Source organism: Pseudomonas sp. CC6-YY-74, assembly GCF_002025205.1.
GTDB lineage: Bacteria > Pseudomonadota > Gammaproteobacteria > Pseudomonadales > Pseudomonadaceae > Aquipseudomonas > Aquipseudomonas paeninsulae.
This window is the reverse complement of record NZ_CP019947.1, coordinates 3214053-3271723: the sequence shown is the minus strand read 5'-3', so window position 1 is coordinate 3271723 and position 57671 is coordinate 3214053. Positions and strand designations below refer to the sequence as shown.

Annotated in this window: 44 protein-coding genes and 3 pseudogenes (2 of these 47 cut by a window edge); 11 read left to right on the top strand and 36 right to left on the bottom strand. The window is 64.3% G+C overall.

Features of this window, described 5'->3' with window-relative positions; genetic code table 11:
- The 3 genes from gltB to hemE form a co-directional block, all read left to right on the top strand.
- A protein-coding gene (gene gltB, locus B2D37_RS14885; protein WP_079203418.1) for a glutamate synthase large subunit crosses the window boundary here: on the top strand, positions 1-1914 show its 3' end. It extends 2535 nt beyond the left edge of the window; the window shows 1914 of its 4449 coding nt (coding positions 2536-4449); its start codon lies beyond the left edge, outside the window; the stop codon is at positions 1912-1914.
- Positions 1915-2026: 112 nt separating this feature from the next.
- Positions 2027-3445, top strand: a complete 1419-nt coding sequence (locus B2D37_RS14880; RefSeq protein WP_079203417.1) for an FAD-dependent oxidoreductase — start codon at positions 2027-2029, stop codon at positions 3443-3445.
- 144 nt (positions 3446-3589) lie between these two features.
- Positions 3590-4657 carry a uroporphyrinogen decarboxylase gene (gene hemE / locus B2D37_RS14875; protein WP_079203416.1) on the top strand — a complete coding sequence of 356 codons (1068 nt, stop codon included), beginning with the start codon at positions 3590-3592 and terminating at the stop codon, positions 4655-4657.
- A 153-nt stretch (positions 4658-4810) separates the two neighbouring features.
- On the opposite strand, the gene B2D37_RS14870 is transcribed toward hemE, so the two are convergent.
- The 20 genes from B2D37_RS14870 to B2D37_RS14775 all read right to left on the bottom strand — a co-directional run bounded on the left by B2D37_RS14870 (position 4811) and on the right by B2D37_RS14775 (position 23900).
- On the bottom strand, positions 4811-6049 hold the full coding sequence (locus B2D37_RS14870; protein ID WP_218190327.1) for a serine hydrolase: 1239 nt from the start codon (positions 6047-6049) through the stop codon (positions 4811-4813).
- Between the two features lie 405 nt (positions 6050-6454).
- Complete coding sequence (locus tag B2D37_RS14865) at positions 6455-7681, bottom strand: beta-ketoacyl-ACP synthase (RefSeq protein ID WP_079203415.1); 1227 nt, start codon at positions 7679-7681, stop codon at positions 6455-6457.
- Positions 7681-8409, bottom strand: a complete 729-nt coding sequence (fabG, locus tag B2D37_RS14860) for a 3-oxoacyl-ACP reductase FabG (protein ID WP_079203414.1) — start codon at positions 8407-8409, stop codon at positions 7681-7683. Before fabG ends, B2D37_RS14865 begins: the two co-directional genes overlap by 1 nt.
- Positions 8410-8781: 372 nt before the next feature.
- Positions 8782-9246 carry a hotdog family protein gene (locus tag B2D37_RS14855; RefSeq protein ID WP_079203413.1) on the bottom strand — a complete coding sequence of 155 codons (465 nt, stop codon included), beginning with the start codon at positions 9244-9246 and terminating at the stop codon, positions 8782-8784.
- The gene (locus tag B2D37_RS14850) at positions 9243-10457 is read right to left on the bottom strand and encodes a beta-ketoacyl-[acyl-carrier-protein] synthase family protein (protein ID WP_079203412.1); all 1215 of its coding nucleotides are present in this window, start codon (positions 10455-10457) and stop codon (positions 9243-9245) included. Before B2D37_RS14850 ends, B2D37_RS14855 begins: the two co-directional genes overlap by 4 nt.
- Positions 10457-10957, bottom strand: coding sequence for a DUF3261 domain-containing protein (locus B2D37_RS14845; RefSeq protein ID WP_079203411.1), 501 nt, complete (start codon positions 10955-10957; stop codon positions 10457-10459). Before B2D37_RS14845 ends, B2D37_RS14850 begins: the two co-directional genes overlap by 1 nt.
- Complete coding sequence (locus B2D37_RS14840; RefSeq protein WP_079203410.1) at positions 10954-11682, bottom strand: class I SAM-dependent methyltransferase; 729 nt, start codon at positions 11680-11682, stop codon at positions 10954-10956. Before B2D37_RS14840 ends, B2D37_RS14845 begins: the two co-directional genes overlap by 4 nt.
- Positions 11683-11693: 11 nt before the next feature.
- On the bottom strand, positions 11694-12938 hold the full coding sequence (locus B2D37_RS14835) for an NAD(P)/FAD-dependent oxidoreductase (RefSeq protein ID WP_079203409.1): 1245 nt from the start codon (positions 12936-12938) through the stop codon (positions 11694-11696).
- Positions 12935-15286: an MMPL family transporter gene (locus B2D37_RS14830; RefSeq protein ID WP_079204992.1), complete on the bottom strand. Its 2352-nt coding sequence runs from the start codon at positions 15284-15286 to the stop codon at positions 12935-12937. The genes B2D37_RS14835 and B2D37_RS14830 overlap by 4 nt, the downstream gene beginning before the upstream one ends.
- A 4-nt stretch (positions 15287-15290) precedes the next feature.
- Positions 15291-15914: an outer membrane lipoprotein carrier protein LolA gene (locus tag B2D37_RS14825; RefSeq protein ID WP_079203408.1), complete on the bottom strand. Its 624-nt coding sequence runs from the start codon at positions 15912-15914 to the stop codon at positions 15291-15293.
- A complete protein-coding gene (locus tag B2D37_RS14820; protein ID WP_079203407.1) occupies positions 15911-16336 on the bottom strand; it encodes a thioesterase family protein in 426 nt (141 codons plus the stop codon). The genes B2D37_RS14825 and B2D37_RS14820 overlap by 4 nt, the downstream gene beginning before the upstream one ends.
- 107 nt (positions 16337-16443) lie before the next feature.
- On the bottom strand, positions 16444-17985 hold the full coding sequence (gene hutH / locus B2D37_RS14815) for a histidine ammonia-lyase (protein WP_079203406.1): 1542 nt from the start codon (positions 17983-17985) through the stop codon (positions 16444-16446).
- Entirely contained in the window at positions 17966-18910 is a 945-nt protein-coding gene (locus B2D37_RS14810) for a glycosyl transferase (protein WP_079203405.1), read from the bottom strand. Before B2D37_RS14810 ends, hutH begins: the two co-directional genes overlap by 20 nt.
- Positions 18907-19641 (bottom strand): glycosyltransferase family 2 protein, encoded by a 735-nt coding sequence (locus tag B2D37_RS14805; protein ID WP_079203404.1) that lies wholly within the window; start codon positions 19639-19641, stop codon positions 18907-18909. Before B2D37_RS14805 ends, B2D37_RS14810 begins: the two co-directional genes overlap by 4 nt.
- A gap of 27 nt (positions 19642-19668) precedes the next feature.
- A complete protein-coding gene (locus B2D37_RS14800; RefSeq protein ID WP_079203403.1) occupies positions 19669-21327 on the bottom strand; it encodes an acyl-CoA synthetase family protein in 1659 nt (552 codons plus the stop codon).
- Positions 21324-21869 carry a hypothetical protein gene (locus tag B2D37_RS14795; RefSeq protein ID WP_079203402.1) on the bottom strand — a complete coding sequence of 182 codons (546 nt, stop codon included), beginning with the start codon at positions 21867-21869 and terminating at the stop codon, positions 21324-21326. The genes B2D37_RS14800 and B2D37_RS14795 overlap by 4 nt, the downstream gene beginning before the upstream one ends.
- Before the next feature lie 28 nt (positions 21870-21897).
- Entirely contained in the window at positions 21898-22152 is a 255-nt protein-coding gene (locus tag B2D37_RS14790) for an acyl carrier protein (protein ID WP_079203401.1), read from the bottom strand.
- A gap of 11 nt (positions 22153-22163) precedes the next feature.
- Positions 22164-22424 carry a phosphopantetheine-binding protein gene (locus B2D37_RS14785; RefSeq protein ID WP_079203400.1) on the bottom strand — a complete coding sequence of 87 codons (261 nt, stop codon included), beginning with the start codon at positions 22422-22424 and terminating at the stop codon, positions 22164-22166.
- On the bottom strand, positions 22384-23214 hold the full coding sequence (locus tag B2D37_RS14780) for a 1-acyl-sn-glycerol-3-phosphate acyltransferase (protein WP_079203399.1): 831 nt from the start codon (positions 23212-23214) through the stop codon (positions 22384-22386). The genes B2D37_RS14785 and B2D37_RS14780 overlap by 41 nt, the downstream gene beginning before the upstream one ends.
- Positions 23187-23900 (bottom strand): beta-ketoacyl synthase chain length factor, encoded by a 714-nt coding sequence (locus tag B2D37_RS14775; protein WP_079203398.1) that lies wholly within the window; start codon positions 23898-23900, stop codon positions 23187-23189. The genes B2D37_RS14780 and B2D37_RS14775 overlap by 28 nt, the downstream gene beginning before the upstream one ends.
- A 239-nt stretch (positions 23901-24139) precedes the next feature.
- Here B2D37_RS14775 and B2D37_RS14765 point away from each other — a divergent pair, with 239 nt between their 5' ends.
- The gene (locus B2D37_RS14765; protein WP_079203396.1) at positions 24140-24913 is read left to right on the top strand and encodes a ParA family protein; all 774 of its coding nucleotides are present in this window, start codon (positions 24140-24142) and stop codon (positions 24911-24913) included.
- A gap of 150 nt (positions 24914-25063) precedes the next feature.
- On the opposite strand, the gene B2D37_RS14760 is transcribed toward B2D37_RS14765, so the two are convergent.
- The 5 genes from B2D37_RS14760 to B2D37_RS14740 all read right to left on the bottom strand — a co-directional run bounded on the left by B2D37_RS14760 (position 25064) and on the right by B2D37_RS14740 (position 30194).
- Positions 25064-25861 carry a universal stress protein gene (locus B2D37_RS14760; RefSeq protein WP_079203395.1) on the bottom strand — a complete coding sequence of 266 codons (798 nt, stop codon included), beginning with the start codon at positions 25859-25861 and terminating at the stop codon, positions 25064-25066.
- 86 nt (positions 25862-25947) lie between these two features.
- Complete coding sequence (locus B2D37_RS14755; protein WP_079203394.1) at positions 25948-26391, bottom strand: PaaI family thioesterase; 444 nt, start codon at positions 26389-26391, stop codon at positions 25948-25950.
- 93 nt (positions 26392-26484) lie between these two features.
- The gene (gene trxC, locus B2D37_RS14750; RefSeq protein WP_079203393.1) at positions 26485-26919 is read right to left on the bottom strand and encodes a thioredoxin TrxC; all 435 of its coding nucleotides are present in this window, start codon (positions 26917-26919) and stop codon (positions 26485-26487) included.
- Positions 26920-26997: 78 nt separating this feature from the next.
- A complete protein-coding gene (locus B2D37_RS14745) occupies positions 26998-28275 on the bottom strand; it encodes a bifunctional O-acetylhomoserine aminocarboxypropyltransferase/cysteine synthase (RefSeq protein ID WP_079203392.1) in 1278 nt (425 codons plus the stop codon).
- A 122-nt stretch (positions 28276-28397) separates the two neighbouring features.
- On the bottom strand, positions 28398-30194 hold the full coding sequence (locus B2D37_RS14740) for an SLC13 family permease (RefSeq protein WP_079203391.1): 1797 nt from the start codon (positions 30192-30194) through the stop codon (positions 28398-28400).
- A 231-nt stretch (positions 30195-30425) separates the two neighbouring features.
- Between B2D37_RS14740 and B2D37_RS14735 the strand changes: the two genes are divergently transcribed.
- Positions 30426-31136 carry an aspartate/glutamate racemase family protein gene (locus B2D37_RS14735; RefSeq protein ID WP_079203390.1) on the top strand — a complete coding sequence of 237 codons (711 nt, stop codon included), beginning with the start codon at positions 30426-30428 and terminating at the stop codon, positions 31134-31136.
- On the opposite strand, the gene selO is transcribed toward B2D37_RS14735, so the two are convergent.
- The 5 genes from selO to B2D37_RS14705 form a co-directional block, all read right to left on the bottom strand.
- Complete coding sequence (gene selO, locus B2D37_RS14730) at positions 31120-32580, bottom strand: protein adenylyltransferase SelO (RefSeq protein WP_079203389.1); 1461 nt, start codon at positions 32578-32580, stop codon at positions 31120-31122. The two genes, B2D37_RS14735 and selO, sit on opposite strands and share 17 nt — an antisense overlap.
- Positions 32581-32658: 78 nt before the next feature.
- On the bottom strand, positions 32659-36069 hold the full coding sequence (mscK, locus tag B2D37_RS14725) for a mechanosensitive channel MscK (protein ID WP_079203388.1): 3411 nt from the start codon (positions 36067-36069) through the stop codon (positions 32659-32661).
- Positions 36070-36150: 81 nt separating this feature from the next.
- A complete protein-coding gene (locus B2D37_RS14720) occupies positions 36151-37896 on the bottom strand; it encodes a potassium/proton antiporter (protein WP_079203387.1) in 1746 nt (581 codons plus the stop codon).
- Between the two features lie 327 nt (positions 37897-38223).
- Positions 38224-40026, bottom strand: coding sequence for an acyl-CoA dehydrogenase (locus tag B2D37_RS14710; RefSeq protein WP_079203385.1), 1803 nt, complete (start codon positions 40024-40026; stop codon positions 38224-38226).
- Positions 40027-40108: 82 nt separating this feature from the next.
- Positions 40109-41152 carry a nitronate monooxygenase family protein gene (locus B2D37_RS14705; RefSeq protein ID WP_079203384.1) on the bottom strand — a complete coding sequence of 348 codons (1044 nt, stop codon included), beginning with the start codon at positions 41150-41152 and terminating at the stop codon, positions 40109-40111.
- Between the two features lie 135 nt (positions 41153-41287).
- On the opposite strand from B2D37_RS14705, the pseudogene B2D37_RS14700 reads away from it, so the two are divergent.
- A pseudogene (locus tag B2D37_RS14700) lies at positions 41288-42132 on the top strand (23S rRNA (adenine(2030)-N(6))-methyltransferase RlmJ).
- Positions 42133-42193: 61 nt separating this feature from the next.
- On the opposite strand, the gene B2D37_RS14695 reads toward B2D37_RS14700, so the two are convergent.
- On the bottom strand, positions 42194-42730 hold the full coding sequence (locus B2D37_RS14695) for a PadR family transcriptional regulator (RefSeq protein ID WP_079203383.1): 537 nt from the start codon (positions 42728-42730) through the stop codon (positions 42194-42196).
- A gap of 124 nt (positions 42731-42854) precedes the next feature.
- Here B2D37_RS14695 and B2D37_RS14690 point away from each other — a divergent pair, with 124 nt between their 5' ends.
- On the top strand, positions 42855-44504 hold the full coding sequence (locus B2D37_RS14690) for an NAD(P)/FAD-dependent oxidoreductase (protein WP_079203382.1): 1650 nt from the start codon (positions 42855-42857) through the stop codon (positions 44502-44504).
- An 87-nt stretch (positions 44505-44591) separates the two neighbouring features.
- Here B2D37_RS14690 and msrA read toward each other — a convergent pair whose 3' ends face one another.
- The 3 genes and pseudogenes from msrA to B2D37_RS14680 all read right to left on the bottom strand — a co-directional run.
- On the bottom strand, positions 44592-45239 hold the full coding sequence (gene msrA, locus B2D37_RS14685) for a peptide-methionine (S)-S-oxide reductase MsrA (protein ID WP_079203381.1): 648 nt from the start codon (positions 45237-45239) through the stop codon (positions 44592-44594).
- Positions 45240-45326: 87 nt separating this feature from the next.
- Positions 45327-46025: pseudogene (locus B2D37_RS24215) on the bottom strand (putative bifunctional diguanylate cyclase/phosphodiesterase); the annotation flags it as partial.
- A 168-nt stretch (positions 46026-46193) separates the two neighbouring features.
- Positions 46194-47951: pseudogene (locus B2D37_RS14680) on the bottom strand (diguanylate cyclase domain-containing protein); the annotation flags it as partial.
- A gap of 77 nt (positions 47952-48028) precedes the next feature.
- On the opposite strand from B2D37_RS14680, the gene B2D37_RS14675 reads away from it, so the two are divergent.
- Complete coding sequence (locus B2D37_RS14675; protein ID WP_079203379.1) at positions 48029-48556, top strand: hypothetical protein; 528 nt, start codon at positions 48029-48031, stop codon at positions 48554-48556.
- A 106-nt stretch (positions 48557-48662) separates the two neighbouring features.
- Positions 48663-49052: a DUF3775 domain-containing protein gene (locus tag B2D37_RS14670; RefSeq protein WP_218190326.1), complete on the top strand. Its 390-nt coding sequence runs from the start codon at positions 48663-48665 to the stop codon at positions 49050-49052.
- 216 nt (positions 49053-49268) lie between these two features.
- Here B2D37_RS14670 and aceF read toward each other — a convergent pair whose 3' ends face one another.
- Positions 49269-50930: a dihydrolipoyllysine-residue acetyltransferase gene (gene aceF, locus B2D37_RS14665; protein ID WP_079203378.1), complete on the bottom strand. Its 1662-nt coding sequence runs from the start codon at positions 50928-50930 to the stop codon at positions 49269-49271.
- Between the two features lie 156 nt (positions 50931-51086).
- Positions 51087-53732, bottom strand: a complete 2646-nt coding sequence (aceE, locus tag B2D37_RS14660; RefSeq protein WP_079203377.1) for a pyruvate dehydrogenase (acetyl-transferring), homodimeric type — start codon at positions 53730-53732, stop codon at positions 51087-51089.
- A 268-nt stretch (positions 53733-54000) separates the two neighbouring features.
- On the opposite strand from aceE, the gene glnE reads away from it, so the two are divergent.
- Positions 54001-56946: a bifunctional [glutamate--ammonia ligase]-adenylyl-L-tyrosine phosphorylase/[glutamate--ammonia-ligase] adenylyltransferase gene (gene glnE / locus B2D37_RS14655; RefSeq protein WP_079203376.1), complete on the top strand. Its 2946-nt coding sequence runs from the start codon at positions 54001-54003 to the stop codon at positions 56944-56946.
- A gap of 71 nt (positions 56947-57017) precedes the next feature.
- Positions 57018-57671, top strand: partial view of a branched-chain amino acid transaminase gene (locus tag B2D37_RS14650; protein ID WP_079203375.1) — the 5' portion only. 270 nt of this gene lie beyond the right edge of the window; only the first 654 of its 924 coding nucleotides appear in the window; the start codon lies at positions 57018-57020; its stop codon lies beyond the right edge, outside the window.

Here is a 57671-nt window from a genome sequence, read left to right as displayed (position 1 = left end):
GATCAGGTCGAGCCGCTGGAAAGCATCTTCAAGCGCTTCGACTCCGCCGGTATTTCCCTTGGTGCGCTGTCGCCCGAGGCCCACGAGGCGATTGCCGAGGCGATGAACCGCCTGGGTGCGCGCTCCAACTCCGGCGAAGGCGGCGAAGACCCGGCCCGTTATGGCACGGTGCGCAGCTCGAAGATCAAGCAGGTGGCCACCGGCCGTTTCGGCGTGACCCCGGAATACCTGGTCAACGCCGAAGTGCTGCAGATCAAGGTGGCCCAGGGTGCCAAGCCCGGTGAGGGCGGTCAGCTGCCCGGTGGCAAGGTCAACGGCCTGATCGCGCGGCTGCGTTATGCCGTACCCGGCGTGACCCTGATTTCGCCGCCGCCGCATCACGACATCTATTCGATCGAAGACCTGGCGCAGCTGATCTATGACCTCAAGCAGGTCAACCCGGCCGCGCTGGTTTCGGTCAAGCTGGTGGCGGAAGCCGGTGTCGGCACCATCGCCGCCGGCGTGGCCAAGGCCTATGCCGACCTGATCACCATCTCCGGTTACGACGGTGGCACCGGTGCTTCGCCGTTGAGTTCGATCAAGTACGCCGGCGCGCCGTGGGAGCTGGGCCTGGCAGAAACGCACCAGACCCTGCGCGGCAACGACCTGCGCGGCAAGGTGCGGGTGCAGACCGACGGTGGCCTGAAGACTGGCCTGGATGTGGTCAAGGCGGCCATCCTCGGCGCCGAGAGCTTCGGCTTCGGCACCGCGCCGATGATCGCCCTGGGCTGCAAGTACCTGCGTATCTGTCACCTGAACAACTGCGCCACCGGCATCGCCACGCAGAACGACAAGCTGCGCAAGGATCACTTCATCGGCACTGTCGAGATGGTGATGAACTTCTTCACCTATGTCGCCGAAGAGACCCGCGAGTGGCTGGCCAAGCTCGGCGTGCGCAGTCTCGAAGAGCTGATCGGGCGGACCGATCTGCTGGAGATTCTGCCGGGCGAGACCGCCAAGCAGAATCACCTGGATCTGAGCCCGTTGCTGGGTAGCGACCACATTCCGGCCGACAAGCCGCAGTTCTGTCAGGTCGACAGGAATCCGCCGTTCGATAAGGGCCTGCTGGCCGAGAAGATGGTCGAACTGGCCAAGCCGGCAATCGATGCTGCCAGCGGTGGCGAATTCGCCCTGGATATTTGCAACTGCGACCGCTCCATCGGTGCCCGCGTATCCGGCGAAATCGCCCGTGTACATGGCAATCAGGGCATGAACAAGGCGCCGATCACCTTCCGCTTCAAGGGCACGGCCGGGCAGAGCTTCGGCGTGTGGAACGCCGGTGGCCTGAACATGTACCTGGAAGGCGATGCCAACGATTACGTGGGCAAGGGCATGACGGCCGGCAAGCTGGTGATCGTGCCGCCGCAGGGCAGTCCATTCAAGTCTCAGGACAGCGCCATCATCGGCAACACCTGCCTGTACGGCGCCACTGGCGGCAAGTTGTTCGCCGCCGGCACTGCGGGCGAGCGTTTCGCCGTGCGCAACTCCGGTGCGCATACTGTGGTCGAGGGCACCGGCGATCATTGCTGCGAGTACATGACCGGCGGTTTCGTCTGTGTGCTGGGCAAGACCGGTTATAACTTCGGTTCCGGCATGACTGGCGGCTTTGCCTATGTGCTCGACCAGGACAACAGCTTCTACGACCGGGTCAACCATGAACTGGTGGAGATCCAGCGGATCAACAACGAGTCGATGGAGGCCTATCGCAGCCATCTGCAGCGTGTGCTCGCCGAATATGTGCAGGAGACCGCCAGCGAATGGGGGAGCAACCTGCTGGAAAACCTCGACGATTACCTGCGCAAGTTCTGGTTGGTCAAGCCCAAGGCCGCGAGCCTGAAGTCGCTGCTCTCCAGCACTCGTGCCAATCCGCAGTAACGCAGTTTCAAGCTGCACGCCTGACGCTATGCGTAGCGCGGGGCGTGCAGCTAACGTGATGAGTCTTGCAGCTTGCAACCTGTAGCTTGCAGCTGCTGTAAAGAGGTTTGCTATGACTGAACGTCTGAATAACGACTTCCAGTTCATCGATGTCGGGCGCAATGACCCGAAGAAGAAGCTGTTGCGTCAGCGCAAGAAAGAATTTGTCGAAATCTACGACAACTTCAAACCGGCTCAGGCCTGCGAGCAGGCGCACCGTTGCCTGGGTTGCGGCAACCCCTATTGCGAGTGGAAGTGCCCGGTGCACAACTACATTCCCAATTGGCTGAAACTGGTGTCCGAGGGCAACATCCTCGCCGCCGCCGAGTTGTCGCACCAGACCAACACCTTGCCGGAAGTCTGCGGCCGCGTGTGCCCGCAGGATCGCCTGTGCGAGGGTGCTTGCACCCTCAATGACGGTTTTGGCGCGGTGACCATCGGTTCGGTGGAGAAATACATCACCGATACGGCATTTGCCATGGGCTGGCGTCCAGACATGTCGGGGGTGGTGCCGACCGGCAAGCGTGTCGCCGTGATCGGTGCCGGTCCGGCGGGCCTGGGCTGCGCCGACGTATTGGCGCGCAACGGTGTGACCCCGGTGGTGTTCGACAAGAACCCGGAAATCGGCGGTTTGCTGACCTTCGGCATCCCCGAGTTCAAGCTGGAAAAGACCGTGCTGAGCCATCGTCGCGAAGTCTTTACCGGCATGGGCATCGAGTTCCGGCTGAACACCGAGATCGGTAAGGACGTGACCATGGAGGCCCTGCTCGCGGAATACGATGCCGTGTTCATGGGCATGGGCACCTACACCTACATGAAGGGCGGCTTCCCCGGCGAGGATCTGCCTGGCGTGTACGACGCCCTGGATTTCCTGATTGCCAACGTCAACCGCAACCTCGGCTTCGAGAAGAATACGCAAGACTTCATCGACACCAAGGGCAAGCGCATCGTCGTGCTCGGCGGCGGCGACACCGCCATGGACTGCAACCGCACCGCGATCCGTCAGGGCGCCAGGAACGTGACCTGCGCCTATCGTCGTGACGAAGAAAACATGCCGGGCTCGCGCAAGGAAGTGAAGAACGCCAAGGAGGAGGGGGTTAAGTTCCTCTTCAACCGCCAGCCGATCGCCATCGTTGGCGAGGACCGGGTCGAAGGCGTCAAGGTGGTCGAGACCCGTCTCGGCGAGCCGGATGCCCGTGGTCGCCGCAGCCCCGAGCCGATTCCCGGTTCCGAGGAAATCATCCCGGCCGACGCCGTGCTGATCGCCTTCGGCTTCCGGCCAAGCCCGGCGCCCTGGTTCGAGCAATTCACCATTGCGACCGACAGTCAGGGCCGCGTGATTGCCCCGGAACAGTCGCAGTTCAAGCACCAGACCAGCAACCCGAAGATCTTCGCCGGTGGCGACATGGTGCGCGGTTCCGATCTGGTGGTGACGGCGATCTTCGAGGGGCGTAACGCCGCCGAAGGCATCCTGGATTACCTCGGCGTCTAAGCTGCTGCGCTCGCTACGCTTAGCGTGACGTAGTGGCAAATCGTCGCAATGAACAAAAGGCACGGCACCCGCCGTGCCTTTTGTTTGGTGGTCTGCGAAAATACCCGCACTTTTATGCCGACGACTTATTGCTCAGGAATTGCCATGACCGCCCTGAAGAACGACCGTTTCCTGCGTGCCCTGCTCAAGCAGCCCGTCGACGTCACCCCGGTGTGGATGATGCGTCAGGCCGGCCGTTATCTGCCGGAGTACCGCGCCAGCCGGGCCAAGGCGGGTGACTTTATGAAGCTGATGATGAACCCCGAGTTCGCCTGTGAAGTCACCCTGCAGCCGCTGGATCGCTACCCGCAACTGGACGCGGCGATTCTGTTCTCCGACATCCTGACCATCCCCCATGCCATGGGCCAGGGCCTGTACTTCGAGACTGGCGAAGGCCCGCGCTTCAAGAAAGTGATCAGCACTGCCGCCGATGTCGAGGCCCTGCCGATTCCCGACCCGGAAAAAGACCTCGGCTACGTGATGGACGCCGTGCGCACCATCCGCCGCGAGCTGAACGGCCGCGTGCCGCTGATCGGCTTCTCCGGCAGCCCCTGGACCCTGGCTACCTATATGGTCGAAGGCAGTTCCTCGAAGGACTTCCGCAAGTCCAAGGCGATGCTCTATGACAACCCGCAGGCCATGCACGCGCTGCTCGACAAGCTGACACAGTCGGTGATCGGCTACCTCAACGGGCAGATCCTTGCCGGTGCCCAGGCGGTACAGATCTTCGACACCTGGGGCGGCAACCTGTCGTCGGCGGCCTATCAGGAGTTCTCCCTGGTCTATATGCAGAAGATTGTCGATGGCCTGATCCGCGAGCATGACGGGCGCAAGGTGCCCGTGATCCTGTTCACCAAGAACGGCGGCATGTGGCTGGAATCCATGGCGGCGACTGGCGCCGATGCCCTCGGCCTGGACTGGAGCTGTGACATCGGTGAGGCGCGGCGCCGCGTCGGTGGCCAGGTTGCCCTGCAAGGCAATATGGACCCGACCGTGCTCTACGCCCAGCCCGCGGCCATCCGCGCCGAAGTGGCCCGTATTCTCGCCAGCTATGGCCAGGGCTCGGGTCATGTGTTCAACCTCGGCCACGGCATCACCCCGGAGGTCGACCCGGCCCATGCCGGCGCCTTCCTCGAGGCGGTGCATGAACTGTCGGCGGCCTATCACCGCTAGACTGGTCGGCTCGTCGACGCGGAGTGCGATGCAGTCCGGGGAGTCCAGTGCCTGGCGAAGCGTTCCCGGACTGCAGCCGGGCTGGAGAACTGGGTGGATCCCGCAGACCTTGCATATGCACAGCGGATCTACGGGGCCTGCCGGGCCGGGCTCTTAGGGCTGCAGCGTCGCCTGCAGGCCGCTGTCGCTTTGCGGGTCCGCCGAGCCGGCCATGCGCAGCAACAGACGATGGCCGATGGCGTTGGTCCAGTTGAAGCTGTTCTGCAGCACCACCACGGCGGTCTTGTGCCGGCTGTCCAGGCCCAGGTAACTGGAGTAGCCCGCGACTAGGCCGATCTGATAGGTGATTTTCTGCCCGTCGATGTCATCGACAACCCAGGCGATGGCGGCGGCTTCTTGCGGGCGCTCGACGCGTACCCGCAGGCTGTCCAGCAGCGCCGCATCCAGCTTCGCGTGGGCACTGCCGTGCAGGTGCACCGCGGCATAGTCGAGCAGGTCTGCGGCGTTCGAGTAGAGTGCCGCGGAACCCTGCAGGATCTCGCTGAATTGCCAGTCGGGCACGGGCTGGCCGCGGCGGATGAACTTGGGTTGGTCGCCGGCATGACCGCGAGCCCGCTCGCGATAGCCGCTCAGCTGTTCGGGAGGGTAGCCGGTGTTGTTCAGATGCAGGGGGGTGAGAATCCTCTCCTGCACCAGTTCGGCGATCTTCTTGCCGCTGCGTAGCTCCAGCACATGGCCGAGCAGGCCGTAGCCGATGTTCGAGTAGTGCGGTTCGACCTGCTCGGGGCCGTCGAAGTCGGCCAGGTAGTCGAGTAGGTAGTGACGATCGAAGTGACGGTAGAAATTGTTGCCGGTGAACAGGTACTCGATGAAGTAGCTCAGCGTCCGCGGCGTCATCGGTTGGCGTGGCAGACCTGCGGTGTGGGTGGCCAGTTGCAGCAGGGTGATCTTCTTGGCGTCGTCACTTAGCCGGGTATCGGCGGGCAGCAGGTGTTCGAGGTCGTCATCCCAACTGAGCAGGCCATCCTGTACCAGCATGGCGGCGACGTTGCCCATAAAGCCCTTGCTCACGGAGCCGACGGCGAACAGGGTGTTGCCATCCGGTTGTCTGCGACTGTGCCGATCGGTAACGCCATAGCCGAAGAAGTGTTTTTGCCCATCGGCGCTCAGCACGCCGACCACCAGGCCCGGGGTGCGCTTGCGCTCGATCAGCGGCTGGGCCAGGGCGTCCACCTCGGCCTGCCAGCCACCGTCGTGGGCGAACCGCAGGCCTTGCCGATCCGCTGGGTCGAGGGGTATGCGGGTCAAGGTGCCGCAGGCGGCGAGAAACGACAGCGCCAGGCCGGTGCCCAGCAGCTTGCCGAGCCCGCGAGCGACGGCCGCTGGCCTCACGCCGCGGCCTGGTGCGGGATGAGGCGCGGCGCTTGCAGTTGCTGGGGAATGCTCACGCGCAGGTTGTTGACCCAGGGGTTGTAGTGGCGGGGGATCTTGCTGTCCCGGTAACTCAGGCCTCGACGCTGTAGGGCATGCCGATCTGCACGTGATGCCGGTCGCGCAGGGTGACCTCGGCCTGGATCTCGCTCGGGCCGACCTGCAGCAGCCATTCGCGTTGCTCAGGGCGCGGACGATCGCCCGTTGCATGTCCGCGTTGATGCCTGCGCTGGGGGCCGGGGCGGTTTGCTGGGTGTGCTCGACTGGCTTGCTGGTACCGCCGGCCAGGGCGCTCCGGCCGATCCACCGCAGCAGTGTGTGAATCAGCTGGGACATTCCTTAATCTCCGGCCGTTGTGAGTGGATTTCAGCGCCAGCGGCGGAAGATCAACGAGGTGTTGACCCCGCCGAAGGCGAAGTTGTTGTTCATCACGTATTGGTTGCTCATCTGGCGGAATTCGCCGCGCAGGTAGTCCAGTTCGCCGCAGGCCGGGTCGATATGGTCGAGGTTGAGGGTAGGTACGTAGCTGTCGCGGTTCATCATCTCGATGCTGAACCAGGATTCCAGTGCACCACAGGCGCCGAGGGTGTGACCGAGGAAGCTCTTCTGCGAGCTGATCGGCATCTGTGCGCCGAACAGGCTACTGGTGGCCAGGGACTCGGCGATGTCGCCCTGCTCGGTGGCGGTACCATGACCATTGACGTAGCCGATCGCTGCGGGCTCCAGGTTGGCGTCTGCCAGGGCCAACTGCATGGCGCCACGCATGGTCACCAGCTCCGGTTTGGTGGCGTGCTGGCCGTCGGCATTGCTGCCGAAGCCGACGATCTCGGCGTGGATGTGGGCGCCGCGCGCCAGGGCGTGCTGCAGTTCTTCCAGTACCAGCATGCCGGCGCCTTCGCCGATCACCAGACCATCGCGAGCGCTGTCGTAGGGGCGCGGCGAAGACTGCGGGGTGTCGTTCTTCAGGCTGGTGGCGTAGAGCGCGTCGAACACCATGGCTTCGGTCGGGCAGAGTTCCTCGGCGCCGCCGGCGAGCATCAGCGGCAGGCGGCCGAACTTGATCGCCTCATAGGCGTAGCCGATACCCTGGCTGCCACTGGTGCAGGCGCTGGAAGTCGGGATCAGGCGGCCCTTGAGACCGAAGAAGATGCTGATATTGGCCGCCGTGGTGTGCGGCATCATGCGCACATAGGAGTTGGCGTTGAGGCCGTCGGCCACCGAGTTGAGCAGCATGTTGCCGAAGGCCTTGATCTCCTCGGTGCTGCCGGTGGAGGAGCCGCAGGCCACGCCCATGCGTCCATCCTTGATCGACTCGTCGCCGAGCAGGCCGGCATCGTCCAGTGCCTGCTCCGCCGCCCGGACTGCCAGCTTGGCCACCCGGCCCATGCTGCGCAGTTGTTTGCGGGTCCAGTATTTGGGCACCGCAAAGTCATCGACTGGCCCGCCGAGGCGGGTGTTCAGTTCAGTGAAACGATCCCACTCGTGCATGTAGCGGATGCCGCTCTTGCCGGCCCGCAAGTTCGCCTCGATGCTTGCCCAGTCGCTGCCCAGCGAGGTGATGCCGGCCATGCCGGTGACTACGACTCGTTTCATCAACACAACCCACCGTTTACCGAGAGGACCTGACGGGTAATGTAGGCCGCCTCCTCGGACATCAGAAAATTCACCGCCCCGGCCACTTCTGCCGGGGTGCCCATGCGTGCGGCGGGGATCATCTTGAGGATGTCCTCCAGCGGCAGGTTTTCGTCGAGCATCTCGGTGTCGATCAAGCCCGGCGCCACGCAGTTGACCGTGATTCTGCGTTTGCCCAACTCGATGGCCAGGGCCTTGGCCGCCCCTATGACCCCGGCCTTGGACGCGCTGTAATTGACCTGGCCACGGTTGCCGATCAGCCCGGATACCGAGGTGATGCAGACGATGCGCCCCGGCTGGCGCCGGCGGATCATCGGCATGGTAAGCGGATGCAGGACGTTATAGAAACCGTCGAGATTGGTGCGCAGCACCTGGTCCCAGTCGTCTTCGCTCAGTGCCGGAAAGGCGCCATCGCGGGTCAGGCCGGCGTTGCACACCACGCCATAGTAGGCGCCATGTTTTTCCACATCGGCTTCGAGTACTTCTCGGCAGGCGGCACGCTCGGCGACATCGAACTGCAGGATGCGCGCCTGGCGGCCCAGCGCCTGGATCTGCGCTTGTACCGCCTCGGCCTCGTCGCGCCGGGCGCGGCAGTGCAGGACGATATCGAAGCCGGCCTGGGCCAGGCGCAGGGCGATGGCGCGGCCGATGCCGCGGCTGGAACCAGTGACCAGAATCGGATCAGTCATGTGCAGTCTCTCGAAGATATGGTCGGCGACTTGCCACGCTGGCGCGGGCGCTATGACCGCGGCTGGAGCCGGTGAGCAGAATCGGATCAGTCATGTGCGATCTCCCGTAAATGCGCCGGGCGACTTGCCACGCTGGCGCGGGCGCTATGACCGCGGCTGGAGCCGGCGAGCAGAATCGGATCAGTCATGTGCAGTCTCTCGAAGATATGGTCGGCGACTTGTCACGCTGGCGCGGGCGCTATGACCGAGGCTGGAGCCGGTGAGCAGAATCGGATCAGTCATGTGCAGTCTCTCGGAAATATGGTCGGCGACTTGCCACGCTGGTGCGGGCGCTATGACCACGGCTGGGACCGCTGAGCAGAGTCGGGCCAGTCATGGCGTGGCTTCCTCGGGTTGTTCTTGCAGGTAGCTGGCCACCTGCGGCGGGCAGAAGACGTTGAGGCGCGCTTCGGCATGGATGCCGGGGCCGCGCAGGTGGCAGGCGAACACGCCCATGCCATTGTCGTCCTGCAGCGAGCGCTGGGCCTGGATATGCAGTTCGCTGCCGGCGGGGAAGCGCTCGACGTTGCATTGGAAATTGCGCGTGCCGAGGAGGAAGCCCAGCGCCACCGGCACGCCGGCCTGGCGCGCCTGGCAGCCGGCGTAGGCGGCCACGCTTTGCGCCATCAGCTCGATGCCGACCCAGGCCGGCAGGCTACCGTCGGCTTGATTGAACAGGCCGCCGGGGCGCACGGTCAGGCGGGTTTCGACATCGTCTTCGGCGAAGTGCAGCACTTCGTCGATCAGGATCATGTCGCCGGCATGTGGCAGTAATTCGGCGATGGGCCACAGGCTCATGGCAGGGCTCCGAGAATCAGCGACAGGTTGCTGCCGCCAAAGGCGAACGAGTTGCTCATCAGCCGCTGCGGGCGCCTGGCGACCGCGGCATGCGCGTCGACCAGCTGCAGGCGCGGCAGTTGCGGATCGCTCTGGCCGTCCCACAGATGGGGCGGCAGGCGCTGATCGCGGTTGTAGGCGCTCAGGGTCAGCCAACAGAACGCCGCCTCCAGCGCTCCAGCGGCGCCCAGGGTGTGGCCGCTTAGCGGCTTGGTCGAGGAACAGGGTACGCCTTGGGGAAACACGGCCTGTACCGCCAGGCTTTCCATCGCATCGTTGTGCTGGGTGGCGGTGCCGTGCAGGTTCAGGTAGTCGATCTCCTCGGCGGCTACGCCTGCGGCGGCCAGGGCCTTGCGCATCGCCTGCTGGGCGCCAAGGCCCTGGGGTTCGGGCGCGGAGATGTGGTAAGCATCCGAGCTGGCGCCGCCGCCGAGCAGGGCGATCGGCGCTTCTGCGGCTGCAGCCTCGCCGTGGGTCAGCGGCGTTCGGGTCATGACAAACAACGCCGCCGCTTCGCCAATATTGATGCCCTGGCGATTCAACGAGAAGGGATTGCAGGGTTCGGCAGACACCGCTTCCAACGCGCTGAAACCGTTCAGGGTCAGGCGACACAGGCTGTCCACGCCGCCGCATAACACGGCGTCGCACATGCCCTGCTGCAGCAGGCGCTGGGCGCTGAGCAGGGCGCGGGCGCTGGAGGTGCAGGCGGTGGACAGGCAGTAGGCCGGGCCGCTCAGGCCGAGCCACTCGGCGAGAAAGCTGGCCGGGGCGGCGATTTCCTGTTGGGCATAGCTATAGTCCGCCGGCAACGCGCCGTCGTGAAGGAAGCGGGCAATGCCCTGGCTGGCTTCGTGAATGCCCGAGGTGCTGGTGCCGAGCACCACGCCGACGCGTGCGCCACCGTACTCGGCGATGGCGGCGCGGATCTGCGGCTCGATCTGCAGTGCGGCGGCCAGCAGCAACTGATTGTTGCGGCTGAACGAGGCCTGCATGCCGCTCGGCATCGGCGGTAATTCGGCATGCACCGCGCCGACCGTCAGGCTGCGGCCGCTGACCCAGCCGTCCTGTGCGCGCATGCCGCTGCTGTCGCCGGCGAACAAGGCATCGGCGACAGCCTGTTTGTCCTGGCCGAGGGCGCAGATCAGGCCAAGGGCGTTGAGGTAGCCGGGCATCAGGGAATCTCCTGGTTGGAGAGCACGTGGACCCGGTAACTCAGGTCGTGCGCCTGGTTCAGGGTGAAGTCCAGGGGCGCACGGTAGCTGATTAGCCAGTGGGGGGTAAGCCGGCGCTGACCGTCGGCCAGCAATTGCCAGGTCGCTGGCGTATAGCTGCTGGCCAAGGCGTCGGACGGGGTCAGGGCGAACAGCAGGGCGGCGAACAGCTCGAGTGCTTCGCCATTTGGCGGTAGCAGGCCGTCGGCTCGCCAGGCGCCGTCCTGCCACAGTTGACGCGCCAGGGGTACGCCGAGCTGGTCGAGCAACGACCAGCGCAGGGCTGGGCCCTCAGCCTGCAGCACCAGCCACCAGAACCGCTGTTCGCCGGCCTGCTCGCGCTGGATTTGCAGGGTTACAGGCAGTGGCGTGGCGAGGATTGGCGGGATCAACGGCAGCGGCGTGCGGGCTGCGCAGGCCGTCAGCAGCAGGCCGATACCGAGCAGCAAGAGACGCCTCATGGCCGGGGTTGCTCCAGCGGTTTGCGAGCAGCCAGGTTGACCAGGGTTTCGTCACGCTGGCCGGGCGGTTTTGGCTGGCGCAGGCCCCAGCGTTCGAGCAGACCGAAGTCCTTGGCGCGGCTCCACCACAGGTAGGGGTAAGAGACGTTGCGCTCGGCAAACTCAAAGCCCTGGTCGCGCAGCATGTCGAGGTATTGCTCGGCGCTTTTTTGCACCTGCATCGGATGGCGGAACAGCCAGCGGATCACCCAGGTATCGATATAGAACTTGGTCGACTCGGCGAACAGCAGCAGGCCGCCGGGCTTGAGTACGCGCCAGAATTCGGCGAGGGCTTGTTGCTGCTCGACCAGGTGGTGAAAGGTCTGGTGGCAAAAGAGCATATCGACGCTGGCATCGTCCAACTGGATCGCCGCGCAGTCGCTGGCGAGCAGGCGCACGGACAGGCCCTGACGCTCGGCTTCTCGGGCCGAGCAGGCGAGGCTGTGCGGGTCGGCATCCAGGCCGATCAGCTGCGCGGGGGCGAACGCCTGCTGCAGCAGGCGGAACGATTTGCCCTGGCCGCAGCCGGCATCCAGCAGCACCGCGGCGCTGGGCAGTGGCGCGTCGATCAGGCGCTTGAGGTCAGCGACCGCCACGCGCAGTACGTGCTGCTCCCAGACACGGCTCTGCAGGAACCAGAAACCGAATCCGGTTTCTTCAACGTAGCTACTGGCAGGGTTGTTCATTGATGTCCTTATCAGTGGGTGGCACAGAGTTCGGCCAGTACGCGCAGGCGCCGTTTGGGCTCGGCGACATAGGGGTTTTTCTCGTCCCAGGCATAGCCGGCGAGGATCGAACTGATCATTCGGCGAATATCCACCGAGGCGTGCGGGAAATAAATCACGTCCTGGAAGGAGCCGTCGTACCAACCCTCGACGTAGACCCGGAAGGTATCGATGCCGCGCTTGAGCGGGACGGCAAAGTCTTCTTGCCAGTCCACCTGCTCGCCGCTCAACTGCCGGTGCAGCACGCTGGCGGCCATGCTCGCCGAGCGCATGGCGATGGTGACCCCGGAGGAGAACACCGGGTCGAGGAATTCCGCGGCGTTGCCGAGCAGGGCGAAGCCCGGTCCGTGCAGGCGTTTGACGTTGGCCGAGTAACCGCCGATGGCCCGGGTCGGGGTGTCCCATACGGCGTTGGCCAGTACGCGGTTGAGGCTGGGGGTTTGTGCGACGAATTGCTTGAGGCAGGCATCCAGATCGTCAGGTCGGCCGGCAAAGCGGCTGACATCGGCGACCACCCCGACCGAGCAGCGGCCATTGCTGAAGGGAATGGTCCAGAACCACACATCCTGCATGTCGGGATGGGTGGTGATGAGGATCTTCTCGCGGTCGAAGCCGCTGTCGGCACTGCGATCCTCGACGTGGGTGAACAGTGCCTGGCGCACCGGAAAATTCGAGGGGATGTCGAGGTCGAGCAGGCGTGGCAGCACGCGCCCGTAACCGCTGCCGTCGAGGACGAAGGCGCATTCCACCTGGTATTCGTGGCCGTCGGCCAGTCGCCGTACCGACAGCCGCGGGCAGGCGCCGCTGAAATCGGCGGCGACTATTTCTTCCTCGTAACGGATCTCCACGCCCTGCAGCTCGGCCTGATCGGCCAGCAGCTTGTCGAAGTCGGCGCGCTGCACCTGATAAGTCGAGCTCTTGCCTGGGGTGAAGCCGTCGCGGAAGTCGAAGTCGCTGTAGCGCTCGCCCCAGGCGAAGGCCGCGCCATGCTTGGTCTGGAAGCCTGCCGCCTGCACCGCCTCGAGCATCCCGGCCTCCTCGAGGAAGTCCAGGCAGTGCGACAGCAGGCTCTCGCCGATCGAGAAGCGCGGGAAGCGTTGGCGTTCCAGTACCAGCACGTCATGGCCGTTGCGCTTGAGCAGGGCGCTGGCGATGGCGCCAGAGGGTCCGGCGCCGATGACCACGATCTGGCGTTGTTCGACTTCAAGTGACGTCATAAGGGGCTGTGCGTCTCGTGATCGGCGGTGGTGTTGCGAGTGGGAGTGGCCCAAGGGGACAGCAGGAAGCAGAAGAACAGACCGAGGCTGATGGCCAGGCCGAAGTTGGCGATGGCCGGGGTCTGGCTGAGCAGCAGCAGACCGAAGGACAGCCAGCTGGTCAGGGCCGCGAGCAGGGTGCCGAGCAGACTCACCGCCTGGCCGCCGATATTTTCGCGCATCAGGATCGCGTAGTCGACGCCGATGGCGCTGATCAACAACAGGCCGAACAGGCTGAATAGGGTCAGCGGTTGGCCCAGCCAACCGAGGCAGGCGAGTGCCGCCAGGGCGGCCAGCAAGGGTAGGCAGACGATCTGCAGGGCGCCGGCGAAACCGAACGGCAGGCACAGCAACAGCACAATCGCCGCACAGGACAGCAGTTTGAGCTGCGCCGCGCTCAGTTGCGTGGCGCTGAATAGGCGGTTCAGCTCGCCGAGACGGTCCACCAGCTGCACGCCGTCGAGCCCGGTGCCGATGCTGTGCAGCACCGCCGTATCGTTCAGCCCTTGCAGGCTCACCAGACCGGCCACGCCGCCGGCACTGTGGCCGAGCCAGAGCGGGCGCCAGGCTTCGCCGAGTGGGCCGGCGAGGGCTTGGGCCAGGCGCGGTTGGTCGCGCTCCAGCAGTTGCGCGAGTTCCGCGTTCAGCACCTCTTCGGGAATGCCGGCCGCCAGCAGCGGCTGCCAGTGTTGCGGCAGGGCTTGCAGCGCCTCGCGCAGTGGTTGCAGCTGGGTGGCCGGGGCGACCAGTTGACTGAGGGCGCGGTAACCGAGCAGCTTGCCGTCGGTCACGGCACGCGCCAGCTGTTCGCTCAGGGCCGCCTGGCGCTGGAGTAACTGTTGCTCATCGGCGGCGCGCACCAGAAAGAACTGGCTGGTGGGTTGTTGCCCGGTCAGCTCGGCGATCCGCTGGGCTTCGTCGAGCAGTTGCGGTTCTGCGCCCAGCCACTGGCGCAGGTCATTCTGCGTCTGCAGCTGGAGCAGGCCGGCGGCGCAGAACAGCATGAGCAATGCCAGCAGTTTCCAGTTGCCGGTGAGGGCGAGCAGACGCGCGCGCACGCTGAGCAGCTTTTCGCTAAAGCGCAGTAGTCCGGGCGCTGGCTGCAGTTGCAGGCCGTCAAGCCAGGCCGGCAGCAGGCACACCGCACAGAGGTAGGCGGCGATCAGCCCGGCGGCGGAGAACACGGCGATCTGGGTCAGCACCGGGAACGGGGTGAAGGCCAGCGCCAGGTAACCGATCAGGTTGGTGCCCAGGCTCAGGCTCAGGCCGGGCAAGGTGACAGCCAAGACCTGCCAGCTGTGCCAGTCGCCCCGATCGCGCAAGCTGCTCCAGCTTTTACTCAGATAATGTTGCGGATAGTCTGCGGCTACGCCGATCAGGCTGGCGCCGAGCACCAGGGTCAGCGCATTGATCTGGCCGAACACCAGCACGCAGGCGGCGCAGCCGGCCAGCAGCGCCACGCCGATGGGCAGCAGGCTGACCAGCACGCGCACGCGGCGGTAGCTGAGCAGCAACAGCAGGAGGATGCCGAGGGTCGCGGCGCCACCGATCCAGGTGATTTCACGGCTCGCCTTGGCCTGGCCGGCGGCGGCATAAAGCAAACCGCTGGCGGCGAGCAGTTGCCCGCCCGCGGCGGTCACCCGCGTACGCGCGTCGGCCACCTGCGCGGCGATCGCGGGCGGTGCCTGCAGGTCGAATGAGTCGCCCTGGATGCGCGCGCGCAGCAGCGCCCAGGTCAGGCCCTGGTCTTCGACCAGCAGGGCGCCGCTGCCGAGGTCGGTCTGGATCCGCTGATGCGGGTTGAGCGCCTGTTGCGCGCGGGCGCCCAGGCCCAGCCAGTCCTGCTCGATGGGCAGCAGGTTGAAACCGGCGAAGGTGTCGAACAGCTGGGCGGCGCGTTGCTGGATAAAACTGTCGGGTTGTTCGATCAGCAGTTGCCGATCTGCTTGCGGCAGCAGGGCCAGGCGGCTGGCGCGCAACTGCTGGCGCAGGGGGGCGAGATCGGCCTGCAGGTTCCACTGCACCTGCTCGAAGCGTGCCGATTCAGCCCATTGCCGGCCGACGCGCTGCACCAGGGCAATGGCCTGCTCGCGCTCGGCATGGCCAACCAGAATCAGCAGCTCGCGATTGAGGGGTTCCTGCATGCGCTGTTCGGCCTGCAGGACCAATTCGTCGCCCGCGCCTTGCGGCAGCAGGGCGAGCATGCTCGCCTGCACCGGTGGGCCGGCGCGCCACTGCCAGGCGCTCAGGGCGAGTAGCGCGAGCAGCAGGGCGAGGAACAGGCGCGGCAGGAACCGCTGCGTCGCCAGGCGCTCAAGGGCCAAAGGCTTGGCGCTCCGCTTCGCTCAGCGCGCTGCCGGCCTGGCTCTGCGGCAGGCGCAGCAGGGTGCTGTCACCCTGGGTTTCCGCCAACTCGATGCGTTCGACCAGTGCGCCACCCTGGATATGGATGACCTTGAAAATCTGCTGCAGCAGCCGCGAGCGCGGGGTCAGGCTGAGCTGCCAGGCCTCGGCTGTGCCACTCAACTGCAGCTCGAAGTCGTCGGCCAGGCCGGCATGGTCACCCTTGAGCACGGCGAGGAACAGCCGGCTCTGTTGCGCGGCCACGTCCTGTGCGGATTGTTGCTGCCAGCCTTGTGCGGTGCGTCGGGCGATCCCGCGGTCGTCGATGCGGTAGTCCTGCTGCAGCGGGCTGCGCAGTTGCCAGAGCAGGCCGTGCTCGCTGGACAGGACGAATTGGCCACGGCTGGTCAGCGGCTGCGGCAGGGCGCGCAGGTGTTTTTCCTGGATGAACGGGCCGCGCACCACCGCCGGTTTGGCCAGTTGGGCGCTGAGCTGATCGAGGTCGAAGGCCTGTGCCAGGCTGGCGCCGAACAGTGCGATGGCGGCGGCGCTGGCCCAGATGGCGCGCCTTGCGGATTGTGACCAGCGCCTCATGCGAGGGCTTGCTCCACGGCGGCGACCAAGACCCTGGGCGAGGCCAGCTGCATCTCGCGGCTGGCGATGTCCACCGCGACCTGGACGCTGCTGCCGCGGGTCATGCGTTCGCCGGTCTCGGCATCCGCGATCAGGTAGTGGAGCTTCAGACGGTTCTCCCACTCGATCAGGTCGGCGCGCACGATGATCTTCTGGCCGAAGCGGGCGCCGCGGATATAGCGCACCTGCAGGTCGATGATCGGCCAGGCATAGCCCGCCGCGAGCATGTGCGTGTAGTTGTGGCCGAGTTTGTCGAGCAGCGCGCAGCGCGCCACTTCGAAATACTTGACGTAGTGGCCGTGCCAGACCACCTCCATCGAATCGACGTCGAAGAAGGGCACGACCATCTCGATCTCGGCTTGCAGCACCCCGGCCTTACGCATGGCCATGCTCCAGATGCGTAGAAAACCCGTAGGAGCGGGCCATGCCCGCGAAGCATGCGCGGAGCCCGTTTCGCGGGCATGGCCCGCTCCTGCGAGATATTCGATGCTTACCCATACAACCTCCAGTGCTGGCTGCGGATGCGTTGCAGGCACAGGCGCAGTTCGCCTTCCAGGGCGCGGTCTTCGATCACCGGCGGGAAGTCGGCGGCCAGTTGCTCGCGCATGGCCGCCACGGGTGCGGGGATGTCGCTCTTGCCGTCGCGCAGGCGCAGCCACACGCCCTGGTTGGCCGCCAGCAGGGTGGCGGCGGCGACCTGTTCGGTCAGCTCCAGGCTGCGCAGGGCGTCGCGCGCGGCGATGGTGCCCATGCTTACCTTGTCCTGGTTGTGGCACTCGGTGGAGCGCGAGAACACGCTGGCCGGCATGGTGTTCTTCAGCGCTTCGGCGGTCCAGGCGCTGGCGCCGATCTGCACGGCCTTGAAGCCGTGGTTGATCATCGCGGTGACCGCCGGCGCGCCGGACAGGTTGCTCGGCAGGCCATGGTTGTAGCGCGAGTCGACCAGCAGGGCGAGCTGGCGGTCGAGCAGGTCGGCGACGTTGCCGACCAGGTTCTTCAGGCTGTCCATGGCAAAGGCGATATGGCCGCCATAGAAGTGTCCGCCGTGCAGTACGCGTTCGGCTTCGGCGTCGATCAGCGGGTTGTCGTTGGCACTGTTCAGTTCGGTTTCGATGAACTGCCGCAGCAGGCCCAGGCTATCGGCCATGACGCCGAGCACATGCGGTGCGCAGCGCAGCGAGTAGCGGTCCTGCAGGCGGTGCAGCGGCGCGGTCGGCGCGGCGATGGCCAGATCGTGACGCAGCCAGGCCGCGACTTGCATCTGGCCCGGGTGTGGCTTGGCGGCGAACAGGCGCTCGTCGAAGTGCTCCGGGTTGCCTTCCAGCGCCACCACGTTGAGCGCGGTAATGCGCGTGGCCAGCTTGAGCAAGTACTCGGCGCGGGAAAATGCCAGGCACGCCAGGGCGGTCATCACCGCCGTGCCATTCATCAGTGCCAGCGCTTCCTTGGGGCGCAGGGTCAGCGGCGTCCAGCCCAGCTCGGCATGCACCTCGGCGGCGCTGCGGCGCTGGCCGCGATACAGCACCTCGCGCTCGCCGCTGAGGGTGGCGGCCACGTAGGACAGCGGGGTCAGGTCGCCGCTGGCGCCGACCGAGCCCTCCTCGGGGATCAGCGGCAGCACGTCATGCTCGAGAAAGGCGCGCAGGCGTTCCAGCAGCTCCACGCGCACCCCGGATACGCCCTGGCACAGCGACTGCAAACGCGCGGCCAGGACCGCGCGGGTGCTCGCTTCGTCGAGCAATTGGCCGAGGCCGCAGCCGTGGAAGGTGTAGAGGTGGCGCGGCAGCGCCTCGACCTGGTGCAGCGGCACGGCCACCACGCAGGAATCGCCGTAGCCGGTGGTGACGCCGTAGATCACGCCTTCCTTGTCCAGCAGGGTGTCGAGGAAGCGCGGGCCCTTGGCGATCATCTCGCGGTAGGCGGCATCGTCCTGCAGCAAGGCCTGGGCACGGCGCTGGGACAGGACGTTGATGTTCTCGATACTCAGCGGTTGTTCGCCGAACACCACGGGTTCAGCCAGGTATGTCGTCATCTTGCTTCCAGAACGGGTAGAAGTTGAACCATTGTTGCGGGGCATCCAGGCAGAGTTGGCCGAGGCGCTGCGCGTAGCGTTGGACCCAGGTGCGGATCACGGCGTCGCGTTCGCCGCGCTTCCATTGCACGCGGTCGGCGAGGGGTTCGAGCAGCACCTGGTAGCGGCCGTCGATCTTCAGGCAGCTCATCAGGTTGAGTGGGCAGCGCAGTAAGCCGGCCAGCAACCAGGGACCCTGGGGGAAGGCGGCGCTCTGGCCGAGAAAATCCACCGTGACGCTGCGGGCGCCATGCAGCGGCACGCGGTCGCCGGCGATGGCCAGCCACTCGCCGCGCTCCAGGCGCTCGGACAGTTGCAGCATGATCGCCGGGTCCAGTTCGCTGACCTGAATCAGCCGTAGGTTGCTGGCCCCGGCTTCACCGAGCAGGCGATTGAACTGCTCTGCATGCTTGGTGTGCACCAGCACGTTCATGCGCACTTTATTGTTCAATTCGGCCAGCGCGCGGCAGACTTCCAGGTTGCCCAGGTGGGCGCCGACCAGCATCTGGCCGCGCGCGTCCTGCATGTGGCCGTGCAGGTCATGGCGGTCAACCAGGTCGATGTCCTGCAGGCTCAGCCTGTCGTTCCAGACGTCCAGTTTGTCCAGCAGGGAGTCGGCGAAGGCCATGAATTGACGGAACACCGATAGGCGGCTGGGCTGCAGTTCGCTGCGCCCGCTCCAGTTGGCCAGGTTGTGCTGGTAGTGCCAGATGCTCCGCCGGGCCTTGCCGCCGAGCAGGAAGAAGTACAGGACGATCGCATAGAGCAGCGGGCTGAGCGCGCGGCGACCGAGCAGGCGTACGGCCAGGGCGATGAACTTCATCAGCAGGAAGCTGCCGCGCTCTTGCTGCGCGGCCCAGTGCTGGCTATTTGGCCGCGCACTCATGCACGCCACCGGCGCCAGAGCAACTGCGGGGCGCGCAGCAGCATGCCGCAGAACAGTTTGGCGTGCATCTTCGAGATCAGTGCGTTGTCGTGCCACAGGCGAAAGTGCGAGAGGCCGTCGCTCGGGTAGTTCACGCGCACCGGCAGCCAGCGCATTGGCTGGTCGCGCCAGTACAGGCGCACCAGGATCTCGGTGTCGAAGTCCATGCGCCGGCCGATGGCCACCGCGTCGAGCAGCGCCAGGGTGGCGGGCAACGGGTAGAGGCGAAAGCCGCACATCGAGTCGCGAATGCTCAGCGACAGGCAGTTGATCCACACCCAGACATGGGTCAGGTAGCGCGCGTAGAGGCGGCTTTTCGGCACGCTGGCGTCGTATAGCGGGTAGCCACAGATCAGGGTTTGCGGCTCGGCCTGCGAGGCGGCGAGGAAGATCGCCAGCCCGCTCAGGTCGTGCTGGCCGTCGGCGTCCACCTGCAGGGCGTGGCTGCAGCCCAGTCGCGCAGCTTCACGCAGGCCGGCCATCACTGCGCCGCCCTTGCCCTGGTTGACGGGCAGGCGCAGCACGTAGACGTCTGCCTGCCTGGCCAGGCGATCGATGGTCGCGGCGCAGGCCGGGCTGGAGGCGTCGTCGACCAGCACACAGGGCAGCCCGGCGTCACGCAAGGCCTGCACCACCGCCGGCAGGGCGTGTTCGTGGTTGTATACCGGGATCACCGCGCAGGGCTTATGCATCTGGCGTCGCCAACCGGTAACAGCCGTTCACAGGGCTTGTCCCAGCAAGATGCGCCCAGACGAGCAGGCCTTGTCGCCGTTGCGGAAGGTGAAGTAGAGCTTGCCGCGGGTGGCGTCGAAACGCAGCGACAGTTGCAGGGGATCGCCGGGACGCACCAGTTGCTGGAATTTCAACACTTCCATGCCGACGAAGCGCGGTGGCAGTTGCTCGATCAGTTGCCGCGCCAGTTGTTGCGCCCAGTCGATCTGCACCACGCCCGGCAGCACCGGGGTCTGCGGAAAGTGGCCGCTAAAGTGGGCCAGATCCAGCGGCACCTCCAGTTCAAGCTGCCATTCGCCGTCGCGCTCCACGGCGCTCAGCGGCTCGATCTGGGTCGGGCGTGGTGCGGCGAGCAGGGCCTCGACCGTGGCCTGGGCCAGCTTGCCCTGGCTGCTGTAGGGCAACTGGCTGAGCAGGCGCCAGCGTCGCGGCAGGGCGATGGCTTCGCAGTGCCCGGCCAGATGCTGGCGCAGGGTCTCGGTGACACTGCGCCGGCCCTGGTTGCGCAGCGCATGCACGCCGGCCGGGCTCAAGGCCAGCAGGGCGCCGAGGAAGGCGCGGCCCTGCTGAATCACCCCGAGACGCGCATCGCCGACCCAGGCATGCGCCATGAGGGCCTGTTCCAGCTTGGGCAGGGAGATACGTTTTTCTTCCAGTTTGACGATGCGGTCCAGGCGTCCACGCAGGACGAAGCGGCCGTCGGCCTGGAGCTCGACGGCATCGGCGGTCTGCTCGCAGTGGCCGGCCGGCAGGTAGGGCGAGGTCAGCCTCAACGCACCCTCGGCGTTGACGTCCAGCTCGACACCGGCGAACGGTTGCCAGGGCGTATCGCCCTGGCGCCAGGCGATGCCGCCGGTTTCCGAGCTGCCGTAGATTTCCGTTGGCCACTGGCCGAGCTGGGCGTGCAACAGCTGTGCGGCCTCGACTGGCAGGGCGCCGCCGGAGGAGAACACCTGGCGCAACGGCTGCAGGGCGGTCCAGTCGAGGTTGTCGCCCATGCGTTTCAACAAGGCCGGGCTGGCGACCCAGGCGAACGTGGGTTGTTCCAGGCTGGTGCGTTGCATGTCCTCGGGAAACGGTTGCGCGCGGCGCAGGAAGGCGCGGCCGGCACACAGTGGCCAGAGCACGCGGAACAACAGGCCGTAGATGTGCTGGGCGGCCACGCTGGCGACGATCACCGCGTCGCCCAGGGCCGCGCCCCACAGCTGTTCCAGCGCTGCGACTTCGTTGTTCAGTTGGCGCAGGCTCTTGTCGATCAGCTTGGCCTCGCCGCTGGAGCCGGAGGTGCACAGGGTCAGTCGGCACTGGTCGAGGTCCAGGGCGCGGGCCTGCAGGGGCTCGGCGGCGCCGGCGGGATCGAGGGCATCGAGCCACAGGTCGATCCGGCTCGCCAGCTGCAGACGCGTCTGCGGCTGGGCATCGGCGGGGAGCAGCACATGGACACCGGCCAGCCAGGCGCCGAGCAGGGCGATCGCCAGGTCGGCGGCGTCTTCCAGGTAGAGCGCGACGCGCTGCACGTTCTGCCCCCGCAGCTGACCACCCAGGCGCCGCGCCCGTTGGCACAGCTCGGCGTGGTCGAGGTCCGGGGTAACCTGGCGGCTGGGCTCGGGGTTGAGCAGCAAGCAATCAAGACCTATCCAGCTCATGCCAGGCGCCTTACGCGCTGGCGCACCAGCCATTCGCCGGCGAACAGCAGGCCGATCAGGCCGTAGGAAATCAGTCCGGTGTAGAGGGTCCACCAGAACAGCGGCGCCCACAGGGTCAGGACGGCGCTGATCAGGCCGTTGCCGAGAAAGAACAGCGCCCAGACCTTGGTCACCTGGCGGGTGTAATGCACCGCCACCTCGGGCAGTTCCGGCTCGCGCAGGCGCGCCAGGCGTTCCACCAGCGGTGGGCCGATTTTCAGGCTGAGGGCAAACAGGCCGAGCAGCAGCAGGTTGATCAACACCGGGTACCAGCGCAGCAGCGCCGGCTCGCCGGCCAGGCCCAGCAGCAGGCAGAAGGCCAACACCGAGGCGGCCATCCAGCGCCCACCCGCGCCTTGCTTGCCAAGCAGCAGGCGTGCCAGCCAGAGCCCGCCCAGCAGGGCGGCGAAGACGCGGGGCGACAGGTATTCCATGCCGAAATACACGGCAAACGGATAGGCCAGGCCGGCCACGACCAACAGCAGGCCGAGCAGGCGACTCATGCGCGATTCTTCATTAACGGTCCGCCCATCAGCTGTCCGGGTTGACCAGGCGGTGCACGGCTTCGACCACATCGCTCACGCTGCGCACCGACTTGAACTCCTCGGCGGCGATTTTCTTGCCGGTCTGGCGCTTGATGTGATCGATCAGGTCGACGGCATCGATGCTGTCGATTTCCAGATCCTGGTAGAGGTTGGCTGTCAGGGTCACGCGCTCGGCATCCAGCTCGAACAGTTCGACCATGGCGGTGCGCAGGGTGGCGAAGATTTCATCACGGGTTTGCATGTGCTGCATCCTCAGGCCGTTTGCCGTGCTGCAACGAAGGCCGTCAGGCTGGCCACGTTGGCAAAGTGCTTACGGGTGTCCTTGGCTTCGGCGTCGATCTTGATGCCGAAGCGCTTCTGGATCGCCAGGCCCAGCTCCAGGGCGTCCACCGAGTCCAGTCCAAGGCCTTCGCCGAACAGCGGCAGATCGGCGCCGATGTCTGCGGCCACCATGTCTTCCAGGCCAAGGGCCTCAATGATCAGATGCTTGATTTCCAGCTGTAAATCGCTCATCTACGGCGAGCTCCTTAATGAAGTGGTGGTGCAAAAATTCGTTGAGTTTACGCGAGGCGATAGGCGCCGCGCCCTGCGCGCTGAACAGTTGCGGGTCGATATCTTCGCCCACACGCAGGTGAATATGGAAACGCCGCGGCGGAATACGGTACCAGGGCTCGGCCTTGGTCAGCGTGGTTGGGGTCACGCTGATCGTCACCGGGGTGACGACGCGCGCACCGCGTAGCGCGATGGCGGCGGCGCCTCTATGGAATTCGGGCGGCTGCCCCGGTGTGGTGCGCGTGCCTTCGGGGAAGATCACCAGGGTCTGGCCGCTGCGCAGGGCGGCGGCGGCCTCGTCGAGCATGTCCATGCTGCCGCTGTTGCTGATGTACTGGGCGGCGCGAATCGGTCCGCGCATGCAGGGGTTGTCCCACAGGCTCTGCTTGACCACGCAGTTGGCATCGCGAATGAAGGCGATCAGCGCCACCACGTCGATCAGCGATGGGTGGTTGGCGAGTACCAACTGGCCCGGCCGGCCCAGGCGTTCGGCACCTTGCACCTCGTAGGTCAGCACCCCGCTGCGGAACATGAACTGGATGAAAGCCCTGAACGCCCAGCTGATCACGCGGCGGGCGCGGTAGCGGTGCGCCTCGGCGTTGCCCGGCAGCAGGGCCAATACGGGAAAGACCAGTACGCGCAGCAGCACGCCGCCTATGCCGAACAGGGCAAAGCTCAGCGCCGTGGCGATCAGGCGCCACCAGAGGGGCGCGCTGTATGGGCTCAGGCCTTGTTGTGTGACCAGGTCCATTGACGGTTGTTCCAGTGATGCACGAGGGTCGGCTGCCCGCTGCAGAGCGTACGCAGCAGGCTGATGGGGTGTGGCCATGCGGCTTTTTGGCCGGTACCGCTGCACAGTTGCAGGTGCCAGTCGTCGCCAGGTGTCAGCAGCAAGGCCACCGCGTAGGGGAAAGGCACGTCGTCGACATAGGGCGCATACAGCGCTGGCGGTGTTTCTTCGGCGATGACCAGCAGCACTGCCGGAGCGCCCTCGCCGAGCAGCATGCTGGCTTCCAGCATGGCGTGCTCGAGGCCATCGCCGGCAGCGGCCACGGCGCTCATCTCGCTGGTGTCGCCACGCAGGATCGACCATTGACCAATGATGGCGTTGTGCACCGAAAGGCTGAACTGGGTCGGCGACAGGGGCTCGTCGCGCGCCAGGTCGCTGAGGATGGCCAGGGTGCGCGGCGTTTCGCCGTGGCGCGAGGCGAAGATCAGGGGCAAGGCCGGGTAAGCGTCGGCCAGCGGCCAGGCAACCTGGAACAGCATCCGCGCCAGGCGGCTGAGGCGTCGGCGTTGCATGGCCGGGAGGAAGCTGACATCCGGTTGCTGCTGGCCGTCAGCCAGGCGCACAGGTGCCGCGCACCAGGTGCGCCAGTCATCAATGCTCTCCAGGCCGGGGGCCCAAGCACGCCATTGCTCGATCCTGAAATGCATCACATCAAGCGTTTTCCCGGCCCTTGTGGGCGTCCTTAGTCAACTGCGGCTGTCTCGCGCGACGGGTTGAGTTGTCGGCGGCGCCATGGCGAAGTAGCGCATTATCTAGGTCGCCGGCCCTCTGCGCAAACTTTGCCAGAATGCCTCTGATGGATGGGCGGGCGATTTCAGACGCCGACCTCGCCCTTGTCCTGCGCTTTGCATAGAATCCAAGGCCAACGAAATCAGGGAGGTTTGTCATGCGGCGTGTGGTGTTCAATCAGAAAGGCGGAGTGGGCAAGTCCAGCATTGCCTGCAACCTGGCGGCAGTAAGTGCCTCGCAGGGCTACCGCACGCTATTGGTCGATCTGGATTCCCAGGCCAACTCCACTCACTACCTCACGGGCTTGACGGGCGATGAGATCCCCACGGGCATCGCCGAGTTCTTCAAGCTCAGCCTGACCAGTGGCCCGTTTGCCAAGAAAGGCCGGGTCGATATCTACGAGACGCCGTTTGCCAACCTGCACGTGGTCACGGCTACGGCCGAGCTGGCCGACTTGCAGCCCAAGCTGGAGTCGAAACACAAGATCAACAAGCTGCGCAAATTGCTCGATGAGCTGGCCGGGGATTACGACCGGATTTACCTGGATACACCGCCGGCGTTGAATTTCTACACGGTTTCCGCGTTGATCGCCGCTGATCGGGTGTTGATCCCCTTCGACTGTGACAGTTTCTCGCGACAGGCCCTGTACGGCCTGTTACAGGAAATAGAGGAACTCAAGGAAGACCACAACGAAGGGCTGGAGGTCGAGGGCATCGTGGTCAACCAGTTTCAGCCCCGTGCGACCTTACCGCAGCAGTTGCTCGATGAACTGATCGCGGAGGGCTTGCCGGTGTTGCCGGTGAACCTGATGAGTTCGGTGCGCATGCGTGAATCGCACCAGGTCTGCACGCCGTTGATCTATCTGGATGCACGGCACAAGTTGACCCAGCAGTTCGTCGAATTGCACGACTTGCTCAATGCGGCCGATTGAACGGGCTGAGTAACGACCAAGTGGGCAAAACCCGCCAGGTATCGACGGGTAACCGACGGCGGCCCTGGGACTTGCGACCCTCAGCAGGGATATAGCCAACAAAAAGGCGCCACTGGCGCCTTTTTGTTGTGTTGTTCGGCTGACGGCTGTTTAGCGCACGACCAGAATGTCGCAGGGCGCCTTGTGCAGGAAATGCTGCGCCAGGCTGCCGAGCAATGCCTGGGAAAAGGCGCTGCGGCCATGGCTGCCGAGTACCAACAGCTCGCTGCGGCGGGTTTTCAGCTGTTCCTGCAGTTTGCGCAGGATGCCGCCTTGTTGCACCGAATGGGTCAGGCTCGGACCATCGGCGGGTAGGATCTGTGCTTCGTCCTGCAGCAGCTGGTCGATCAAGGCGCGCTGGATCTGCAACTGCGCCTCGACTTGCTTGGCCGTGCCCTTGTCCGGCTCGAACACGTGCAGTGCATGCAGTTCGGCCGTTGCCGGTAGCAGGCGATAGGCCTGCTCCAGGGCACTGCAGGCGCAGAGGGAGAAGTCGATGGCGGCGAGGGCGCGCTGGTAGGGCTGGGGCTCATTGCGCGCCACCAGCAGCAGCGGCACGCTGCAGTTCCTGGCGATACGGTCCAGGCTGGTGCCGGAGAAGAAATCATGGCGCTGGTGGTGGGCGCCCAATACCAGCAGGTCGCAACCCAGTTCCTGCACTTGCTGCAGCACCACCTCGGAAGGTTTGCCGCTGATCAGGCGCAGTTTGCTGCCCGGCGGGGCGTATCGGGTCAGGCTGCGATCCAGGGTCTGGTGTGCCTGCTCATGCTCCTTGCTGCTCTGGGTGGGATCGAGAACGTGCAATATCGTCAGCTTGGCGTTGTGTTGCTGTGCCAGCTGGGTGGCGCGGCACAGGGCCATATCGGCCGTGTCGCGCAAATCATGGGCAATCAGGATATGGGTGAACATGGGGGCAAATCTCCGGCCGATGGATGTCGGCGATTTATTATCCATCAAGCAATAGTCGTTCTTTTGATTCAAGGCAAGGCCAGGCGTCAGTGAGCACGTAATTGATAGAGGCCGCGACTCTCGGCCACTATTTCGCCACTGGCGTCGGTCAGCTGCAATTCCAGCAGGTAATCGGCCTTGCCCTTGGATTGCGCCTCGCTCTGCAGCCGGTCGATCTGCTCGGCATCGAGTCGGGCCTCGACGTGAATATCGGCCAAGGCCGGACGGCGAAAGCGCAGGTTCATTTCCTTGATCACCGGGTAGAAGCGCTGGCTGTCGAAGCTGGTGAGAAACAGTGCGCCACCGGGGATCTCCGCCAGGGTGAAGAGTGCGCCGGCGTACATGCTGCCGATATGGTTCTGGTTACCGGTAAGCGGCATACACAGACGCACGTGGCCCGGTTCGAGCACTTCGGCCTTGAGACCGCTACGTTTAACGAAGGCGATCTGTTCTTCGGTGAGTTGGCGCACCAGTTCAATAGGCATCGGCATTGTTCGGCTCCCTGGGTGATGGTCAGGTCAACTTAAAGGTTGAGCGGCCGCTGGGTAATGACCGTAATGCCAGCCGCGGGTTGACCGATTCGTTCAGATTCCTTGCTCACGCAGCCAACCGAGTAATTGCGGCAGCGACAGTGCGCCACTCTGGCGCGCCACTTCAAGACCGCCCTTGAACAGGATCAGGCTGGGGATCGAGCGAATGCCCAGTTGGCTGGACAGTTGCGGGTTGGCCTCGCTGTCCAGTTTGCCCAGGCGACAGCGGCCCTGCAGTTGGCTGGCCGCCTGGTTGAACGTCGGTGCGAAGGCCTTGCAGGGGCCGCACCAGTCGGCCCAGACATCCACCAGCAACGGTAAATCACCCTTGCGCTGGCTGGCGAAGTTGGCCTGGGTCAGTTCGAACGGTGTACTCGCCACCACTGCATGCTTGCAGCGCCCGCAGCGCGGATTGTCGCCCAGGCGCTCGGCGGGGATGCGGTTGAGGCCATTGCAGCTTGGGCAGGGGATCAGCAGCGGGTTGGACATGAGCGACTCCAGAGACGGGATAGCCCTTATCTGGAGTCGGCCGGTGCACTTATCAAGGCTAATCCCGCAAGGGTACCGTCAATCCCCGGCGGCCTGCAGTGCCTGTTGCAGGTCGGCAAGAATGTCGTCGCTGTGTTCGATGCCGACCGACAGGCGCACCATGTCGCGCGGCACCCCGGCCCTGGCCAGCTCCTCGTCGTTGAGCTGACGGTGGGTGGTGGACGCCGGATGGCAGGCCAGCGACTTGGCGTCGCCGATGTTGACCAGGCGCACCACCAGTTTGAGCGCATCGATAAAGCGCGCGCCGGCCGCCTGGCCGCCGACGATGCCGAAGGATAGGATCGAGGCCGGTTTGCCTTGGCAGTATTTTTGCGCCAGCTCATGCTCGGGATGATCGCTCAGGCCGGCGTACTTCACCCAGGCCACCTGCGGGTGTGCCTTGAGGAATTCAGCCACCTTGAGCGCGTTCTCGCAGTGGCGCTCCATGCGCAGGGCCAGGGTTTCCAGGCCTTGCAGGATCAGGAAGGAGTTGAAGGGTGAGATGGCCGCGCCCATGTTGCGCAGCGGCACCACCCGGCAGCGGCCGATGAAGGCGGCCGGGCCGAAGGCCTCGGTGTAGGTCACGCCGTGGTAGGAGGCGTCCGGGGTGTTGAGCAGGGCGAAGCGCTCCGGGTGCTGGGCCCAGGGAAACTTGCCGGAGTCGACCACGATGCCGCCGATGCTGGTGCCGTGGCCGCCCATGTACTTGGTCAGCGAGTGCACCACGATGTCGGCGCCGTGCTCGAACGGCCGGCAGAGCATCGGCGTGGCCACGGTGTTGTCGACAATCAGCGGCACGCCATGGCGGTGGGCCGCGTCGGCCAGCGCTTGCAGGTCGATGATGTTGCCGGCCGGGTTGCCGATGGACTCGCAGAACACCGCCTTGGTTTTGTCGTCGATCAGCGCTTCCAGGGCCGCGATGTCGTCATGGGCGGCGAAGCGCACTTCGATGCCCTGGCGCGGCAGGGTGTGGGCGAACAGGTTGTAGGTGCCGCCATACAACTTGGCCACCGAGACGATGTTGTCGCCGACTTCGGCAATGGTCTGGATGGCATAGGTAATGGCCGCCATGCCGGAAGCCACGGCCAGCGCGCCGACCCCGTTTTCCAGGGCCGCCACGCGCTTTTCCAGGACGTCGGTGGTGGGATTCATGATCCGCGTGTAGATGTTGCCGGCGACCTTGAGGTCGAACAGGTCGGCGCCGTGCTGGGTGTCGTCGAAGGCGTAGGAGGTGGTCTGGTAGATCGGCACCGCCACCGCCTTGGTCGTCGGGTCGGGGCTGTAGCCGGCGTGGATGACCAGGGTTTCCAGTTTCATGCGGGCGTTCCTTCAGGCGATTGAAAGAGGCGCAGCATGGCGAGGGAGGCCAATCCGGGTCAATGATCTGCGGCAATAAAATTGCAGCGACATCAGCTCAATTGATGTGGACCTGATGTCGCTCACACCGGCGTCAGTGGCCAGAACCAGGGGATGACGAAGCTGGCGACCACCCAGAGCAGCAGATTGAGTGGGATGCCGATCTTCATGAAGTCGGTGAAGCGGTAGCCACCAGCGTTGTAGACGAAGGTGTTGGTCTGGTAGCCGATGGGCGTGGCGAAGCTGGCGCTGGCGGCGAACATCACCGCCACCACGAAGGGCCGTGGATCGACGCCCAGGTGCTGGGCCAGGCCGATGGCGATGGGGGTGACCAGTACCGCCACGGCGTTATTCGACAGCATCTCGGTGAGGATCGAGGTGAACAGGTAGATGAACGACAGCATCAGCAGTGGCCCGGCCCAAGGCATCAGGCCCATGACGTTCTCCACCATCAGTTTGACCAGGCCGACCTTGTCCATGGCGATGCTGATCGCCAGCATGCCGAAGATCAGGCTGAGGATCTTCCAGTCCACTGCCTTGTAGGCGTCTTCCACGTCCAGGCAGCGGGTTGCCAGCACGGTCACCGCGCCGATGATCGCCAGGCCTTCGATGGGCATCACGCCGAAGGCGGCGAGCAGCATCACCGACAGCGTGGCAATGATCGCAATCGGTGCCTTGTCGCGGCGGAAGGCGCGCTCCTGCACGGCGTTGAGGCTGATCAGTTCGCCATTGTCGGCGAAACGTTTGATTTGCGCTGGGGTGCCCTCGACCAGCATCACGTCGCCGAATTGCAGCTCGAAGTCGTCGAGGTTGCCCTGGATATTCTCATCCTGACGGTGCACGGCGAGCACGGCGATGCCGTAGCGCGCAGTCAGGTCGAGGTCGCGCATGGGCCGGTGGCTGTAGCGTGAATTGCGCCCGACTATGGCCTCGGCGAGGATCACGTCGTGGCTGCTGATGGTTTCGAAGGCGTCGCCGCGGTTGAAAGTCAGGTGGCCGCTCTCGCGCAGCTCCACCACGTTTTTCACCTGGCCATGCAGCAGCAAGCGGTCGCCGCTGGCGAGCGGGGTGTCGTGGCTCGGCTCGGTCAGCTCCTGGTCCTCGCGGAACAGCTTGAGCACCTGCAAGCCGTTGCCGCCATTGAGGTTGGCCTCGCTCAAGGTCTTGCCGATCACCGGCGAGCCGTGTGGCACCAGCAGCTCGGTCATGAAGGTGCGATCGAGGTCGGGGCGCAATTGCTTGGACAGGGTTTCTCGATCCGGCAGCAGATGGCGGCCGATGGTCAGCAAGTAGAGCATGCCGACCGTGGCGAGGATCAGCCCGGCGCCGGTGATCTCGAAGATGCCGAAGGGCGCCAGGCCAGCCTTGCGCGCCACGCCGTCGACCAGGATGTTGGTCGAGGTGCCGATCATGGTCAGGGTGCCGCCGAGGATGGTGGCGTAGGACAGCGGAATCAGCAGCTTCGACGGCAGGGTGTTGGCGCGGCGGGCCAGGGCGATGGCCACCGGGGTCAGGATGGCCACCACCGGGGTGTTGTTCAGGCAGGCGGAAATCACCAGGGCGGTGAGCGTCAGGCCGGTGAGAACGCGAATCGGGCTGGTGCCGACCAGGTTGCCCAGCCAGTTGCCCAGGGCGTCGATGCAGCCGGTGCGCTCCAGGGCGGCCGACAGTACGAACATGCAGGCGATGGTCACCGGCGCCGAGTTGCTCAACACGCTGAGTACTTCGGCGGGGGTCAGCAGTTGCGTGACCAGCAGCGCCGCTACGGCAATCGCCGCGACTATGTCCGGGCTCCATTTCTCGCGCACGAAGGCATACAGCAGCCAGACCAGCAGGGCGCCGACAAACAGCAAGGGCAGGGGCAGTGAGTCCCAGAACATGAGCGTCCTTAGCGTGCGAATCTTGTGTGAGGTAGCGGGCACGCTCAAGGGCGGCCTCGCGAGGCGCTGAAGATAAGGGTTGCGGCTTAGAGAGTCTAAGAATGTTTGAGAAGGTTTATATGCCTTTTCGGTTTAATAAGTAAGGCTGTACCGCCACCCTCGTCGTGCACTGTCTCTGTGTCAGCCAGCCATTGGCCGGTTAGGCTCGGGTTTTTGTGAAGGGGATGAGCGATGCGCCAGTTAGGTATTCTCGGAGGCATGAGCTGGGAGTCCACCGCGAGCTATTACCGCCTGCTCAATCAGGGCGTGCGTGAGCGTTTGGGCGGCCTGCACTCGGCGCCCTTGCTCGTGCATTCGCTGGACTTCGCCGGGATCGCCGCGCTGCAGCAACTGGGCGACTGGGAGGCTGCTGGGCGGCAGTTGGCTACTGCGGGCCAAGGGCTGGAGCGTGCCGGTGCGACGGCGCTGCTGCTGGCGACCAACACCATGCACAAGGTGGCGCCGGCCATCGAGGCGGCGCTGGACATTCCCCTGCTGCATATCGGCGATGCCGTGGGTCAGGCGTTGCAGCGCCAGGGGATCAAGCGCGCGGCCTTGCTCGGTACGCGCTTCACCATGCAGGAGGCGTTCTACCGCGAGCGCCTGGCCGAGCGCTTCGGTATCCAGGTGGTGGTCCCCAAACCGGCGCAAATGGCAGAAATCGATAGGGTTATTTTCGCCGAGCTGTGTCAGGGCCAGTTCCACGACGCTGCCCGTGCCTTCTACCTGGACTGCCTGGCACAGCTGCACGAGCAGGGCGCCGAGGTGGCGATTCTCGGCTGCACCGAGATCGGCCTGCTGCTCGAAGGCGCGTGCGCGGCGCTGCCGTTGCTCGACAGCACCGAGCTGCACGTGGCAATGGGGCTGGAGTGGCTGCTGGGGCCTGCTACGACGAACAGCTGATCTCCAGGTGCTTGCCCCATTCCGGCGGGCGCTGGGCATAGCGCTCGAAGCCGGGTTGCTCGTCGAACGGCCGGCTGAGCACGGCGTGCAGTTCGCGTACCGGGCCATAGTCGCCTTGCTCGGCGGCATCGATGACTTGCTGGGCCAGGTAGTTGCGCAGGATGTACTTGGGGTTGGCCGCGTGCATGCGCGCGCGGCGCTGTTGCTGATCGCCACCATCCTGTTGGCTGCGGGCACGGTAATCATCGGCCCAGGCATCGAAGCCGTTGAGGTCGGTGAAGTCTTCGCGCAGGCGGGCCAGAGACTGGTCGGGCGCGCTGTCGCCCAGTTCGCGGAAGAAGAGGGTGTAGTCCACCGCGCTGCTCTGCATCAGTTGCAGCAGGCGTTGGATCAAGGCGTCGTCGCCGGCATCGCTGCTGAGCAAGCCCAGGCGGCGGCGCATCAGGTCAAGGTAATGGGCCTGATACAGCGGCAGGAACAGGCCCAGGGCCTCGCGCAGGGCGTCGACCTCGACCAGCGGAGTCAACGCCTGGCCCAGCGCCGCCAGGTTCCACTGGGCAATCGGCACCTGGTTGCTGAAGCTGTAGCGCCCGGTGTCGTCGGAGTGATTGCAGATGTGCTTGCTATCGAAGTCGTCGAGGAAGGCGTAGGGGCCATAGTCGAAGGTGATACCGAGGATCGACATGTTGTCGCTGTTCATCACCCCGTGGCAGAAGCCATAGGCCTGCCAGTGGGCGATCAACTCGGCGTTGCGCTCGACCACCTCGCGGAACATGGCCAGGTAGGGTTCCGGCTGTTCTTTACACGCGGGGAAGTGGCAGCTCAGCACATGCTCGCCGAGTTGTTTCAGCAGGTCGTGCTGCTGGGTGTAATAGAAGTACTCGAAGTGGCCGAAGCGCACATGGCTCTGCGCCATGCGCAGGATCATGGCCGCGCTTTCCTGTTTCTCGCGCCATACCGGGGTGCTCGACGCGGTGACGCACAGCGCCCGTGAGCTGGGGATGCCGAGGGCATGCAGGTGTTCGCTGGCGAGAAATTCACGGATCGATGAGCGCAGTACCGCACGGCCGTCGCCCATGCGCGAGTAGGGCGTCTGTCCGGCACCCTTGAGGTGCAGATCCCAGTACTCGCCGGCCTGGTTGACCACCTCGCCCAACAGCAGGCCGCGGCCATCGCCCAGGCGCGGGTTGTAGCTGCCGAACTGATGCCCGGAATAGACCATGGCCCGCGGCTCGGCCTCGCTCCACAGCGTGTGCCCGGCGAACAACTGGGCGAATACCTCGCTCTCGGCTTCGCCGGGGTCGAGGTCGAGCAGGGCCATGGCCTCCTGGCTGACCACCACCACGCGCGGCTCGGCAATCGGCTCGGGCAATATATGGGTGGAAAAGGCATCGCCGAGACGGGCGAAGCGATTGTCGAAGGTCAGGTCGGTAAGCGACTTCAAAGTAAGACTCCAGCAGGACGGGGCACTGCGACGATCCGCACGTTGCTCGGACGGTAGACCCCGAGCAACGTCAGATGTTTAGGTCGGGTCGATGTCAGGCGTCGTCGGGGTGATCGGATCCTGGTCGGCTTCAGGTTCGGCTTCGGGTTTAAATGTGGGTTTGTGCGCGGTATCGGGGGCGGGCTTGGCGGGTTCGCCGAGCGTGCTCTTGCCGGTGCTCAGGTTGAGTTCCTGGCCCTGCAGGTTCTTGACCATGACTTCGACCTGGTTGAAGGCCATCTCGACGTCGTTTTCGCGGAAGCTCAAGGCGATGCGGGTGAGGATTTCATCGGTGGAGGCATTGCGGTCGCCCAGTTCGCGCACATGGAAGCGCAATTCGTAGTCGAAGGTGCTGGGGCTGATGCTCAGGAAAAACAGCAGCGGCTCGGGATCGCGCAGCACCCGTGGATTTTCCTCGGCGGCCTGCAGCATCAGCTTGCGTGCCAGCTCCAGGTCGGTCTCGTAAGCCACGCCAATCTTGATGATCACCCGGGTGACGGTGTCGTTCAGCGACCAGTTAACCAACTGGTCGGTGACGAAGGTCTTGTTCGGTACGATGATTTCCTTGCGGTCGAAGTCGGTGATGGTGGTGGCGCGGATGCGGATCTTGCTGACCGTGCCGGACAGATTGCCGATGGTCACCACGTCGCCGATGCGTACCGGGCGTTCGAACAGGATGATCAGGCCGGAAATAAAGTTGGCGAAAATCTCCTGCAGGCCGAAACCCAGGCCGACCGAGAGCGCCGCCACCAGCCATTGCAGCTTGTCCCAGCTGACCCCGAGGGTCGACAGGGTGACCACGAAGCCGATGGCGACAATCGCATAGGACAGCAGGGTGGTGGTGGCGTAGGCGCTGCCTTGTGCCAAATGCAGGCGCGACAGCACCAGGACTTCCAGCAGGCCGGGCAGGTTGCGCGCCAGAGCCGCGGTGATACCGACGATGATCAGCGCGCTGAGCAGGTCGCTGAGGCTGATCGGTACCAGACTGGCGCTTTCGCCGCTGCCGCTGCTGTATTCATAGAGACTGATGTTGTCCATGTAGGCGAACACTGAAATCAGGTCGGCCCAGACCCAGTACAGTCCAGCAATGAAGATGCCCAGCAGGGCCAGGCGAATCAGCCGTAGCGACTGCTGGTTGACCTGTTCGATGTCCAGGGTTGGTTCTTCGATCACCACGTCGCCGCTTTCGCCCTCGCTGGCTTGTTGCGCCAGGCGCTTGGCGGTGGCGCGCTGGTAGGCCAGACGCCTGGCGGCGACGCCGAGGCCGCGGACGAAGGCCGCCTCGACGAATAGCCAGATGATCAGCAGGTAAAGCGTGTCGATCAGCCGGTCGCTGAGTTTCAGCGCGGTGTAGTAGTAACCGAAGCCCACCGCGATGATCAGCGCCAGCGGCAGCAGGCTGAACAGCAGGCCGAGGAATATCCGGAACGCCGAGGCTTGCTCGCGGGCCGGGCCACTCAGCAGCAACTTGTGCAGCATCCAGGCCATCAGGCCGTAACAGCCCAGCACCACGGCAATCCCGATGACATCATCGGCCAGGCTGGCGGGTTGGTGTTCGGCGACGGCGACAACGCCGGCCAGGGCCAGTACCACCAGACCCAGGTAACGAATCTGTCTGTGGAGGAAATTTACCTGCGCTCGCGGCCAGCGGAAATGCAGTTCGGCCACGCCACCCGGGGCGAGGATCCGGTAGACGGTGTAGAACACCAACCAGGCCTGGGCCATTTCGAACATGGCCGCCCCGAGGTTGGCGTTCTGTCCGCGGGCGTCCATCTGCAAGGCGAAACCGCACAGCGCCAGGAACAGGGTGCCGGGTAGGGCCAGCAGCATGTTGAGGAAAACGGCCAACGGCGTGTGCAGCTGGCTGTCGCGCTTGAAGTGGCTAATGTCCTGATGCAGTTCGCTGAGCTTGAGGTACAGGTAGCTGCGTTTCCACAGCAGCAGGCCGATCAGCAACAGCAGCGGCAGAAACAACAGCGGGCGCTCGACCAAGCCGGCGCCCAGCTCGCGCAAGCTGGAACCCCAGGGCAGGTCGGCAATCTGCCGTTCCAGCAAGCGTGGCACGCTTTTGAACCAATCGAGATCCAGGGGCTTGTTGCTGGGGATCCAGAACATCTGCTCGTCCAGGGTCGCGCGCAAGGCGCCGGCGGTGCTTTGCAGTTGTTTCTGGTTGAGTTGCAGGGTGATCGATTCGTTGAGCAGCGCATTGAGCTCACGGTTGAGACGGTTGAGCAGCTCGCGGCGGGTGCTCATCAGTTCAAACAGGGTCGCGCGCAATTCCGCGGTGACGTTCTCGGCGGGCTGCTTGGCGAGCAGCTGCTCGACATAGTCGCCGGGGTTGCTGAGTTGCTCGCGCTGTTGGGTCAGGTCGAACTGGTAGAGGCGAATGTCGGCAATTTCGTCGGCCAGTCCTTTGTCCAGCGTCAGCTTGGGCAAGGCCTGCTTCTGCTGGTAGAGGATCTTCGACAGCAGCAGGCTGCCTTGCAGCACGCCAATCTGTTCGTCCAGCGCTTGATCGCTCTGGTTGAGCGCGTCCAGTTGCTGGCGGGTTTGCAGGTTCTGCTGGGTCAGCTGGTTAAGGCGTTCGGTGGAGCGTAACAGGTAGTCGGACAGCTTGAGGTTGCGCGTGCTGACGCTGGTCAGGAGCTTGTCGGAGCCGGCTTTTTTCGCTTCGATCGATTGCTCGGCGACGGTTTTCTCGGACTGTGCCCGGCGCTTTTCGTTGACCAGCGATTGCAGCTCGAGCAGCTCCTGCTCCAGACGCTTGATGCGTTCATCGAGCAAGTCGCGCTGGCTGCTGCCAAGGTCCTGCAGCAGGCTGTTACCTGCCAGCTCCTCGCGCCGCAGCTGGGTCTGCGCATTGAGCGCGGCGAGTTCCGCGTTGAGCAGGTCGCGGCGCTCGGTAGTCAGTGATTTGTTGGCGTCTTTACCGTTTTTCAGGGCAGTGTTGATCTCCTGAATCCGCGTCTGATTGCTGCTGATCTCCCCCTGCGCCCGCTCGGGACGGGTCTGCGCGGTGATGATCAGGCTGTTGGCGTCGATGATCTGCTTCTGCCAGTCGTTCAACTGAACATTGCGCTCGCTGAGCAGTTGCTCCAATTGCGGCACAGCCGTATCGGCATAGCGCGGGGTAACCGGGGTGGCTTGGCTGGCTTTGAGGCGGGTCAGTTCGCGCTGCGCTTCATTAATCAGTTGCGGCGCCTGCTCGAGTTGCTGTTTGAGATCGACCAGGCGTTTTTCGCTGTAGGTTTGCTGATTGAGCAGCTCGAGGGTCTTCTCCAGGGTCTGCTTGAGCGCCAGCTGCTCGGTTTCCGGCATTTTGCGCTCGGCCAGGTTTTCCAGGTTGCGCTGCACATCGGCGCTTTTCGGCGACTCGGCCGCGAGACTCAAGGGCGTACTCAGGCAAAGCCCGAGCAGAAGGACGGCTAGATAGGGACGTAAAGAGGGCATGGTCGCGATCGTGCTGCTGGAAAAGAGGTTGAGTCTAACAGGCTGCTGAAAAGCGTGGCGCAGCGGGTTTGCAGCAGTCGGTCAGAGAAACAGCCCTGGCCCTGGACGGCTACCTTCGGGAAATTTGACGCCGACTTTGCGGACCTTGTTCCCCTCCATCGCCGCCACTGTCCAGAGCAGGCCCTGCCACTCGACCTGATCGCCGATCACCGGTTCGCCGCCGATCTGCTTGGCGATAAAGCGGCCTAGCGCTTGCTGGCCGTTGATGTCGGCCAGTTTCAGGCCGTACAGCGCGGCAACCGCGCCGAGTTCGGCGTCGCCTTCCAGGACGAAATCGCCGAAGAAGCGCAGATCCTGGCCACGCTTCGGTGCCTGGCTGAACAGTTTGCCCAAGCCTGGCAGGTCGTGTTCGTGGCCAACTACGCAGAGCAGGTCGCCAGCTTCGAGGCGGGTGCTGCCAGAGGGGTGGAGCAGTTCCTTGTCGCGAAACAACGCGGCAATGCGGGTGCCCTCGGGCATCTTCAGTTCGCGCAGGGCGGCACCGATGCACCACTTCTCCGCGCCCAGTCGGTAGATGAACAGCTCCCACTGGCTGGTCGGGTGCACGTCCAGGCCAGCGCGCGATATCGGTGCCGGCTCTGGCGGCACGGTGACGCGCAACAGCTTGGCGGCCCAAGGTAGGCTGGTGCCCTGCAGCAGCAGGGAGACCAAGACGATGAAGAAGGCCACATTGAAGAACAGCTGGGCATTCTCCAGACCGGCCATCAGGGGGAACACCGCGAGAATGATCGGCACCGCGCCACGCAAACCAACCCAGGCGATAAAGGCGCGCTCGCGGTCATGAAAGCCTTTGAATGGCAGCAGGCCAATAAGAATCGACAGTGGCCGGGCGAATAGAATCATCCACAGGGCCAGGCCCAGCGCCGGCAGGGCAATCGGCAGCAGTTCATGGGGTGTGACCAGCAGGCCGAGTACCAGGAACATGCCGATCTGCGCCAGCCAGGCCAGGCCGTCGAGCATGTGCAGGATGCCGTGACGCGAGCGGATAGGCCGATAGCCGAGCAGCAGGCCACACAGGTAGATGGCCAGAATGCCGCTGCCGCCCGCGGCATTGGTGATGGCGAAAATGATCAGCCCGCCGCTGACCACCAGCAAGGGGTAGAGGCCGTTGGCCAGCTCCATGCGGTTGACCAGATTCAGTAGCAGCCAGCCGCCACCCAGGCCGAACAACGCGCCGATGCCGAATTGCTGCAGCAGTTGCAGGGGTAGTGACCAGCTCAAGCCATCCTGGCCGCTGGCAAGCATGGCGATCAGGGTCACGGTGAGGAACACCGCCATGGGATCGTTACTGCCCGATTCGATTTCCAGGGTAGCGCTGACCCGTTCGTTCAGGCCACGCCCGCCGAGCAGGCTGAATACCGCAGCGGCGTCGGTGGAGCCGACGATGGCGCCGATCAGCAAGCCTTCCATCCAGCTCAGGTTGAACAGCCAGGCGGCGGCCATGCCGGTCAGCCCGGCGGTGATCAGCACCCCCACCGTGGCCAGGGACAAGGAGGGCCACAGGGCTACGCGGAAACTGGAAACGCGGGTGCGCATGCCGCCATCGAGCAGGATGATTGCCAAGGCCAGGTTGCCCACCAGATAGGCCAGTGGGTAGTTTTCGAAGAGGATGCCGCCTGGGCCATCAACGCCGGCGAGCATGCCGACCGCGAGGAAAATCACCAGGATGGGAATGCCGAAACGCGAACCGAGCGCACTGACCAGAATGCTCAAGGCCACCAGCAATGCACCGATCAAGAACAGATTATTGATGGTGCTGGCGTCCAAGGAGGTACTCCGGGTCGGAAGGCGACTGCATCGATATGCATGGTGCGTGCCAGCGATTCTAACCTGCGTCTTCGTCTCACTGTCAAGAAAACGCCCCGCTCATCCAATGGGGGCGTCCGCTTGGTGGTTTGCTCTGCTTGAGTGCCTAGGGTGGGTTAGCGGCGCGGGAGGAAGGGGGCGGTTTGCCTCGCAGGTCGAGCGCCGCGTAACCCTCCAGGCGTTAGCCCGGTCGGCGGCAATGGTGGGTTACGCCGCCATTGAGAGTGGAATGCAATGGGCGACCGAGGCAGGCGCCTAACCCACCCTGCGTCGGTCGCGCTGTCAGCCTTAGAACCAGCTGTTCTGCATGCTCAGGCAGGTGTCGTCGCGCGCTTCGAGGATAGCCAGGTTGTGCTGGCAGCCCGGCACTTCCCAGGTCAGGAAGTAACGCGCGGCCTGCAGCTTGCCTCGATAGAAGTCGCGGTCGACTGGATTGCCGGCCGCCAGACCCTGCTCGGCCTTGATCGCCTGCTCCAGCCAGCGCCAGCCAATCACCATATGACCGAAGACGTTCAGGTACAGCGCCGAATTGGCCAGGCCCTGGTTGACCTTGCCGCTCATCAGGTCGCCCAGCAGCGCCAGGGTCACGGCGGACAGGCGCGCCAGTAGTTGCTCCAGCGGATGGCGCAGGGCGTTCAGCGACGCATGTGCGCTGGCGCGTTGGCAGCAGTCCTGGATCAGCTTGACCAGTTGCTTGAGCGCCGCGCCGCCGTTCATCGAGACCTTGCGCCCGAGCAGGTCGAGCGACTGGATACCGTGGGTGCCTTCGTGGATCGGGTTGAGGCGGTTGTCGCGGTAGTACTGCTCCACCGGGTAATCGCGGGTGTAGCCGTGGCCACCGAGGATCTGGATCGCCAGCTCGTTGGCCTTCAGGCAGAACTCCGAGGGCCAGGATTTGACAATGGGCGTGAGCAGATCCAGCAACTCCAGGGCGATACGCCGTTGCTCTGCGGTTTCCAGGGTCTGGGTGTCGTCGAACAAGCGCGCGGCGTACAGGCCGAGGTCGAAGGCGCCTTCGACGTAGGCCTTCTGGGTCAGCAGCATGCGCCGCACGTCGGCGTGCTCGATGATCGCCACTTGACTCGAGGTCGGGTCCTTGCCGTCCGGCTGGCGGCCTTGCGGGCGCTGGCGGGCATAGTCCAGCGAGTACAGGTAGCCGGCGTAACCGAGCATCACCGCGCCCATGCCGACGCCGATGCGCGCCTCGTTCATCATCTGGAACATATAGGACAGGCCGGCGTGCGGCTGGCCCACCAGGTAGCCGATGCACTCGCCGTTATCGCCGAAGTTCAGCGCGGTGGAGGTGGTGCCGCGCCAGCCCATCTTGTGGAACAGACCGGCCAGGATCACGTCGTTGCGCGGCCCCAGGGAGCCGTCGTCGTTAACCAGAAACTTCGGCACGATAAACAGACTGATGCCCTTCACTCCGGGCGGCGCGTCCGGCAGCCTGGCCAACACCATGTGCACGATGTTCTCGCTCAGCGGATGGTCGCCGCCGGAGATGAAGATTTTGTTGCCCTTGATCCGGTAGCTACCGTCAGCCGCCGGTTCGGCCTTGCTGCGCAGGTCCGACAAGGAGGAGCCGGCATGCGGTTCGGTCAGGGCCATGGTGCCGAAGAAGCGGCCGTCGATCATCGGCTGCAGGAAGCGCTGCTTCTGTTCCGCGCTGCCGAAACTTTCGATCAGGTTGGCCGCGCCCATGGTCAGGAAGGGGTAGGAGGTGGTTGCCGCGTTAGCCGACTGGAAGTGGGCAAAGCAGGCCTGCGACAGCAGATTGGGCAGCTGCATGCCGCCGGCGTCAAACTCACGGGTGGCATTGAGGAAGCCGGCTTCGAGGAAGGCGTCGACCGCCGGCTTGACCTCGGGAATCAGCACCGCAGCGCCGTCGACGTACTCGGGCTCGTGTTCGTCGTTCTTGCGGTTGTGCGGGGCGAACAGCTTTTCGGCGATGCTGCGCGCGGTGTCGATGGCCGCATCGAAGGTCTCGCGGCTGTGCTCGGCGAAGCGTTCGCGCTGGGTCAGGGCTTCGGCGTCCAGCACTTCGTAAAGCTCGAAGGCCAGGTTGCGGGAGCTGAGCAGGGACTCGGACATGGGTATATCTCCGGTTAGGATGCGCCGAGTCTAAGCAGGCTCAGGTGTGGCTCCCAGCACTATTAATGAGCGTGATAAAGGCTCAGAGAGCAAACCCCTTGGCCAGTTCGCGGGTCAGTGCGCCGGCCTCTATCTCGGCGCAACCGCTGACATTCTGGCCGGCCCAGAGTGGCGAGAAGTCGCCGCTGCCCTGGCTTTCCGCCTTGGCGCGCAAGGGTGCGATGGCGGCAGTGGCCAAGGGAAAGCCCGGGGCCACAGGGCTGATCGGCCCCTGCTCACGGATTAGCCGGTTGACGATGCCCCGCGCCGGGCGGCCGCTGAACAGGTTGGTCAGGGCAGTATGCCGCGCCTGCGGACTGTGCAATGCGGCGCGATGGATGGCGCTGGTGGTCGCTTCCGGGCAACAGAGGTAGGCCGTGCCGATCTGCACCCCGGCCGCGCCCAGGGCCATGGCCGCGCGCACGCCTTGGGCATCGGCAATGCCGCCCGCGGCAATCACCGGCAGTCGCACCGCCGCCACGATCTGCGGCAGCAGGGCGAAGGTGCCGCACTGGCGACTCAGGTCCATATCGAGGAAGTGGCCGCGATGGCCGCCGGCTTCCAGGCCCTGGGCGATGATCGCATCGACGCCATGCTCCTGTAGCCAGAGCGCTTCCTCAAGCGTGGTCGCCGAACTGAGCACCTTCGCCCCGCAGGCTTTGACGCGGGCCAGCAACTCGGCGCAGGGCAGGCCGAAGTGGAAGCTCACCACGGCCGGGCGAAACTCATCCAGCAGATCCGCCATCTCGGCACTGAACGGCTGCCGGCCAGGGCCACTGCCGATGCCTGCCGGGTCGATGCCTAGCTCGGCGTAGTACGGTTCCAGCGCGCTGCGCCAGGCCGCTTCCCGCTGCGCATCGGCCTGCGCCGGGGCGTGGCAGAAGAAGTTGAGGTTGTAGGGCTTGCTGGTCTTGGCCGTCAGCGTAGTCAACTCGGCGCGCAACCCGGCGGCATCGAGCATGGCGCAGGGCAGCGAACCAAGGCCGCCGGCATTCGATACGGCCACTGCCAGTGCGTGATTCTGCACCCCGGCCATGGGGGCCTGGATCAATGGCAGGTCGATACCCAGCAGTTGTTGCAGTGGCATAAGGTTGCGCTCCATGACGTTGCGTTGCCGCAGGAGGCATAACCATAGCCAGTTGCAGCCGGTAGTGGCCAGTGCAAATGCTGACGCGGCAGTTGCTGGCGGCCTGTTAAGCTGTGCGGCCACAGGAGCCCGCACATGAACTACCGTCACGCCTTCCATGCCGGCAACCATGCCGATGTGTTGAAACACGTTATCTTGAGTCGCTTGATCGCCCTGCTGTCACGCAAGGACGCGCCTTTCGCCTACCTCGACAGCCACGCCGGCGTGGGTCTCTACGACCTCGCGGGGACCAGGCCAGCCGCACCGGCGAATGGCTGCAGGGCATCGCCCGGCTGTGGCAGGCCGAGGATGTACCGGATCAACTGGTCGATTACCTGGAAGTGATTCGCGCCATGAACCCCGGCGGCGTGCTGCGGCATTACCCGGGCTCGCCGGAGCTGGCGCGCATGCTGACGCGCGAACAGGATCGTCTGCACCTCAACGAGAAACACCCGGAAGACGGTCGCCTGCTCAAGGAAAACATGGCCGGTGACCGCCGTGTTGCCGTGCACCTGGGTGAAGGCTGGCATGTGCCGCGGGCCTTGCTGCCGAGCCGCGAGAAGCGCGTGCTGCTGCTGATCGATCCGCCCTTCGAACAGGCCGATGAGCCGGAGCGCTGCGTGCAGGCGTTGAACGAAGCCATTGGCCGGATGCGCCAGGCGGTGGTGGCGATCTGGTACCCGATCAAGGAACTGGGCCAGCTCAGACGCTTCTACCGCGACCTGGGAAAGAGCAATGCGCCCACGCTGCTGCGCATCGAACTCTATGTGCACCCCGCCGATGACGCGCAACGCCTGAACGGTTCCGGCCTGGTGATCAGCAATCCGCCCTGGGGCCTGGAGGACGAACTCAAGCAGATCCTGCCCTGGCTGACCACCTTGCTCGGGCAAAGCCAGGCCGGCTGGCGGATGGATTGGCTGATCGAGGAAAAGGCCCCCTAAATGGAGGCGCGTTGGGCTCAACCCCTGCACAGTGATCGCTATGCCGGGGTGGGCTGTCGCGTTATGCGCGGGCCAGTTCCAGTTCGACTTCCGCGGCCCAGTCCAGCCAGGACTGTTCGCCGAGTATGCCGCGGCGCAGGGTCAGGTAGGGCAGGCGCAGAGCGGCGCGGCGGTCTTGCGGCTGAGCGAGATACTCACGCTCGATGTCCAGCAGGCTGTCCAATGTCTTGCGGTGCACCGCCACGTGCCGGTGCATTTCCTCGCGCAGGTTGTCCAGCGTGGTATGGGCGCCCGCGTACAACTTTACCAGCAACGCATCGTTGATCTTGTTGGGCTGCACCGGCTCGGCGAGCCAGCGCAGTAATTCTGTGTGGCCGGCCGGCGTCAGGCGGTAGACCTTCTTGTCCGGGCGGGTTTCCTGCGTCTGTGCTTCAAACTCCAGCCAGCCGGCCTCGTTGAGCTTTTTCAGTTCCAGGTAGACCTGCTGGTGCTTGGCATTCCAGAAATAGCCGAGGCCATCCTTGAAGCGCTTGAGCAGGTCGTAGCCGCTGCCGGGTTCACTTTCCAGGAGGATGAGGATGGCGTGCTTGAGCGACATGGATAGCGTTCACCGGGTCGATGGGGGCGAGCGCCGCAGTATACGGATTATGCAAAAAGTTGCATTGGGCGGAGAGCCTGCTTAGTATGCAAAAAATTGCATAATAAAAACGCAGGGGCTTCCCATGAAACGCACCGGTACCCGCTTTCGCCCGCGCCTGGCCAGCAATGACTACGACGCCATCATCATTGGCTCCGGTATTGGTGGCCTGACCACCGCCGCGTTGCTGGCCAAACTCGGTAAGCGTGTCTGCGTGCTCGAGCAGCACTACACCGCCGGCGGCTACACCCACAGCTACGAGCGTGCAGGCTACGAGTGGGACGTCGGTGTGCATTACATTGGTGAGGTGCACAAACCCTGGTCGGCGATCCGCCGGGTGTTCGATGTGATCAGCGATGGCAACCTCGAATGGGCGTCGATGGACGCGCATTACGATCGCATCGTGATCGGCGACAAGACCTATGACTACGTGGCCGGGCGCGAGGAATTCAAGGCGGAGATGCAGCGCCACTTCCCCGATGAAGCGGCGGTGCTCGACCGTTATGTCGACCTGCTCAGCGAGGTCAGTGCCAAGGTCCCGCGCTTCTTTGCCGGCCAGGCCCTGCCACGCTCGCTGGGTATGCTCTACGGCAAACTGCGCCGTCTGTGGCTGCCCGACTACATGTTCAAGACCACTCGCGAAGTGCTTGAAGGTCTGACCCAGAACCAGGAACTGATCGGCGTGCTCACGGCCCAGTGGGGCGACTACGGGCTGCCACCGGCGGAGGCGGCGTTCGTCATGCACGCCATGGTCGCCAAGCACTACATCACCGGCGGCAACTACCCGGTGGGCGGTGCCACGAAAATTTCCGCAACCATCATTCCGGTCATCGAAGCCGCCGGTGGCCACGTATTCACCTATGCCGGGGTCGACAAGATCCTGGTCGAGAAGGGCCGCGCGGTCGGTGTGTGCATGCAGAAAGACGGCTTCGAATTGCGTGCCCCGCTGATTGTCAGCTGCGCCGGCCTGGTGCCCACCTATACCCGTCTGCTCGAGCCGCAGGTGGCGAGCGAGCATGGCCTGCTGGACCACCTGCCGAAGGTCGAACTGTCAGCGGCCACCCTCTGTCTGTACGCCGGGTTCAAGGGCAGCGCCGCCGACCTGCACCTGCCGAAGACCAACTACTGGGTCTACCCGAGCCACGATCACGACTACAACGTCAGCAGCTTCAAGAGCGGGCAGAACCCGGCGATGCCGCTGATCTACATCAGCTTCCCCTCTGCCAAGGACCCGGCCTGGGATGCCCACTACCCGAACAAGGCCACGGTGGAAATCGTCGCGCCGACCCAGCCGCAGTGGTTCGCCCAATGGAAGGGCACCACCTGGGGCAAGCGCGGCCCCGAGTACGAAGCCTTCAAGGCCGAGCTCACCGAACACCTGCTGGAAACGCTCTACCGTCATCAGCCGCAACTGCGCGGTGCGCTGGATTTCTGCGAGCTGGGCACACCGCTGTCCAGCGAGTGGTATCAGTGGAACGAGCAGGGCGAAATCTACGGCATCGACCACACGGTGCAGCGTTTCGAGCAACACTGGATTCACTGCCAGACGCCGATCAAGGGCCTCTACCTGACCGGGGCGGACACCGTTACCGCCGGGGTTGGTGGTGCTCTCATGGCCGGGGTGCTGACCGCGACCCGCATGCTCGGCTGGCGCGGCTACCGGGTCGGTCAGTTGTTGAAGCGCTGGACACCAGGGACGACAGTCGAGGCAGGGGAGCAGACGCCGGCGCTCTGAGCACGTGTCTCGGCGCCGGGCGGTTGGAGGTCAGCGCTTGCGCGTGGTTGCGACTGGGGCTCCACGCCATCCTTGGCCTGAACGTCGCTATCCCGGCAGGCACACTCCGGTGCCGCCCAGGCCGCAATAGCCGCCGGGGTTCTTCGCCAGGTATTGCTGGTGGTAGGCCTCGGCATAGTAGAAGGGCGGTGCCTCGGCGATTTCGGTGGTGATAGGGCCGAAGCCGGCCTTTGCCAGTTCGCCTTGGAACTGCGCCTGGCTGGCTTCGGCGGCGGCCAGTTGCTCGGCGCCGTAGCAGTAGATCGCCGAGCGGTACTGGCTGCCGGTGTCGTTGCCCTGGCGCATGCCCTGGGTCGGGTTATGCGCTTCCCAGAAGGCTTTCAGCAGCGCCGCGTAACTGGTCTGTTGCGGGTCGAAGACCACCAGCACCGCTTCGGTGTGGCCGGTCAAGCCGGAGCAGGCTTCCTCATAGGTCGGGTTTGGCGTATGGCCGCCGGCATAGCCGACGGCGGTGCTCCACACCCCCGGTTGCTGCCAGAAGCGTCGCTCGGCGCCCCAGAAACAGCCGAGGGCGAATACCGCTTGCTGCATGCCGGCCGGGAATGGCGCCTGCAGGGGATGGCCATTGACGTAATGGGCGTCTGGCACTGGCAGCGGCGTATCGCGGCCGGGCAGAGCCTGCTCGGCACTGGGCAGTTCGAGTGGCTGGGCAAGAATTTGCGAACGCAGAACCATGAGCGATTTCCTCAACATAAGCGGGTGTATCGGTAGACCGCGCGGGTGACGGGACGTTACCGGTCGTGGTCGGCGCGACATGATCGGCTAGCGGCAGGGATAGCGCTGCAGTCTTGCGATCAGTTCGCCCCCGGCGATCGGCCGGTCGAACAGGTAGCCCTGGCCGATGTCGCAGTGCTGGCGCCGGAGGAAGCCCAGTTGCGCGGCGGTTTCGATGCCTTCGGCGACTACCTTGAGTTTCAGTTTATGGGCCATGGCGATCACCGCCGAGGTGATCTCCATGTCGTCCTGATTTTCCGGGATGTCCTTGATGAAGCTACGGTCGATCTTGATCACGTCGATGGGGTATTTTTTCAGGTAGCTGAGCGACGAATAACCGGTGCCGAAGTCGTCCATCGCCAGGGTCAGCCCCAGGCTTTTCAGGCGACTGAGCTGGTGGCGGGTGTCGTCGGTGGCCTCCAGCAGCAGGCTTTCGGTCAACTCCAGCTCCAGCAAGGTTGGCGCCAGCTGTTCCTCGTGCAGGATCGCGGCGATCGAGCCAACCAGATCGGGGTCGGAGAACTGCTTGGGCGACAGGTTGATCGCTACCTGCAGGTTGCCCAGGCCAGCCGCGGTCAACTGCTTGCTCATATGGCAGGCTTGGCGCACCACCCATTTGCCGATAGGGATGATCAGCCCGGTTTCCTCGGCCACGCCGATGAATTGGTCCGGCTGAATCATGCCTTTCTCCGGATGGTGCCAGCGCAGGAGCGCCTCCATGCCGGTCAACTGGCCAGTCTTCAGGCACAGTTTGGGTTGATAGAACACTTCCAGCTCGTTCTGGGTCAGCGCGCGGCGCAGATTGTTTTCGACGAACAGTTTGTAGTCGGCCTCGGCGTTCAGTACCTCGGTGAATACCTGCAGTTGGTGCTTGCCGTTGGCCTTGGCCTTGTGCAGCGCCAGGCCGGCATGCTTCATCAGGGTTTGTGGATCGGTCCCGTGCTCTGGCGTGCTGGCCACGCCCACCGAGCCGGTGACGCTGATCAATTGATTGTCGACGAACAGTGGCTTGTCCAGGGTATGCAGCACCTGGTGGGCCAGCTGTTGGGCGCCAGCCAGGTCGGCGGCATCCAGCAGGATGGCGAATTCGTTGCTGGCGAAGCGCGCGAGTATGCCGCTCGGCGTGAGGCTGTTGCGCAGGCGCCGGGCCAGGCTGATGAGCAGCTTGTCGCCGGTCTGGTGGCCGAGGCTGTCGTTGATCCGCTTGAAATTGTCGATGTCCACCAGCAGCAGGCTGAACGGCTTGCCGTCAGCGCTGGCAAAGCGGTGTTCCAGGGCACGGATAAAGGCGTAGCGGTTACCCAGGCCGGTGAGGCTGTCGCTGTAGGCCAGGCGCTCGATGCGTTGCTGGGCCTGTTTGGATTCGGTGACGTCTTCGTAGATGCCGATGTAGTGGGTCAGAGTGCCGTCATCGGCATGCACCTTGGATATCGACAGCTGCCCCCAGTAGGGCTCGAGGTTCTTGCGCCGGCTTTTGAACTCGCCTTGCCAGTTGTTGTGTTCGGAGAGGCTGGTGGGTGCATCGAAGAGCAGCTCGCCGAGGTTTTCCAAGGCCTGCAGTTCGGACAGGCGCCGGCCTTGTACCTCGTCGGAACTGTACAGGGTGATGGCGGTAAAACTCGGGTTGACGTATTCCACCAGCCCGTCGCGATCGACCAGGATAAAGGCGCTGGCGCTCTGCTCGACCGCGCGCTTGAACAGGTGCAGCTCGCTGGTAGCGCTGCGCCGTTGCTGATTGCTCAGCACTTGCGCGTACTGATCGGCCAGTTCGCCGGCAAAGGCGATTTCGTCGGCCTGCCAGACGCGCCGCGAGTCTGTGTGCTCCAGGCACAGCACGCCGACCACTTCACCGCCGACGCGGATACTGGCATCGAGCATGGCCGTGATGCCCATGGGTTGCAGGTAGCTGTCGCGCAGTTCACGGGTACGCGGGTCGAGCGTGGCATCGTGGGCATCGATCGCCCGGCCACTTTGCAGTGCTTGCAGGTAATCCGGGCAGTCGCCCATTGCGAACGGCATGGCGCGTTCATGACGGTCGATATCGCGGCGAAACAGGGTCACGGGCGCAAGGCTGGCGCCATTCAGATTCCAGATGCTCGCCCGCGCTACGCCATACAGGCTGCACGCTGAACGGGTGATCAGCTCGGCGGCTTCACGCAGCGGATCGCTGGTCGTGTAGTGCTGGCGCGCCAGGCGCACGATCAGGCTTTGCTGGGCATGCGAGCGCTGCTGCCGTTGCTGATCCTCGCTGCTCGACGCAGGCGGGGTGGGGGCGCTAGTCTCAGCGGTGACTATCAGGTAGCCGCGCAGCAGATGCCGGCCGTGTTGCTTGAACGGCTCGCCCATTTCCATCAGGCAGACGGGGCCGTGCGCGGTATGCAGGGTGTAATGCACCAGATAATGCGCTTGCTGCGCCAGTTGCAGCTGAATGGTGTCATGCAACCGATGGCGAGCTTCGGGCTCCATCAGGCAGGCGTAGGGGGCATCGACCAGTGCGCAGAGTTCGCTGGCGGGGATGCCGAACTGGCGTTCGCAGGCCGGGTCGAGAAACAGCAGCGCCCAGCTGGCCTCGTTCAAACGCTCGAAGCGCAACATGCCGAGCCTCGACGGCACTGGTAACTGTGTCACAACCTCGGATGCTAACCGGCTCACGGCATCGGGATGGCTTTTCATCAAGCGGCTGGCTTCCAGTATGCTGGCTGAGGCAAGGGTTAGGCCCACTTCACTATAGCGTTGAGTAAGGGTGCATCATGCATTTGCGACTGACAAGAAAACTAATTCACACCGTGTGTTTACTTGGCTGCCTGGTTGCGCCGCTGACCGTGGCCAGCGAACCCGCAGCGGGGCTGAGCAGCGCCGAACAGGCCAGTTATCTGGCCGGCTTGAAGCGCCTGTACCTGAGTCAGAACGAGCGCCAGGTGCTGCTCTTGCACAGCAATGCGCTGCTGACCACCTACGCCCTGCGCGCCGGCTATCAGGTGGGTCAGGCGCAGCCTCGGGATCTGCTCTACCAGTTGCGTCTTGGCGCGCCCGGTGAGCTGATCCTGCGCGAGGAGATTCGTGGGCAAGGCAGCGACATGGCCGTGCGCAACCAGCGCATTGCGCTGTTCGGGGTCGACCCGTTTATCCGTTACGACTGCCCGTCCAGCGGCATCAGTTGCGTGCTGTACAACCCGGTCGATGGGAGCCCGCTGTTGACCATCGTGCGCGATCACCAGGGTGCGGCCGAGCTGGCCAAGGCCCTGAGCTTTCTGATCCGCAAGGTGCAGAAGGGCTGAGGCGCTGTACCGCCTGGCGTCTTTTCATTCTAGGTCGAGCCTGGGCTGGAAAATTTCGTCGGTCAGGGCGATGCTTTCAACAGACCCTGGATGCTGAGTGGCGTGCATGCAGATGCTGGACGTCAATCCCGATACTGTTTGCCGACTGATTGCTCTTGCCCAGGTGTTTCATGCCCAGGAGGCAGTGGTTATTCCTGAACAGCCGACCAGCCCCGGTGCCGATTGGGCGATGCAGGTGTTCGCCGACCATGCGGACGACGAGGTATGCCTCGAGTTCAAGTCGAGCATCGATGACCTGGAGCCTGAGCAACTACAGCAGGTCGTGGCCTTGCTCTGGTTGGGGCGTGGCGACGGCACGCTGGAGGACTGGCCAGAATTGCTCGAGCAGGCGCAGGACGACTGGAATCCAAGTACCGCCGAGTACCTGATCGCTCATCCCTTCCTCGCGGATCCTCTGCGCGAAGCCCTGGCCATGCAGGGTTACGACTGCGAGTGAGAGGTACGGCAATCGCGCCAGGAGCAGTTGCCCCGCCCCCCGGCCATGGGGCAGGCCGAACAGCGCTCGCGGGGTTAGGTGGAGCCTAGCTGCTTTCGGCGACTCTCAACCCCGTTCTTGCCCCTCTAGCCCACTCAAAAAAAACCCCGCCAAACAGGGCGGGGTTGAGGTACGAGCGTGGCGTGCTCGAAAGTTGTTGCCAGTTGCCGCTAAGTCTTACAGCAGCATGGTGCGGATATCTGCCAGCACATCCCCGAGGCGCTTGGTAAAGCGCGCGGCTGCAGCACCGTTGATCACCCGGTGGTCGTAGGACAGCGACAGCGGCAGCATCAGCTTGGGCTGGAAGGCCTTGCCGTCCCAGACCGGCTGGATGGTGGCCTTGCTCACGCCGAGAATCGCCACTTCTGGCGCGTTGACGATCGGCGTGAAGCCGGTGCCGCCAATATGGCCGAGGCTGGAGATGGTGAAGCAGGCGCCCTGCATGTCATCGGCGGCAAGCTTCTTGGTGCGGGCTTTTTCCGCCAGTGCGGCCGCTTCAGCCGCAAGCTGCAGCAGGCTCTTCTGGTCGACGTTCTTGATTACCGGGACCAGCAGACCATCCGGGGTGTCGACGGCGAAGCCGATGTTCACGTACTTCTTGCGGATGATCGCCTTGCCGCTCGGCGCCAGCGAGCTGTTGAAGTCCGGCAGTTCCTTGAGCAGGAAGGCGCAGGCCTTGAGCAACAGTGGCAGCACGGTGAGCTTGACCCCAGCTTTCTCGGCCACGCCTTTCTGCGCGACGCGGAAGGCTTCCAACTCGGTGATGTCGGCCGAGTCGAACTGAGTCACATGCGGCACATTGAGCCAGCTGCGATGCAGGTTGGCGGCGCCGACCTGCATCAGGCGGGTCATGGCCACTTCTTCGATTTCACCGAAGCGGCTGAAATCCACCACCGGGATCGGCGGGATGCCTGCACCACTGGTGGCACCTGCGGTGGCGCCAGCGGGCGCCTCCTTGGCTTTCTGCAGCATCGCCTTGACGTAGGCCTGCACGTCTTCCTTGATCACCCGGCCTTTCGGGCCACTGCCGGTGATGGCGGTGAGCTCGGCACCCATTTCACGGGCCAACTGGCGCACGGCCGGACCGGCATGCACCTTGGCACCGTCGGACCGTGGCGCGGCCGTCACGCTGGCAGCGGCGGCCGCCAGCTTGGCGATGGCGTTGACTTCGGCGGCTATCGCCGGGTCGGCCCCGGCGGGGGTTTTATGCACCTCCGCCGTTTGCGCTGCCGTTGGCGCTGGCGCAGCAGGAGCGGCGGCTCCTGCCACTTTCAGCTTGAGGATCAGGTCGCCGGTGCCGACGTCGGCGTCCAGCTTGACCTCGACACTTTCCACCACGCCGGCAACCGGCGAGGGGATTTCCATGCTGGCCTTGTCCGATTCCAGGGTGATCAGCGACTGGTCGGCTTCGACCGTGTCGCCGGCCTTGACCAGGATTTCGATGACCTTGGCCTTGCCGGCCGAGCCGATGTCCGGGACATGGATGTCCTGCACGGACGACTCTGCCGCCGCTGCTGGTGCCTCCGCTGCTGGTGCTGCCGCAGCAGGCGCCGGAGCGGCTGCCTTGGCGGCTTCGGCAGGTGCGGGCGCTGCCGCGTCGCTGGCGCCTTCGACTTCCAGCTCGAGCAACTCGTCGCCTTCTTTCAGGCGGTCGCCCAGTTTGACTTTCAGGCTCTTGATCACCCCGGCTTTCGGTGCCGGGATTTCCATGCTGGCCTTGTCCGACTCGAGGGTCAGCAGGCTCTGCTCGGCTTCGATGCGATCGCCGACCTTGACGAACAGCTCGATGACTTCGCCTTCACCACTGCCGATGTCGGGTACGCGGATTAGTTCGCTCACAGTGCGTCTCCTTAGAGAACCTATTCAATAACTACTGCGCTTGCTCATGCTGCGTTGAAAGCAGGCTCGAACGGCTCATTTACAGTTCGTAAACTCCGCGTTCTCGCCTGTTTTCGCCTTGCCTGAGCTACGCTCGCGACGTTCTTGAACAGATTCTTAACAGTCCAGTGGGTTGAGTTTTTCCGGGTTGATGCCGAACTTGGCGATGGCCTCGGCCACCACTTTAGGTTCGATATCACCACGGTCGGCGAGGGCTTCGAGAGCGGCCAGGACCACCCAGTTGCGATCCACTTCGAAGAAGTGGCGCAGTTTCTTGCGGCTGTCGCTGCGCCCGAAACCGTCGGTGCCCAGGACCTTGTATTCCTTGCTGGGAACCCACTGGCGAATCTGGTCGGCGAACAGCTTCATATAGTCGGTGCTGGCGATGACCGGGCCTTGGCGGCCGGTCAGGCACTGCTCGACATACGACAACTTGGGCTTCTGCTCGGGATGCAGGCGGTTGTTGCGTTCCACGGCCAGGCCGTCGCGCCGTAGTTCGTTGAAGCTGGTGACGCTCCACACATCGGCGCCGACCTTGAACTGCTCGCGGAGGATCTTCGCCGCCTCGCGCACTTCGCGCAGGATGGTGCCGGAGCCGAGCAGCTGCACGTGATGGGCGGCTTCCTTCTTGTCCTCTTCGAGCAGGTACATGCCCTTGACGATGCCGGCCTCGACACCTTTAGGCATGGCCGGCTGCTGATACGCCTCGTTCATCACGGTGATGTAGTAGAAGACGTTCTGCTGCTCTTCGATCATCTGCCGCGTGCCTTCGCGGATGATTACCGCCAGCTCGTAGCCGTAGGTCGGGTCGAACGTGCGGCAGTTGGGGATGGTCGAAGCCATGATGTGGCTGTGACCGTCTTCGTGCTGCAGGCCTTCGCCGTTGAGCGTGGTGCGCCCGGCGGTGCCGCCGATCAGGAAGCCACGGGTGCGGCTGTCGCCGGCAGCCCAGGCCAGGTCGCCAATGCGCTGGAAACCGAACATCGAATAGAAGATATAGAACGGCAGCATCGGCTGGTTGTGGCAGCTGTAGCTGGTGCCCGCGGCGATGAAGGAACTCATGGCGCCGGCTTCGTTGATGCCTTCCTCGAGGATCTGACCTTTCTTGTCCTCGCGGTAGAACATCACCTGATCCTTGTCCACCGGCTCATACAGCTGGCCGACCGAGGAGTAGATGCCGAGCTGGCGGAACATGCCTTCCATGCCGAAGGTACGCGCCTCGTCCGGAATGATCGGCACGATGCGCTGGCCGAGTTCCTTGTCCTTGAGCAGCTGGGCGAGTACCCGCACAAAGGCCATGGTGGTGGAGATTTCACGGTCGCCGGAGCCGTCGAGGATGGCCTTGAGGGTATCCAGTGGCGGGGTCGGGATGCTGAAGCTGTTGGTGCGGCGCTGCGGTACGAAACCACCGAGGGCGGCGCGCCGCTCGTGCAGGTACTTGTATTCGGCGCTGCCGGGTTTCGGCTTGAAGAACGGCAGGTTCTCCAGCTGGTCGTCCTGGACCGGGATGTCGAAGCGGTCGCGGAACTGCTTGAGGCTGGCGACGTCGACTTTCTTGGTGTTGTGCGCGGTGTTCTTCGCTTCGCCCGCGCCGGTGCCATAACCCTTGATGGTCTTGGCCAGGATCACGGTCGGCTGTGCTTTGTGGTGGACCGCGTCATGGTAGGCCGCATAGACCTTGTACGGGTCGTGGCCGCCACGATTGAGCTTCCAGATCTCGTCGTCGGAGAGGTCTTTGACCATCTCTTTCAGCTCGGGGCTGTTGAAGAAGTGCTCACGGACGAAGGCGCCGTCTTTGGCCTTGTAGTTCTGGTACTCGCCGTCGATCACTTCGTCCATCCGGCGTTGCAGGATGCCGTCGGTGTCCTTGGCCAGCAGTGGATCCCAGAAGCGACCCCAGACCACCTTGTTGACGTTCCACTGGGCGCCACGGAACACGCCTTCGAGTTCCTGAATGATCTTGCCGTTGCCGCGCACCGGGCCGTCGAGACGCTGCAGGTTGCAGTTGATGACGAAGATCAGGTTGTCGAGTTTCTCGCGGCCGGCCAGGGAGATGGCGCCGAGGGATTCCGGCTCGTCGCACTCGCCGTCGCCGAGGAAGCACCAGACTTTCTGCTTGCCGGCCGGGATATAGCCACGGTCTTCCAGGTATTTCATGAAGCGTGCCTGGTAGATCGCCTGGATCGGCCCCAGGCCCATGGACACGGTGGGGAACTGCCAGAAGTCCGGCATCAGCCAGGGGTGTGGGTAGGACGACAGGCCCTTGCCATCGACTTCCTGGCGGAAATTGTCGAGCTGCTCTTCGCTGATTCGGCCTTCCATGAAGGCGCGAGCGTAGACGCCTGGCGAGGCATGGCCCTGGAAGAAGATCAGGTCGCCGCCGTGCTCGTCGGTCGGGGCCTGGAAGAAGTAGTTGAAACCGATGTCATACAGGGTCGCCGAGGAGGCGAAACTGGAGATGTGGCCGCCCAGATCCGGATCTTTCAGGTTGGTGCGCATCACCATGGCCAGGGCGTTCCAGCGTACCAGCGAGCGAATGCGGCGTTCCATGAACAGGTCGCCAGGCATGCGTGCTTCGTGGGTTACCGGGATGGTGTTGCGGTATGGCGTAGTGATCGCATAGGGCAACTGGGAGCCACTGCGGGTGGCCAGTTCGCCCAAGCGGGTCATCAGGTAATGCGCGCGGTCTTCGCCTTCCTTGTCAAGAACAGACTCAAGGGCGTCCAGCCATTCCTGGGTTTCGACGGGATCGAGGTCTTGCATGGGTTGCTCCAGGGCGGAAAGGCTTCCAGAATCGGAGGCCAGGATTCGTGACCGGCTTTGTGGGCGGGCACGTGAATTCTTGGATGCACCGGGGATAGGACCGGCTCTGTGTAGTTTTACTACATTTCGACGCCGATTTCAGCCCTTTGGATACAATCTTTCGTAGCAAAACTACAATTTATTTGTCTGTTTGTTGCGCGCGCCGCGTCAAGCGAGAGGGTTTCCGGCTTTACGCGTGTCACTTGCAGTCCGCCAAAAAGGATAGACCATGAGCCTGCCCGCGTTGGCTTCTTTACCTGCCACTCTTGCTCCCCTTGCCCTGCGTGCCGAACAGTCCTTGCAGACGGCCTTCGCCGAGTGCTGCGCTGCTGCCGTGGCCGATTTTGCCGCCTGGCCGAGTGCGCGTCGCGAGGTGCTCCGGCGCGTGGCGGCGGCCAGCGATTTCGTCGTCGAGCAAGCCCAGCGCGACCCGCAGATGCTCCTGGGGTTGGCCGCCTCCGGCGAGTTGGAACGCTCGCTGCAGGCCGGTGAATTGCGTGGGCAACTGGCGGCCGCGTTGCTCGATTGCGCCGATGAAGACGAGCTGGGCCGGTGCCTGCGGCGTTTTCGCAATCGCCAGCAGGTGCGTATCATCTGGCGCGACATCAGTCGCCAGGCCGACCTGATCGAAACCTGTCGCGACCTTTCGGAACTGGCCGACGCCTGCATCGATCTGGCCTATCACTGGCTCTATCCTCGGCATTGCACGCAGTTCGGCACGCCCATCGGTCGACGTAGCGGTCAGGCGCAGCACATGGTGGTGCTCGGCATGGGCAAGCTGGGCGCCTTTGAACTGAACCTGTCGTCGGACATCGACCTGATTTTTGGCTACCCGGAGGGCGGCGAAACCGAAGGGGTCAAGCGCCCGCTGGACAACCAGGAGTTCTTCATCCGCCTCGGCCAGCGCCTGATCAAGGCGTTGGACGTGATCACCGTCGACGGCTTCGTCTTCCGCACCGACATGCGCCTGCGCCCCTATGGCTCCTCGGGTTCGCTGGTGCTCAGCTTCAACGCGCTGGAACAGTACTACCAGGATCAGGGCCGCGACTGGGAGCGCTACGCCATGATCAAGGCGCGGGTGGTCGGCGGCGATCAGGTCGCCGGAGCGCAGTTGCTGGAGATGTTGCGGCCATTCGTCTATCGGCGGTACCTGGATTTTTCCGCGATCGAAGCGCTGCGCACCATGAAGCAGCTGATCCAGCAGGAAGTGCGGCGCAAGGGCGTGGCCGAGAACATCAAGCTCGGCGCCGGCGGCATCCGCGAGGTGGAGTTTATCGCCCAGGCCTTTCAGCTGATTCACGGCGGCCGCGACCTGAGCCTGCAGCTGCGGCCGCTGCTGCAGGTGCTCGGCACGCTTGAAGGGCAGGGGTATCTGCCGGCCGCGGCAGTCGACGAATTACGTCAGGGCTACGAGTTCCTGCGTTACACCGAACATGCCTTGCAGGCGATCGGCGATCGGCAGACGCAGATGCTTCCCGATAACGACCAGGATCGCGCGCGCGTGGCCTTTATGCTTGGCTTCGATGACTGGCAGGCGTTTCACCAGCAACTGATGCACTGGCGTGGTCGGGTCGACTGGCATTTCCGCCAGGTGATCGCCGACCCGGATGAAGATGCCGAAACCGCCGATGATGAGGTGGTCGGTGGGGAGTGGCTGCCGCTGTGGAACGATGTTCAGGACGAGGCGGCGGCCTGCCGGCAACTGGCCGAAGCGGGGTTCGCCGAGGCGCAGTCGGCATGGCGGCGCCTTGCTGACTTGCGCAGCGGTAATCAGGTGCGGGCCATGCAGCGTCTCGGTCGTGAGCGTCTGGATGCCTTCATGCCGCGGCTGCTGGCGCAGGCGGTGGAGCACGACAGCCCCGATCTGGTTCTGGAGCGGGTGCTGCCGCTGATCGAGGCGGTGGCGCGGCGCTCGGCCTATCTGGTGCTGCTGACGGAAAATCCCGGCGCCTTGCAGCGCCTGCTGACCCTGTGCGCCGCCAGCCCCTGGATCGCCGAACAGATAACCCGCTTTCCTTTATTGCTCGACGAGTTGCTCAACGAGGGGCGCTTGTTCAAGCCGCCGCTGGCGCCGGAGCTGGCCGCCGAGTTGCGTGAGCGGCTGATGCGCATCCCCGAGGATGACCTCGAGCAGCAGATGGAGGCGCTGCGCCACTTCAAGCTGGCGCACCGCTTGCGCGTGGCCGCGTCGGAGATCTCCGGCAGCCTGCCGTTGATGAAGGTCAGCGATTACCTGACCTGGCTGGCCGAGGCGATCCTCGAACAGGTGCTGGCCCTGGCCTGGCGGCAGACCACCAGTAAATATGGGGTGCCGCCGCGTGCCGATGGCCGCCCGTGCGACCCGGACTTCATCATTGTCGGTTACGGCAAGGTCGGCGGGATCGAGCTGGGCCATGGCTCGGACCTGGATCTGGTGTTTATCCACGATGGCGATTCCCAGGGCGAGACCAATGGCGTCAAACCGATCGACGGCGCGCAGTTTTTCAATCGCCTGGGGCAGCGCATCATCCACCTGCTGACCACCCAGACCAACTCCGGCCAGCTCTATGAAGTCGACATGCGCCTGCGGCCCTCGGGGGCAGCGGGCCTGTTGGTCAGCTCGCTGGGCGCCTTCCAGCGCTATCAGGAAAACGAAGCCTGGACCTGGGAGCACCAGGCCCTGGTGCGCGCCCGCGTGCTGGTCGGTTGCCCGCGGGTCGGCAAGGCATTCGCGGCGGTGCGCGCGGCGGTGCTCGGTCGTGAGCGTGATCTCGACCTGTTGCGCGCCGAGGTCAGCGAGATGCGCGCGAAGATGCGCGACAACCTCGGTACCCGGGCTACGGCTGCCGGGACCGCGGCGAATGCCTTCGAGGCCTCGATCTGGTTCGACCTCAAGCAGGATGCCGGTGGTATCGTCGATATTGAATTTATGGTGCAATACGCGGCCTTGGCTTGGTCGCGACAATATCCCGAGCTGTTGGCGTTCACCGATAACATCCGCATTCTGGAAGGTCTGGAGCGCATTGGCTTACTGACCGCTGAAAATGCCCGTCTGCTGCAAGAGGCCTACAAGGTCTACCGCGCGGCGGCCCATCGCCAGGCATTGCAAAAACAGCCTGGGGTGGTGCGTGGCGACCAGTTCCAGGAGCAAAGACGCAGCGTGCTGCGCATCTGGCGGGGGCTGGGGTTGAACTGAATTTTTCCGAGGCTGGGCGCGTGTGGCGCCCAGATCCGTGTGTGGCAAACGAATTTTAGGAGCAGGCTACTATGTCGATGGCCGATCGTGATGGCGTGATTTGGTATGACGGCAAACTGGTGCCGTGGCGTGACGCGACTACTCATGTGCTGACCCACACCCTGCATTACGGCATGGGCGTATTCGAGGGCGTGCGCGCCTACGACACCCCGGACGGCGCGGCAATCTTCCGCCTGCAGGCGCACACCGATCGCCTGTTCGATTCGGCGCACATCATGAATATGCAGATCCCGTTCAGCAAAGACGAGATCAACGAGGCGACCCGCGCCGCCGTGCGCGAGAATAACCTGGATAGCGCCTATATCCGCCCGATGGTGTTCTACGGATCGGAAGGCATGGGCCTGCGTGCCAGCGGCCTGAAGGTGCATGTGATAGTCGCCGCCTGGAGCTGGGGCGCCTACATGGGCGACGAAGCCCTGCAGGTCGGGATCAAGGTGCGCACCAGCTCCTTCACCCGCCACCACGTCAATATCTCGATGACTCGGGCCAAGGCCAACGGCAACTACATCAACTCGATGCTGGCCCTGCAGGAAGCCATCTCCGGCGGCGCCGACGAGGCCATGCTGCTGGATACCGAAGGCTATGTGGCCGAAGGCTCGGGCGAGAACATCTTCCTGGTCAGGAATGGCGTGGTCTACACCCCGGAAGTGACTTCCTGCCTCAAC

What these genes read in the sequence shown, in the direction of transcription:
- B2D37_RS14845 (WP_079203411.1), bottom strand. Translation starts at nt 10,957, where the DNA reads ATGAGGCGTCTCTTGCTGCTCGGTATCGGCCTGCTGCTGACGGCCTGC.
- B2D37_RS14785 (WP_079203400.1), bottom strand. Translation starts at nt 22,424, where the DNA reads ATGAGCGATTTACAGCTGGAAATCAAGCATCTGATCATTGAGGCCCTT.
- B2D37_RS14855 (WP_079203413.1), bottom strand. Translation starts at nt 9,246, where the DNA reads ATGAGCCTGTGGCCCATCGCCGAATTACTGCCACATGCCGGCGACATG.
- glnE (WP_079203376.1), top strand. Translation starts at nt 54,001, where the DNA reads ATGAGCCTGCCCGCGTTGGCTTCTTTACCTGCCACTCTTGCTCCCCTT.
- fabG (WP_079203414.1), bottom strand. Translation starts at nt 8,409, where the DNA reads ATGACTGATCCGATTCTGGTCACTGGTTCCAGCCGCGGCATCGGCCGC.
- B2D37_RS14835 (WP_079203409.1), bottom strand. Translation starts at nt 12,938, where the DNA reads ATGACGTCACTTGAAGTCGAACAACGCCAGATCGTGGTCATCGGCGCC.
- B2D37_RS14745 (WP_079203392.1), bottom strand. Translation starts at nt 28,275, where the DNA reads ATGAAACTGGAAACCCTGGTCATCCACGCCGGCTACAGCCCCGACCCG.
- aceE (WP_079203377.1), bottom strand. Translation starts at nt 53,732, where the DNA reads ATGCAAGACCTCGATCCCGTCGAAACCCAGGAATGGCTGGACGCCCTT.
- hemE (WP_079203416.1), top strand. Translation starts at nt 3,590, where the DNA reads ATGACCGCCCTGAAGAACGACCGTTTCCTGCGTGCCCTGCTCAAGCAG.
- B2D37_RS14790 (WP_079203401.1), bottom strand. Translation starts at nt 22,152, where the DNA reads ATGCAAACCCGTGATGAAATCTTCGCCACCCTGCGCACCGCCATGGTC.
- B2D37_RS14740 (WP_079203391.1), bottom strand. Translation starts at nt 30,194, where the DNA reads ATGTTCTGGGACTCACTGCCCCTGCCCTTGCTGTTTGTCGGCGCCCTG.
- B2D37_RS14780 (WP_079203399.1), bottom strand. Translation starts at nt 23,214, where the DNA reads ATGGACCTGGTCACACAACAAGGCCTGAGCCCATACAGCGCGCCCCTC.
- B2D37_RS14825 (WP_079203408.1), bottom strand. Translation starts at nt 15,914, where the DNA reads ATGAGGCGCTGGTCACAATCCGCAAGGCGCGCCATCTGGGCCAGCGCC.
- B2D37_RS14795 (WP_079203402.1), bottom strand. Translation starts at nt 21,869, where the DNA reads ATGAGTCGCCTGCTCGGCCTGCTGTTGGTCGTGGCCGGCCTGGCCTAT.
- B2D37_RS14690 (WP_079203382.1), top strand. Translation starts at nt 42,855, where the DNA reads ATGAAACGCACCGGTACCCGCTTTCGCCCGCGCCTGGCCAGCAATGAC.
- B2D37_RS14765 (WP_079203396.1), top strand. Translation starts at nt 24,140, where the DNA reads ATGCGGCGTGTGGTGTTCAATCAGAAAGGCGGAGTGGGCAAGTCCAGC.
- B2D37_RS14775 (WP_079203398.1), bottom strand. Translation starts at nt 23,900, where the DNA reads ATGCATTTCAGGATCGAGCAATGGCGTGCTTGGGCCCCCGGCCTGGAG.
- B2D37_RS14865 (WP_079203415.1), bottom strand. Translation starts at nt 7,681, where the DNA reads ATGAAACGAGTCGTAGTCACCGGCATGGCCGGCATCACCTCGCTGGGC.
- B2D37_RS14880 (WP_079203417.1), top strand. Translation starts at nt 2,027, where the DNA reads ATGACTGAACGTCTGAATAACGACTTCCAGTTCATCGATGTCGGGCGC.
- B2D37_RS14670 (WP_218190326.1), top strand. Translation starts at nt 48,663, where the DNA reads ATGCAGATGCTGGACGTCAATCCCGATACTGTTTGCCGACTGATTGCT.
- B2D37_RS14810 (WP_079203405.1), bottom strand. Translation starts at nt 18,910, where the DNA reads ATGAGTGCGCGGCCAAATAGCCAGCACTGGGCCGCGCAGCAAGAGCGC.
- trxC (WP_079203393.1), bottom strand. Translation starts at nt 26,919, where the DNA reads ATGTCCAACCCGCTGCTGATCCCCTGCCCAAGCTGCAATGGCCTCAAC.
- B2D37_RS14850 (WP_079203412.1), bottom strand. Translation starts at nt 10,457, where the DNA reads ATGCCCGGCTACCTCAACGCCCTTGGCCTGATCTGCGCCCTCGGCCAG.
- msrA (WP_079203381.1), bottom strand. Translation starts at nt 45,239, where the DNA reads ATGGTTCTGCGTTCGCAAATTCTTGCCCAGCCACTCGAACTGCCCAGT.
- B2D37_RS14710 (WP_079203385.1), bottom strand. Translation starts at nt 40,026, where the DNA reads ATGTCCGAGTCCCTGCTCAGCTCCCGCAACCTGGCCTTCGAGCTTTAC.
- B2D37_RS14820 (WP_079203407.1), bottom strand. Translation starts at nt 16,336, where the DNA reads ATGCGTAAGGCCGGGGTGCTGCAAGCCGAGATCGAGATGGTCGTGCCC.
- B2D37_RS14805 (WP_079203404.1), bottom strand. Translation starts at nt 19,641, where the DNA reads ATGCATAAGCCCTGCGCGGTGATCCCGGTATACAACCACGAACACGCC.
- B2D37_RS14840 (WP_079203410.1), bottom strand. Translation starts at nt 11,682, where the DNA reads ATGAACAACCCTGCCAGTAGCTACGTTGAAGAAACCGGATTCGGTTTC.
- B2D37_RS14760 (WP_079203395.1), bottom strand. Translation starts at nt 25,861, where the DNA reads ATGTTCACCCATATCCTGATTGCCCATGATTTGCGCGACACGGCCGAT.
- B2D37_RS14705 (WP_079203384.1), bottom strand. Translation starts at nt 41,152, where the DNA reads ATGCCACTGCAACAACTGCTGGGTATCGACCTGCCATTGATCCAGGCC.
- B2D37_RS14800 (WP_079203403.1), bottom strand. Translation starts at nt 21,327, where the DNA reads ATGAGCTGGATAGGTCTTGATTGCTTGCTGCTCAACCCCGAGCCCAGC.
- B2D37_RS14755 (WP_079203394.1), bottom strand. Translation starts at nt 26,391, where the DNA reads ATGCCGATGCCTATTGAACTGGTGCGCCAACTCACCGAAGAACAGATC.
- hutH (WP_079203406.1), bottom strand. Translation starts at nt 17,985, where the DNA reads ATGACGACATACCTGGCTGAACCCGTGGTGTTCGGCGAACAACCGCTG.
- B2D37_RS14735 (WP_079203390.1), top strand. Translation starts at nt 30,426, where the DNA reads ATGCGCCAGTTAGGTATTCTCGGAGGCATGAGCTGGGAGTCCACCGCG.
- mscK (WP_079203388.1), bottom strand. Translation starts at nt 36,069, where the DNA reads ATGCCCTCTTTACGTCCCTATCTAGCCGTCCTTCTGCTCGGGCTTTGC.
- B2D37_RS14695 (WP_079203383.1), bottom strand. Translation starts at nt 42,730, where the DNA reads ATGTCGCTCAAGCACGCCATCCTCATCCTCCTGGAAAGTGAACCCGGC.
- B2D37_RS14675 (WP_079203379.1), top strand. Translation starts at nt 48,029, where the DNA reads ATGCATTTGCGACTGACAAGAAAACTAATTCACACCGTGTGTTTACTT.